46 protein-coding genes and 1 pseudogene are annotated in these 44,936 nt (G+C 39.8%); 38 read left to right on the forward strand and 9 right to left on the reverse strand.

The annotated features are described in order from the left end of the window. Positions 1–388 precede the first annotated feature (388 nt). The 21 genes from EIH20_RS07745 to EIH20_RS07845 all read left to right on the forward strand — a co-directional run bounded on the left by EIH20_RS07745 (position 389) and on the right by EIH20_RS07845 (position 19,376). Complete coding sequence (locus EIH20_RS07745; protein ID WP_124059427.1) at positions 389–1,474, forward strand: ABC transporter substrate-binding protein; 1,086 nt, start codon at positions 389–391, stop codon at positions 1,472–1,474. A gap of 72 nt (positions 1,475–1,546) precedes the next feature. Continuing rightward, a complete protein-coding gene (locus EIH20_RS07750) occupies positions 1,547–2,398 on the forward strand; it encodes an ABC transporter permease (protein WP_164470913.1) in 852 nt (283 codons plus the stop codon). Continuing rightward, on the forward strand, positions 2,391–3,182 hold the full coding sequence (locus EIH20_RS07755) for an ABC transporter permease (protein ID WP_124059431.1): 792 nt from the start codon (positions 2,391–2,393) through the stop codon (positions 3,180–3,182). The genes EIH20_RS07750 and EIH20_RS07755 overlap by 8 nt, the downstream gene beginning before the upstream one ends. A 12-nt stretch (positions 3,183–3,194) precedes the next feature. Then, positions 3,195–4,214: an ABC transporter ATP-binding protein gene (locus tag EIH20_RS07760; RefSeq protein WP_124059433.1), complete on the forward strand. Its 1,020-nt coding sequence runs from the start codon at positions 3,195–3,197 to the stop codon at positions 4,212–4,214. Then, on the forward strand, positions 4,211–5,155 hold the full coding sequence (locus EIH20_RS07765; RefSeq protein WP_124059435.1) for a metallophosphoesterase family protein: 945 nt from the start codon (positions 4,211–4,213) through the stop codon (positions 5,153–5,155). Before EIH20_RS07760 ends, EIH20_RS07765 begins: the two co-directional genes overlap by 4 nt. Next, positions 5,156–5,887: a glycerophosphodiester phosphodiesterase gene (locus tag EIH20_RS07770; protein WP_124059437.1), complete on the forward strand. Its 732-nt coding sequence runs from the start codon at positions 5,156–5,158 to the stop codon at positions 5,885–5,887. Positions 5,888–6,075: 188 nt separating this feature from the next. Next, positions 6,076–7,368 carry a DUF2254 family protein gene (locus EIH20_RS07775; RefSeq protein WP_124059439.1) on the forward strand — a complete coding sequence of 431 codons (1,293 nt, stop codon included), beginning with the start codon at positions 6,076–6,078 and terminating at the stop codon, positions 7,366–7,368. 222 nt (positions 7,369–7,590) lie between these two features. After that, a complete protein-coding gene (gene phnD, locus EIH20_RS07780) occupies positions 7,591–8,616 on the forward strand; it encodes a phosphate/phosphite/phosphonate ABC transporter substrate-binding protein (RefSeq protein WP_124059441.1) in 1,026 nt (341 codons plus the stop codon). Positions 8,617–8,658: 42 nt separating this feature from the next. Then, positions 8,659–9,432, forward strand: a complete 774-nt coding sequence (phnC, locus tag EIH20_RS07785; protein WP_124059443.1) for a phosphonate ABC transporter ATP-binding protein — start codon at positions 8,659–8,661, stop codon at positions 9,430–9,432. Continuing rightward, on the forward strand, positions 9,433–10,245 hold the full coding sequence (gene phnE / locus EIH20_RS07790; RefSeq protein WP_124059446.1) for a phosphonate ABC transporter, permease protein PhnE: 813 nt from the start codon (positions 9,433–9,435) through the stop codon (positions 10,243–10,245). Beyond that, on the forward strand, positions 10,242–11,087 hold the full coding sequence (locus EIH20_RS07795) for a PhnE/PtxC family ABC transporter permease (protein ID WP_124059448.1): 846 nt from the start codon (positions 10,242–10,244) through the stop codon (positions 11,085–11,087). Before phnE ends, EIH20_RS07795 begins: the two co-directional genes overlap by 4 nt. A 5-nt stretch (positions 11,088–11,092) precedes the next feature. Beyond that, positions 11,093–11,767: a GntR family transcriptional regulator gene (locus tag EIH20_RS07800; protein WP_164470914.1), complete on the forward strand. Its 675-nt coding sequence runs from the start codon at positions 11,093–11,095 to the stop codon at positions 11,765–11,767. A 343-nt stretch (positions 11,768–12,110) separates the two neighbouring features. Further along, positions 12,111–12,533, forward strand: a complete 423-nt coding sequence (gene phnG / locus EIH20_RS07805; protein WP_124059452.1) for a phosphonate C-P lyase system protein PhnG — start codon at positions 12,111–12,113, stop codon at positions 12,531–12,533. Between the two features lie 12 nt (positions 12,534–12,545). Further along, on the forward strand, positions 12,546–13,154 hold the full coding sequence (phnH, locus tag EIH20_RS07810; protein ID WP_124059454.1) for a phosphonate C-P lyase system protein PhnH: 609 nt from the start codon (positions 12,546–12,548) through the stop codon (positions 13,152–13,154). Positions 13,155–13,157: 3 nt separating this feature from the next. Beyond that, complete coding sequence (locus EIH20_RS07815) at positions 13,158–14,291, forward strand: carbon-phosphorus lyase complex subunit PhnI (protein WP_124059456.1); 1,134 nt, start codon at positions 13,158–13,160, stop codon at positions 14,289–14,291. Positions 14,292–14,293: 2 nt separating this feature from the next. Beyond that, the gene (locus EIH20_RS07820; protein WP_124059458.1) at positions 14,294–15,154 is read left to right on the forward strand and encodes an alpha-D-ribose 1-methylphosphonate 5-phosphate C-P-lyase PhnJ; all 861 of its coding nucleotides are present in this window, start codon (positions 14,294–14,296) and stop codon (positions 15,152–15,154) included. Continuing rightward, complete coding sequence (locus tag EIH20_RS07825) at positions 15,141–15,998, forward strand: ATP-binding cassette domain-containing protein (RefSeq protein ID WP_124059460.1); 858 nt, start codon at positions 15,141–15,143, stop codon at positions 15,996–15,998. The genes EIH20_RS07820 and EIH20_RS07825 overlap by 14 nt, the downstream gene beginning before the upstream one ends. Before the next feature lie 10 nt (positions 15,999–16,008). Next, on the forward strand, positions 16,009–17,202 hold the full coding sequence (locus tag EIH20_RS07830; RefSeq protein ID WP_124059462.1) for an alpha-D-ribose 1-methylphosphonate 5-triphosphate diphosphatase: 1,194 nt from the start codon (positions 16,009–16,011) through the stop codon (positions 17,200–17,202). Then, entirely contained in the window at positions 17,199–17,897 is a 699-nt protein-coding gene (locus EIH20_RS07835; RefSeq protein WP_124059465.1) for a phosphonate C-P lyase system protein PhnL, read from the forward strand. The genes EIH20_RS07830 and EIH20_RS07835 overlap by 4 nt, the downstream gene beginning before the upstream one ends. Before the next feature lie 2 nt (positions 17,898–17,899). Then, positions 17,900–18,559: an LbetaH domain-containing protein gene (locus EIH20_RS07840; protein ID WP_124059467.1), complete on the forward strand. Its 660-nt coding sequence runs from the start codon at positions 17,900–17,902 to the stop codon at positions 18,557–18,559. Beyond that, positions 18,549–19,376, forward strand: a complete 828-nt coding sequence (locus EIH20_RS07845; RefSeq protein WP_124059469.1) for a metallophosphoesterase family protein — start codon at positions 18,549–18,551, stop codon at positions 19,374–19,376. Before EIH20_RS07840 ends, EIH20_RS07845 begins: the two co-directional genes overlap by 11 nt. A gap of 80 nt (positions 19,377–19,456) precedes the next feature. Here the strand turns inward: EIH20_RS07845 and sstT are convergent, their stop codons facing one another. From sstT to EIH20_RS07860, 3 genes are all read right to left on the reverse strand, one after another. Further along, entirely contained in the window at positions 19,457–20,716 is a 1,260-nt protein-coding gene (sstT, locus tag EIH20_RS07850) for a serine/threonine transporter SstT (protein WP_124059472.1), read from the reverse strand. Between the two features lie 333 nt (positions 20,717–21,049). Continuing rightward, entirely contained in the window at positions 21,050–21,847 is a 798-nt protein-coding gene (gene ucpA, locus EIH20_RS07855) for an SDR family oxidoreductase UcpA (protein ID WP_124059474.1), read from the reverse strand. 146 nt (positions 21,848–21,993) lie between these two features. After that, positions 21,994–22,227 carry a zinc-ribbon domain-containing protein gene (locus EIH20_RS07860; protein WP_124059477.1) on the reverse strand — a complete coding sequence of 78 codons (234 nt, stop codon included), beginning with the start codon at positions 22,225–22,227 and terminating at the stop codon, positions 21,994–21,996. 197 nt (positions 22,228–22,424) lie between these two features. Here EIH20_RS07860 and EIH20_RS07865 point away from each other — a divergent pair, with 197 nt between their 5' ends. After that, positions 22,425–22,904, forward strand: coding sequence for an SdpI family protein (locus tag EIH20_RS07865; RefSeq protein WP_164470915.1), 480 nt, complete (start codon positions 22,425–22,427; stop codon positions 22,902–22,904). Positions 22,905–22,938: 34 nt separating this feature from the next. Here the strand turns inward: EIH20_RS07865 and msrA are convergent. Further along, positions 22,939–23,430, reverse strand: a pseudogene (gene msrA / locus EIH20_RS07870) (peptide-methionine (S)-S-oxide reductase MsrA); the annotation flags it as partial. A gap of 161 nt (positions 23,431–23,591) precedes the next feature. On the opposite strand from msrA, the gene EIH20_RS07875 reads away from it, so the two are divergent. Next, complete coding sequence (locus EIH20_RS07875; protein ID WP_124059483.1) at positions 23,592–24,659, forward strand: ABC transporter permease; 1,068 nt, start codon at positions 23,592–23,594, stop codon at positions 24,657–24,659. A 15-nt stretch (positions 24,660–24,674) separates the two neighbouring features. After that, positions 24,675–25,343: an ABC transporter ATP-binding protein gene (locus EIH20_RS07880; RefSeq protein ID WP_124059485.1), complete on the forward strand. Its 669-nt coding sequence runs from the start codon at positions 24,675–24,677 to the stop codon at positions 25,341–25,343. Between the two features lie 94 nt (positions 25,344–25,437). Here EIH20_RS07880 and EIH20_RS07885 read toward each other — a convergent pair whose 3' ends face one another. The 3 genes from EIH20_RS07885 to EIH20_RS07895 form a co-directional block, all read right to left on the reverse strand. After that, positions 25,438–26,106, reverse strand: a complete 669-nt coding sequence (locus tag EIH20_RS07885; protein WP_124059488.1) for a LemA family protein — start codon at positions 26,104–26,106, stop codon at positions 25,438–25,440. A gap of 172 nt (positions 26,107–26,278) precedes the next feature. Beyond that, the gene (locus tag EIH20_RS07890; protein WP_124059490.1) at positions 26,279–28,384 is read right to left on the reverse strand and encodes an LPXTG cell wall anchor domain-containing protein; all 2,106 of its coding nucleotides are present in this window, start codon (positions 28,382–28,384) and stop codon (positions 26,279–26,281) included. Positions 28,385–28,728: 344 nt separating this feature from the next. Beyond that, positions 28,729–29,511, reverse strand: a complete 783-nt coding sequence (locus EIH20_RS07895; RefSeq protein WP_124059492.1) for a DeoR/GlpR family DNA-binding transcription regulator — start codon at positions 29,509–29,511, stop codon at positions 28,729–28,731. A 206-nt stretch (positions 29,512–29,717) separates the two neighbouring features. Between EIH20_RS07895 and ulaG the strand changes: the two genes are divergently transcribed. From ulaG to EIH20_RS07945, 10 genes are all read left to right on the forward strand, one after another. Continuing rightward, positions 29,718–30,782 carry an L-ascorbate 6-phosphate lactonase gene (gene ulaG / locus EIH20_RS07900; protein ID WP_124059494.1) on the forward strand — a complete coding sequence of 355 codons (1,065 nt, stop codon included), beginning with the start codon at positions 29,718–29,720 and terminating at the stop codon, positions 30,780–30,782. Positions 30,783–30,798: 16 nt separating this feature from the next. Beyond that, a complete protein-coding gene (locus EIH20_RS07905) occupies positions 30,799–31,242 on the forward strand; it encodes a PTS sugar transporter subunit IIA (protein ID WP_124059496.1) in 444 nt (147 codons plus the stop codon). 42 nt (positions 31,243–31,284) lie between these two features. Beyond that, entirely contained in the window at positions 31,285–32,733 is a 1,449-nt protein-coding gene (locus EIH20_RS07910) for a PTS ascorbate transporter subunit IIC (protein WP_124059498.1), read from the forward strand. Between the two features lie 23 nt (positions 32,734–32,756). Further along, entirely contained in the window at positions 32,757–33,059 is a 303-nt protein-coding gene (locus EIH20_RS07915) for a PTS sugar transporter subunit IIB (protein WP_124059500.1), read from the forward strand. 11 nt (positions 33,060–33,070) lie between these two features. Then, positions 33,071–33,709, forward strand: a complete 639-nt coding sequence (locus EIH20_RS07920) for a 3-keto-L-gulonate-6-phosphate decarboxylase UlaD (protein ID WP_124059502.1) — start codon at positions 33,071–33,073, stop codon at positions 33,707–33,709. 2 nt (positions 33,710–33,711) lie between these two features. Next, positions 33,712–34,569, forward strand: a complete 858-nt coding sequence (locus EIH20_RS07925) for an L-ribulose-5-phosphate 3-epimerase (protein WP_124059504.1) — start codon at positions 33,712–33,714, stop codon at positions 34,567–34,569. Continuing rightward, a complete protein-coding gene (gene araD / locus EIH20_RS07930) occupies positions 34,559–35,272 on the forward strand; it encodes an L-ribulose-5-phosphate 4-epimerase AraD (protein WP_124059506.1) in 714 nt (237 codons plus the stop codon). The genes EIH20_RS07925 and araD overlap by 11 nt, the downstream gene beginning before the upstream one ends. 295 nt (positions 35,273–35,567) lie before the next feature. Beyond that, positions 35,568–36,401 (forward strand): Cof-type HAD-IIB family hydrolase, encoded by an 834-nt coding sequence (locus EIH20_RS07935; RefSeq protein ID WP_124059508.1) that lies wholly within the window; start codon positions 35,568–35,570, stop codon positions 36,399–36,401. Between the two features lie 14 nt (positions 36,402–36,415). Further along, on the forward strand, positions 36,416–36,991 hold the full coding sequence (locus EIH20_RS07940) for a histidine phosphatase family protein (protein ID WP_124059510.1): 576 nt from the start codon (positions 36,416–36,418) through the stop codon (positions 36,989–36,991). Between the two features lie 20 nt (positions 36,992–37,011). After that, positions 37,012–37,542: a hypothetical protein gene (locus EIH20_RS07945; protein WP_124059512.1), complete on the forward strand. Its 531-nt coding sequence runs from the start codon at positions 37,012–37,014 to the stop codon at positions 37,540–37,542. Positions 37,543–37,605: 63 nt separating this feature from the next. On the opposite strand, the gene EIH20_RS07950 is transcribed toward EIH20_RS07945, so the two are convergent. Together EIH20_RS07950 and EIH20_RS07955 are read right to left on the reverse strand one after the other, a co-directional pair. After that, positions 37,606–38,166 carry a superantigen-like protein SSL4 gene (locus EIH20_RS07950; protein WP_206424120.1) on the reverse strand — a complete coding sequence of 187 codons (561 nt, stop codon included), beginning with the start codon at positions 38,164–38,166 and terminating at the stop codon, positions 37,606–37,608. Between the two features lie 13 nt (positions 38,167–38,179). Continuing rightward, the gene (locus EIH20_RS07955) at positions 38,180–38,506 is read right to left on the reverse strand and encodes a ribonuclease G (RefSeq protein WP_124059522.1); all 327 of its coding nucleotides are present in this window, start codon (positions 38,504–38,506) and stop codon (positions 38,180–38,182) included. Positions 38,507–38,957: 451 nt separating this feature from the next. Here EIH20_RS07955 and EIH20_RS07960 point away from each other — a divergent pair, with 451 nt between their 5' ends. The 4 genes from EIH20_RS07960 to iadA all read left to right on the forward strand — a co-directional run bounded on the left by EIH20_RS07960 (position 38,958) and on the right by iadA (position 44,734). Beyond that, a complete protein-coding gene (locus tag EIH20_RS07960; protein ID WP_124059514.1) occupies positions 38,958–39,341 on the forward strand; it encodes a VOC family protein in 384 nt (127 codons plus the stop codon). 169 nt (positions 39,342–39,510) lie between these two features. Next, the gene (locus EIH20_RS07965; protein ID WP_124059516.1) at positions 39,511–41,682 is read left to right on the forward strand and encodes a 5'-nucleotidase C-terminal domain-containing protein; all 2,172 of its coding nucleotides are present in this window, start codon (positions 39,511–39,513) and stop codon (positions 41,680–41,682) included. Between the two features lie 139 nt (positions 41,683–41,821). Next, complete coding sequence (yfcC, locus tag EIH20_RS07970) at positions 41,822–43,534, forward strand: putative basic amino acid antiporter YfcC (RefSeq protein ID WP_124059518.1); 1,713 nt, start codon at positions 41,822–41,824, stop codon at positions 43,532–43,534. A gap of 12 nt (positions 43,535–43,546) precedes the next feature. Beyond that, positions 43,547–44,734: a beta-aspartyl-peptidase gene (iadA, locus tag EIH20_RS07975; protein ID WP_124059520.1), complete on the forward strand. Its 1,188-nt coding sequence runs from the start codon at positions 43,547–43,549 to the stop codon at positions 44,732–44,734. Positions 44,735–44,936: the final 202 nt, after the last annotated feature.

Consider the following 44,936-nt stretch of genomic DNA (forward strand, 5'->3'; position numbering starts at 1 on the left):
ATCAGAAGATGATCGAAAAGTATATTCGTGATCAAGAAATAGAAGATAGACTGAGTGATAGTATAAGTAAAAAAGAGTATATTGATCCCTTTGCAAAATAGGTAAAGGGAGTTTGCGGTTGGCAGTCCATTAAAAAAAGCCCCTTTAAGGGGCTCGCAGTAACAAGCCCTTCTAGGGCTGACCGTAAAGCCACCAGCTACGCTGGTGGATATTTACTTAATGATATTGGATAAAACTCGAAAGAACATTGTTTTCAAAAAAACAGCACTATATTGCATAAAATAAAGAATGGACAAAACATTTACATACAATTTACAAGCATTTTACATAAAATCAATTATAGATTCATATAATGAGGGCAGACCAAAAAAAATCGGAGGACGATAAAATGAAACTCTTAAAAATGGCGACCCTATTAAGTTTATGTAGTTCGTTAATGATGACCGGAACAAGTGTAATGGCTGCTGAAGCGAAATTAGACGGTATTTCAGTAGAAGAATTAGCAAAAAAAGCCAAAGAAGAAGGTAAAGTAGAATCTGTCGGAATGCCAGATACTTGGGCAAACTGGGTGGGGACTTGGACTGATCTTAAAGAAAAAAATGGTATTGAACACAAAGATACCGATATGAGTTCTGCTGAAGAGTTAGCTATTTTCGAAAAAGAAGGCAAGAAAGCAACTAAAGACATCGGTGATGTGGGTCAATCTTATGGACCATTAGCGAAAGAAAAAGGCTTAACATTACCATACAAACCAAGTACATGGGATTCGATTCCTGAATGGGCAAAAGATGAAGAAGGACACTGGGTTGTCGGTTACTATGGAACCATTTCTTTCATGGTCAATAAAGACAAAGTCAAAGAAGTACCTAAAACTTGGGATGACTTATTAAAAGGTAAATATAAAGTAACGATTGGCGACGTTTCAACAGCAACTCAAGCTCAAAATGCTGTTTTATCAGCGGCTTTAGCTAAAGGTGGCGATGAAACAAATATTAAACCAGGTTTAGAAATATTCGCTAAATTACAAGAACAAGGTCGTCTTGATTTAGGTGATTCAAGTTTACAACGTTTAGAAGCTGGCGAAATCGAAGTTGCCATTATGTGGGATTTCAATGCGTTGAACTACCGTGATCAAGTGACTAAATCTAATAAAAATGCACAGTATGAAGTCTTAATTCCAGCTGATGGTGCTATCCAATCGGGTTATGCTACCGTGATCAACAAAAACGCACCACACCCATATGCAGCAGCTATGGCTCGTGAATATATCCTTTCTGATCAAGGTCAAATTAATTTAGCTAAAGGATATGCTAAGCCAATCCGTAGCGATGTGAAATTACCAGAAGATATTGCTAAGAAATTATTACCTGAAGAACAATATAAAAAAGCTCGTCCAATTAAAGACTATAAAGCTTGGGAAAAAACAGCCAACACTATGGGTGAAGTTTGGCAAGAAGAAGTTCTTTCAAACTAAGACGATAGCTTTTGCGAAAAGACTAAAAGGATGGGAAACCATCCTTTTTTAGTCGAGCGGAAAGGAACGAAAATGAAGAAATATTCATACATACTCTTATTATTGCCCTTTTTGATAGTGGTGGGCCTCTATGAATTAGCTCCCATCGTATCAATCTTTGTATCTTCCTTTAAAAGTGCTGATAGTGTGGCTTTTAATTTTAGTTTAGAACATTATCACAAGGCTTTTACCAGTAAATTCTATCTTTTGGCTATTAAAAATAGTGGTATTATAGCGGTCTTATCCACTATTTTAGGACTAATCGGTGGCCTGTTTGGAGCCTTTGCGATTTACTCTAGCCAAGGAGAGTTGCGTAAATTTTTCGTTAATATTGTTAATATGGCCTCGAACTTCCAAGGTGTCCAATTAGCTTTTGCCTTTATGATTATGTTGGGTAACGCTGGGACATTTATCTTATTAGGTGAAAAGATGGGCTTTAATTTCTTGAAAGAATTCGATCTTTATTCTGTTACGGGAATCATGTTGACCTTCGTCTATTTCCAAATTCCCTTAGCTATTATTTTGCTCTATCCTGCTTTTGACCGGGTACAAAGTCAATATATCGAAGCAGCAGAATTGATGAATTGTGGAGGAATGAAGTTCTGGCGTCATATTGGTTTACCCATTATTTTGCCTAATATTTTTGCTACTGTCTCAGTATTATTTGCTAATGCTTTTGCGGCCTACGCGACACCTTATGCCTTAGTGGGGAATAACTTTGCTTTGTTACCCATTCGTATCTCAACTATGTTTCAAGGGGAAGCAATACCACGGCCCGAATTTGGTAGTGCCTTATCGGTTATCATGCTTTCAGCGATAGCAATCGTGAGTATGCTAGCAACATTAGCAACCCGTTTAACGAATAAGGGAGGCCTCTATGAATAAAAATAAACTCTCAGTGAAAATTATTATCCTGGTTTTATCAGTTTACTTATTATTGCCTCTCGTATTTACTTTTTTGAATGCGATATTTGCTGATTTTACGGGTTTGCTACCTAAAAATTTTACTTTGGATTTTGTTAAATTGGTCTTTGCATCTGCGGATAACAGTGAATCGATTTACCCTGCATTAATGCGGACAGCTTTTCTATCCTTCATCGCTCCGTTCCTCCTTTTAGTGACTCTTTTACTATTATTCTTTGTTATTCGTCAAGTGAATCCTAAATTAGAGAAATATACAGATGTATTAGCTAAGATTCCTTATGGTATTCAAGGAGTTATTTTGGCGGTTTCGATTTTGAGTCTGTATTCGCAACAAGAAACGGTATTAGGCGATCGACGAGTGATGATTATTGGTTGTTATTTAATCATGATTCTACCTTATATGTATACTGGGATTAAGAATGCCTTATCTACGATTGAATGTGAACAAATTTTTCAAGCGGCCGAAATTCTAGGGGCTAGTCGGATTTATACGTATTTTCGCATTGTTGTGCCAAGTATTGCTAAAGGGTTGATTGCCAGTTTAATTTTATCGATTGGGATTTTGTTTGGCGACTTTGTTATCGTGAATATTTTAGCAGGGTCAAGCTTTGAAAACTTAGGCGTCTTTCTACAAGCGATTGGTAACAAATCGGGTCACGCAGCAAGTGTGATTTCAGTCGTCATGTTCTTAGTGATGTTATTGATTTCGTCTTATGCCCATCGTCTTCAGAAAAAACAGAAATAAGAGGAGAAACCTATGTCATTTATTGAAATTAAGCATGTTAGTCAGTCTTATGACCGTCAACATAATGTCTTAGAGGATTTAAGTTTAGCTATTGAAGAAGGTCAAATGGTCACTTTACTTGGACCATCAGGATGTGGTAAGTCAACTCTTCTTCGTTTAATTGCTGGCTTTGAAAAATTACAAGAGGGCGCTATTTTAATTAATGGGCAAGATGTCAGTCAATTGCCACCGAGCCAACGTCAAATTGGGATGGTCTTTCAACAATATTCTTTATTTCCTAACTTGAATGTCTTTGATAATATTGCCTTTGGTTTAAAAATGGCGAAAGTGAATAAAGAAGAGATTCAAACTCGAGTTAAAGAAATTTTGGCTTTAATTAATCTAACTGGACGGGAAAATGATTTCCCTAATCAATTATCGGGTGGTCAGAAGCAACGGGTGGCTCTGGGCAGAGCGCTCATTACTAAACCTAAGGTTTTGCTATTAGATGAACCTTTATCGGCGATTGATGCTTTATTACGGAAGAATCTTCAACAAGAAATTCGCCGTATCCAACAAGAAATGAATATTACTGCCATCTTCGTGACCCATGATCAGACAGAAGCCATGGCAATTTCTGATCAAATCCATATTATGAACGAAGGGAAAATTATTCAATCAGGTAGCCCGCGAGATATCTATACGCATCCTAAGAATTTATTTGCAGCTCAATTTATTGGCCAATATAACCTTTTAGCTGCAGACCAAGTCAAACAGTTACTAGGTTATGAGACCATCCATTCGGTAGCGATTCGTCCCGAAACGATTGAAATAGGAGACGTTTTTCTTGAAGAAGGAGAAGATTACTTTTCTACTCAAGCTAAAATCACAGACGTTCAAACCAATGGAAATATTCTGACCTATCGTTTATTGACCGAGTCAGGAATTGAGCTTCGAGCGGATCAAATTTTCCGTAGTTTTAATTATTTTAAAGTGGGGGATACGTATCCAATTTTCATTAAGAAAGATAATATTCTGGAGGTTCCAGCATGAAATTAACTTTAAAAAATGATAACTTTCGGATTATGCAACTGACTGATTTACATTTTAAAGTTTGGCAAGAAGGCCATCCTAGCTTGGCTTTTGATTATGAAACTGTTCGATTAGTTGAACAGTTAATTCAGCATGCGCAACCGGATTTACTAGTTATTTCAGGGGACTTAGTCGATAGTCCGTATATTGAGGATCCTTTTGCCACACAAGCTCACATAATCGGTTGGTTAAATAGTTTAAATATCCCTGTTTTGGTAACTTATGGTAATCATGATTCGGAATGTCGTACTAGTCGACAAAGGCTAAATGAAGGCTTGGCTTCCTTGAATCTTCAAATTGAGAAAGAAAATTTGACCGTCCTTAATGATCGCGTTAACTTCACGGTGCCAATTTATGGCTTAAATAATCAAGTAGTTTGTCAATTATATATCCTTGATAGTGGTGATTATTTAAGTCAGTTTCGGCTTGGGGAAGGGCAGTTTGATTTTTCCACCCAAGTTGAAGGTCAAAGTATTTATGCCGCTATTAGTGATGAACAAAATCAATGGCTCGAACAGATTGGGCAAGTAAACCAAGCAGCCGGGGTACGCCATGATATTATGTTCTGCCATATTCCGTTGCCAGAATACAAACAGGTTCCCATGCCTTTTCTTGAGGGGGTTATGGAAGAAGGCGTGTGTTCTGCTGACGAAAATTCGGGAACTTTTGCTACCATACAACAAGCAACACAAATTAAATTTATTAGTGTTGGACATGATCATGACAATAATTTCCACGGAGTCTATCAAGGTTTACATCTGTGCTATGGTCAACCTTCTGGCTATGGTTCTTATGGAAAATTACCGCGGGGGGCACGGATCTTTGATATCCACGAATCAGGTCAGGTTACCACTTGGCTGATTGATTCGACAAATCTAACTAAATCTGAGGTGAGAGAATAAGTGGTTTGTAAAATTATTGCTCATCGCGGGTTTAGTAGCCGATATCCGGAGAATACATTACTAGCTTTTAAGAAAGCAGTCGAATTTGGTTGTGATGGTATTGAATTGGATGTTCATTTGACCCGTGATCAAGAAGTAGTCATATGTCATGATGAATCAATTGATCGCACTTCTAATGGACATGGCTTAATCAAAGATTTGACCTTGGCTCAGCTTAAACAGTATCGATTTGACAAGGGATATGATAGTAAGGATCCTTTTGAATTAGTGGATATCCAGATCCCAACTTTATCTGAATTACTTGAATGGTTAAAAACGAAGAATCTCGAGGTCAATATTGAAATCAAAAATAATATTTTTTCTTATCCTGGAATCGTGGAAAAAGTATTGAATTTGGTCACAACTTACGGTGTAGAAGATAGAACGATTATTTCTTCTTTTAATCATTATACGATTCAAGAAGTGAAAAAGCAGATGCGGAATATGAAGTGTGGCTTCTTAACGGAGACAACTCAACTTGATCCAGGCCGCTATTGCTATGATTATCAAGTAGAATGCTATCATCCGGATTTCCAAACACTGATTCCACAGGTGGTGGAGAGCTGTCGTGATCATCAAATTGAGCTAAATGTTTGGACAGTCAATCAAGCTAATCAGATGAAAGCACTAGCAGCCTTACCGGTCCACCGAATTATCACCAATGAAGTAGCCTTGGCCAAGCAAATACTGTGAATAGTTCCCCTTGTTTACTGTGAAGGCAGTTTATAAGGGGATTTTTATATATTTCAGATTAGCAAGTTTGTTTCGAATTTGTTGGGTCAATATTTTGGTAATTCTTGGTGATTTTCGGTATGATAATCTTACTTAAATTACAATGAGTATTTGATTATTGGGCTGAAAAAAGGAGGCGGTTAAACGTCGTGAGTAAACAACAGTGGAATCAGTTAAAACAAACTTCATGGTTCTATCCCGCCATTTTTGGGATCTTAAGTGCCCTCTTAGCAATTGGCTTAACCTTTATGGATCACTATCTGCAAGGGGTATTAGATCATCGCGTGCTGATGCCTTTCTTTATTTCGGTAGATTTGTCGATCCAGATTCTCAATACTGTGGCGGTGGTCTCAGCTACAATTTTGACCTTTACCTTTTCAACGACCATGGTCGTTCTTACTACTTTCTCATCCCAGTACTCACCCAGTTTGGTGGAAAATTTCTTAAATGATACCATTACCTTAAAGGCCTTTGGTATTTTCTTTGGTGGGTTTACTTATACGATTACGGCCTTGTTGCTTTTGGATATTAATTTAGACCAGAAGAAAGTCATTGTAGCTAGCTTTTGTATTTTCTATGTTCTCATCGATTTAATTTATTTTAATCGTTTTATTCGCGCGGTTATAAATTATATTCAACCAAGCGGCTTAATTGTCCGCTTGAATCGTGAGGCCGAAAAGCATATCGATCAATATGCTAGTTTGATGGAAGGTAAGCAAGTTGTCGAATGGGAAGAACTCCCATTGGATGATTATCCTCATCAATATGACATCATGTCCCATCAAGATGGGTATCTACAAGAAATTCGTGCGAATGACATGATGGAATTAGTCAATCAGGCTGGCTTAGCAGCTGTATTCCATCAGGTGGTGGGTGATTTTGTAACCAAGGACACGGCTGTAGCCACGCTATTATCTCATCATGAAGTCGAGGAGAAAGAGCTTGAAATATTAAGAGATAAAGTCCAGAAAACTTTGCAAATTGGCTTTGTCCGAACGGGTGAACAAGATTTTCTCTTTTCGATTCAAAAAATTATGGATATTAGTATGAAAGCTATATCTAATACCGTTTATGCGCCGAATTCGACTTTATCCTCTATGAATGTGATTCGGGTCTTGCTTCGAACCATCGCTGGTTTTGAAGATGGATACCGTCTAGAACAAGGACAGAATAAAGAAACATTCGTTGCCTTTAAAACTTTAAATTTCCTGCAAATTCTAGAAGATATCTATGACCCAGTTTTCTCATACGGTTATACTAATGGTATTATCGTTAAATATATCTTTGATTCGTTAGCAACGATTAAAGAAGGGGCTACGCAAGAAAATCGCGAGAAAGTAAACGAGTATGTTAAGAACCTTCAAGATTTGTTGGAAAATAACAAGGAACAGCATGTAAATTATCATTATCAGAAAGACTTTGAGAAGATTTTGGCAGACTAAATGGTTGGCCAATCAAGGCGGGCACCTAATTTAAGGTGTCGACCTTTTTTTGTACTCAGTGTACGTATAATGAAGACAATTGTCTTTAAACGAATAATGTTTATTTTTTGTAAATTTGTAAAGGGCCTCCATCTGACCTGTTCAGAAATTTTACACAAGTTTTACACTAAATCAACATAAACTTGGTAAGGTTATTTATAGAAAAATATAGGAGGCTTACTCATGAAAAAAATTAAGGCACTTATTGCTTTTGTATTATGTTTAACTCTTGCTAGTATCTTCGCTCCCCTTACACAAGTATCAGCTCGTGCTGATGAATTAACCATCGTTTGGTATCCTAACGAATCGGGTGCTGATCTTAAAGAATCACGTGAACAAATCTCTGGTTTAGTTGAAAAAGCAACCGGTAAAAAAGTTAAAAACTTAACGACAACCGATTACAACATTGCTATTGAAGCGATTGCTTCTGGTCAAGCTAACTTAGCTTTCATGGGCGGACAAGGATATGTTCAAGCTCACGAATTAAATGACAAAGTGGTACCTTTAGTTGTTATGTCTGGTAAATCAGGTACTTTAGATGATGCGGTTTACTATTCTTGGTTAAACGTTTTAGAAAAGAATGCGGACCAATACAAAGACGATAAAGGTGAATACTCAATTGATAAAATCAAAGGCAAAAAAATGTCTTTCGTTTCTGAATCATCAACATCAGGTTTTGTTATTCCTACAAGTGTGATTATTGATCACTTCAAAGATGAAAAATTAGAAAAAGAAGCTTTAATGGAAGGCGGCAAAGATAAGTTCTTCTCAGAAGTTATGTTCGGCGGTTCTCACCAAGGTTCTTTATTCAACGTTATCTCTGGTAAAGCTGACGTAGCAGCTGCTTGTGATACTTGTGTTATCAACTATGTTGAACCAGTTGAAGGTAACTTAAATGAAGTGGGAACAGTTTACCAAGTTCGTAAAGATGCTGAACAACCATTTGATAAAAATGCTGGCGATCGTTTCGTGGCTATCGCGGTAACACCAGTATTAAACTCTCCTTTCGCTGTCAATACTGAAAAAACTGACGAAGAAACAGCTAAGAAATTAAAAGAATTATTCACTTCTAAAGAATTCCGTGACCAAGTTTTCATCTCTGAAAAAGATAAAGAAGCTGGTAAAAAAGGTTTATTCTACGCTGAAGAAAAGAATCAATTCGTTGAAGGTGAAGATTCATTCTACGACCCAATCCGTAAATTACAATAAGCTTTAGGGCTTTTCAGAATTGAATATAAGGGAGTTTTATAAATGACATTGCTAGAAGTTAAGAACGTATCGAAAGAATATGTTCCAGGCGTCAAGGCATTGTCAGATATTAACTTTTCCATCCAACAAGGAGAGATAGTATCCATTATCGGCCCATCAGGGGCTGGGAAGTCTACTCTCCTTCGTTGTTTAAATCGCATGATTGATGCGACTGAGGGCGAGATAATATTTGATGGTGTCAACGTACTTAAATTAAAAAAACAAGAATTGCGTAACTTGCGCCGTGAAATTGGCATGGTTTTCCAACATTCAAATTTAGTTGATCGCTTGACGGTGATGGAAAATGTCCTCCATGGACGTTTAGGATACACCTCAACGATAAAAGGGATGTTTGGCATTTTTACCAAAGAAGATAAACAAGAAGCGGAGAAGATTATTCAAATGCTTGGTTTGTCCGAGCAAATTAACCAACGGGCTGACTCGCTTTCGGGTGGGCAGCAGCAACGGGTAGGTATTTCACGTGCTTTAATCCAACAGCCTAAGTTAATTCTAGCTGATGAACCGATTGCTTCTTTGGATCCGTCCTCTTCGCGAGTGATTATGGACTACTTTAAAGATATTAATCAGCAGATGGGAATCACGGTTCTCTTGAACCTACATCAAGTGGATGTAGCTTTGAAATATTCTGACCGAATAATCGGTGTGAATGGCGGCAAGATAGTCTTTGAAGGTTTACCAAGCCAAGTCAGTCAAGAAACCATCCAAATGATCTATGGAGCCGATGCAGAACAACTGATAATGAATGTAGGTGAGTAGATGTCTCAAGAATTAGACAGTTTATTGGGTAAACGGCAACGACAACGGCGTACCCTCATTACCTTAATTGTAATTTTGGCCATCTACTGCTTAGCAGCCTATATTACTAAATTCTCTTCAATCAAAACCATCCAAACGTTTCCTGAAGCCTTTACTTGGATTGCGAAACACTTTATGCCAAATGAATCAAGCTTTAGTAAAGTCAATTCAATCCTTGATGCTTTAAGTGAGACAATTCTGATGGCTGTAGCCGCGACAGTTACGGCGGCCTTGTTTGCCTTTGTCTTAGCGTTACTTGGCGCACAATCAACGCAGCTAGATGGAAAAGTCGGACAAGTGCTGGGCTTTATTGCTCGCTTGATGGCCTCTTTCTTCCGTAATGTTCCTGAAGTTGTCTGGGCCATGGTCTTTCTTTTATCTTTTGGTCAGTCAGCGACAACAGGTTATCTAGCCCTCTTCTTTGTGACGGTGGGAACTTTAACTCGTGCCTTTATCGAGTCAATTGATGAAGCCTCTCACCAAGCGGTAGAAGCTTTGCAAGCTACAGGAGCGAGTTATCTACAAGTGGTTGGTCAAGCTATTATTCCATCGTCGATTGCTCAATTCATCTCTTGGGTTTTATATATGGTAGAAACGAATATCCGTTCTTCGACTTTAATTGGTATTTTGGCAGGATCGGGTATTGGTCATATCTTTAATTTGTATTATCGTCGTTTCCGTTATCCAGCGGCAGGCCTAGTTATTTTATTTATTTTGATTTCAATTTTTGTGATTGAAGGGGTTTCTAATTTTGTGAGGAGGAAAGTGCTATGAGTGAATTGATTTCTGAAACAAAACGGCACCAACCACTTCCGACTAATAAAACAAAGGGACCAAAGAAAGATTTATCTCGCTTTTATATTTTTGCCACACTGGCAGTCTTACTGATTTTGACTTTTGTGGCCTTTCAACGGATGTGGGCTGAAGAGATTAATTGGGGTGAGGCTTTGGCTCAAACTTTGGGTAATTTACAGACGATGTTCTTGCAAGCGAGTTTTCAGAATATTACTTTTGCTTATGCGCTACAACAGCTTTTTATTACGTTCTCTTTGGCGGTCATTACAACGGTCTTATCCGCTATTTTGTCTTTCTTCTTAGCGTTGGTCGTGGCTGAGAATATTATTGGTGGAATATGGGGACGCATGATTAAGGCCTTGGTATCCTTTATTCGTGGTGTCCCAACGGTACTATGGGTCTTAATCTTTGCTCGAGTAACCTTGGGTGCTGAAGCGGCTGTTATGGGGATAGCCTTTCACTCGGTTGGCTACCTTGTAAAGGCCTACTCTGAGGCCATTGAAGAAATGGATTTTGGTAAGATTGAGGCCTTAAGAGCGACGGGAGCTTCGTGGTGGCAAGTCATTGCCCAAGCCTTGGTTCCAACGACGATTACCTCGATTATTGCTTGGACCTTCTTGCGGTTTGAGATTAACTATATGACTGCTTTAGCAATGGGAGCGGCGGCAGGAGCGGGGGGCCTTGGTTATGACCTCTTTATGGCTGGTTCGTTTTATTACAATGTAAAAGAAGTGGGTGCCATCACGCTGCTTATTATTGCGACGACGATTCTGCTTGAATACACGTCTGTCTTCTTAAGAAAGCAATTGAAGAAAGCCTAATGCCTATGACACATGCTAAAGCTTCCTTTAATGAAATCCGGGATTTTATCGTCGATTTAATTCAACAAAGGCGTCAGGCTGGGTGCATGGAAATGCCGAGTGAAAATCAATTAGCCGATTATTTTGCTGTTAGCCGAAGCTTAATTCGGGCAGTATACCAACAATTAGTGGATTTGGGTTATCTAGAATCGAGTCAAGGCAAAGGATATTATTTAAAAGCGTGTTTACCCTCAGTCAATTTGTTGTTAAGAGGCGATCAATCTTTTAGTCAAAAGATGAAAGAATTGGGCTATGATTATCAAGCGCGGGTTCTTCCAATAGAAGAAGACGATGAAGGCTACTATTTTGCTCGTTTACGGTTGATTAATCACATTCCTGTCGCTTTGCATCAGTCTTATTTACCGCGGCATATTTTTCCGCATTTTATTGATGAAATCGGTCAAGAAACCTCTTTGTTTAACTATTTACATAGCAAGGGCTATCATCATTTTAATTCGACAAAACGAGTACTCTCCGTACAAATCCCTAATCAGAAACTGAGTCATTTACTAGAATGTACCAGTTTGACCAGTCTGGTGGTTCTGCAAACCAATTGCTTAGATCGAGTCAGCCAACAAGAATTAGAGACTTCGACTATCTACTATCGTTCTGATATTGTGACTTTTCAGATGCAGACCTAAGCCCTTTTTTGGGGTAGAAGCAATTATTTGGCGTAACAAAATAAAATTGAATAAGAAACATAAAGTTTCAACAAAGAATCGAATAGCGACTCATGATGCCAGTGGATTGATTGTGAATTTGATAAGTCTTGTTATTAGAAATAACAAGGCCAATCCACTCTAGTTAACCGTAAGCAGGTTAATCGACATCTTGAGTGGCTATTCGTTTTTTATTAGGCCTGTCTTCAAAAAAATGTTGAAAACTTAGAACTTAACCAAGTTTACATAAACTTTACATAAAAAGACTAGAGCCCAACTTGTTAACAAGTTAGGCTGAAAGCAAGAAGAAATAAGGAGGCATAATATGAGAAGACGTCAGCGCACACAAGTCATTATTGACCATGGATCACAAGCTGCTATTACATGGGGGCAACGTTTAGCCCAAGACTATTCAGTCGAAACAATTGTCGCTCCTCGCCTAGGTTTATTGATGATTAAACAACGTGAAACGGCTAAACAAACTTTATTCTATTCTGGTGAAATTTTAATGACGGAATGTAAGTTACGCTATCAAAACTGGGTGGGCCTGGGGCTAGTCAAAGGGGATCAAGCCGAATTAGCTCATGCTCTAGCTATGATTGATTTGGCCTATCAAGCAGGATGGCCACAAGTGACCGAATTAGATGCCTGGTTAGCGGAATTGGCTAAGGAACAAGAACGCTATTTGAATGATTTAAGTCAACGTTATGCCAAAACTAAGGTTGATTTCTCAACCATGAACCAGTAGGGAGGGTTAAGAATGGAAAGTATATTTCGGATGCAAGCCAATTTCCGCCAACTGGTAGAAGCTATGGCCTATCCTGGTGATTGCAAGTCACTTAGCTTAGCCCCAACTTACCAAAAACGTTGGGATGAAGAGGGCAATTTACCAAGTGCTGGTGTCTTTGCGGTAATGGAAGTTTTGATCGACCAAGAAGTTAAAGCGATGACCTTACCTCGAAATAAGGCTTTTGAAGCCGAGTTGTCGATTTATGCTAACAGTCAGATAACGACAGATATCCAGCAGGCGGATTACATCGCCATCAGTCATGATTTTCTTATGGATTCAAAGGCTTTTGACGACTTAAATCAATTATCGATTGGGAACTTAGAAGATCCTGATCAATCTGCTAGCTTAATTATCGAAGTAGACAAACTCGGTGATCAAGATGCAAATTATCAGCTAACTGGCCCTGGCATTAAAGAGACTAAGGCAGTTTATTTACCTTTAAGCGAAGAATTTGTTCATTGGCGTCAAACGATGAATCGAGAATTTCCTTTAGGAATTGACGTCATCTTAGTTGACCCTGCGGGTGAGTGTCTGGCACTTCCGCGGACGACCAAAATCCAGTTACACGGGAGGGATTAAAGGATGGGATATGTAGCGGTTCAAGGTGGAAAATTGGCTATTCAACAAGCTAATTATCTAAACCAATGGCAACGATTAAAAGGACAAGAATCACTCACAATCGCCACGATTAAGGCAAACATGAAACCCTTGATTGACCAAGTCATGTCTGAAGCCTCCTTATATGATGCCGATTTAGCGGCCTTAGCCATTAAGCAAGCAGGCGGATCAATGGAAGAAGCAGTCTTCCTCTTAAGAGCGCATCGCTCAACCCTACCAAGACTCTATTATTCACAAACGGTCGAATCAAATCAGATGTTAGTTAAAAGGCGGATTTCCGCTTCTTTCAAAGATATTCCGGGGGGGCAATTACTAGGGAACGCTACGGACTACCAACAACGTTTTCTGGATTTTGATTTAATCGAAGAAAATACAGAAACCATGGCTCATGATTTGGCTGATTTAGAGACCAAAATGGCTGACTTTGATTTAAGCAAGCTTGAAAAAGTGGATTTATTAAACTTACCCAAAGTTGTATCTTATCTAGAAAGTCATCGCTTAATTGAACGTCCACAAGCTTGTGATGAAGAACCGGATGACATTACTAAACGGTCTATTCGTTTTCCTTCAACCAGGTCTCAACGTCTGCAATCCTTACAAAGGGGTCAGACGGGTGCGGTAACCGCCCTAGGATATGCGAAAATTCGTCAATTTGCGGTTCATCCTAATATTGGGGAACTTCGTGTGGGGGACTTGCCATTAACCATCCGAGTAGACCAGGACAATCAAGTAAGCAGTCCAGAGGATGACTATTATATTGGTTCGATTGAAGAAACTGAAGTAGAAGCCCTTTTCGTTCAAGATCAACGAGACAATCAAGGTCAAATTAAACAAAAATTAGTACTAGGTTATGGCTTATGTTACGGTCAAAACGAAACCAAAGCGATTGCCATGTCAATTTTAGATTATGCTTTAGAATATAAAATTCAACATCCTACTTCAGATGATGAATTTGTTCTCTATCATGTGGATACGGTTGAATCAACGGGCTTTATTTCGCATTTGAAATTACCACACTATGTCACTTTCCAATCAGAACTAGAAGCTATGAGACGAATGGATGACCCAAAGAATGAGATACCAGAGGAGGGGAACTAATTATGGCTTATCAGCAAAATTTTGCCTTCTTAGATGAAGGCAGCAAAAAAGAAATTCGACGTGCAGTGCTCAAGGCTTTAGCCATTCCTGGTTATCAAGTTCCTTTTGCCTCAAGGGAATTACCCATTGCTCGGGGATGGGGAACCGGTGGTTTACAGCTTTCTTTATCGCTAGTGGGCCCTCATGATGTAGTAAAAGTCATTGACCAAGGGTCGGATGAAAGTGTGAATGCGGTCAATATCCGTCAATTTATCACTTCGTCAACGGGAGTTGAAGAAACAATTGATACGCGTGAAGCGACGCTTATCCAATCTCGTCACCGGGTGCCGGAAGTACCTTTACGTAAGGGTCAGATCTTAGTCTTACAAGTTCCCCTACCTGAACCGCTTCGTTCTGTTGAACCTTCTGAACGAGTTGCCAAAGAACTTCATGGCGACAAAGATTATGCGATTGGTTGGCTTAATCTATTTGAGCAAATTATGCGCTATGAGACGGCATCCTTAAATGCCGACCATCCAGTCATGGTTAACGATCGATATTTAATGGCGCCTAGTCCTATTCCGCGTTTTGATAATCCTAAGTTGAATCATAATGACGGGATTCTCTTGTTTGGTGCAGGGCGTGAGAAGAAAATCTATGCTATTCCACCTTATACGACTGTGAAATCTATCGATTTCGACGATTATCCTTTCCAAACCGAAGATTTCTCACAAGTTGCTTGCCGTTTAAGTGGTCGCCAAGATGTCTTCCTTGATGAATTGGTTGATGAGGAAACGGGCCAAACCTATTACCAAATGAATGATCAATCCTATCTATTACAAGTGTTAAATGAGAAGGAGGGAACCCGAGATGACTTCAATTAAAGACCAGTATCAACAAAGCCCACTCTTAGAATTGAAACATGTTCGCAAACAATACGGACAAGGGTGCTGTCATTGTCATCAACATGTTCAAGATCTAGAACATAACTTCTGTCCAGTTTGCGGCACGGTCTATGCCTTGCGGGATATCAACTTGTCTCTCTATCCAGGTGAAATCTTGGGAGTGGTGGGTGAATCCGGTTCGGGTAAGTCGACTTTGATGCAAATTGCCTATTTTGATCAAGAAGCGACGAGCGGTCAGTTTCACATTCAACATCCTCAAGTTCAAGGACAGAATTTATTTGAGGTGTCGAAGCAAACGAAGAAATGGGTTCGTCACCAACTCTTGGGAATGGTTTATCAAAATCCAATGCTAGGATTACGGATGAATTTCTCAGCCATGGCCAATATTTCAGAGAAGATGATTGCTGCTTCAAATCGGCATGTTGGCTCGATGCGCCAACGATCTCAAGAGTTGCTTGATGTAGTCAATATCCCCTTGCGCCGTGCGAGTGAGCCACCGAAGAATTTCTCTGGTGGGATGCAACAAAGGGTACAAATAGCCAAGGCTTTATCGAATAATCCACCGATTCTTTTACTTGATGAAGTGACAACCGGCTTAGATTTGTCTGTTCAAGCGGATGTATTAGAACTGATTAAGACCATCCAACGCGATTTGGGAATTTCGATGATGGTGGTTTCCCATGATTTAGCGGTTATTCGAATGTTAGCTGACCGCACGGTAGTGATGCACCAAGGAAAGATAGTAGAACAGGGTTTGACCGATCAAATATTAGAGGATCCGCAAGCGGCCTTTACGCAAAAACTAGTCTATTCATTGCTCTAGGAGGGGAAATATGTATATTTTAACCAACGGAAAAATCGTCTTGGCTGATGGGATTCAAGAAGGTAAAGCAATCGTTATTAAAGGCAAATTTATTGAGGCCATTATTGATAGGGAGCAAGTGGAAAACTACCAAGGCTATCAGATCTTAGATGTCCAAGGTAATTATATCTCGCCGGGTTTTATCGATACCCATTCCGACTACATTGAGAAGGTCATTGCCCCACGTCCGCAAGCCTTAATGGATTATAAATTGGGGATTAAAGAGACGGAACGGATTTTAATGACCCATGGTATTACTACTATGTTCCATTCTTTATCCTTATACAACGACGATTTATTCGGTAAGAATATTATCCGTCGCCCTGAACACGCTCAACGAATTATTCACATGATTAATGAGATGCACGATGAAAAGCATCTCATTCGTCACCGCGTTCATGCACGTTATGAGATTGATAACCTCTTTATGGTGGATACAGTGATTCAATTGATCCAAGAAGGCAAGATCCATTATTTATCTTTAATGGACCATACACCAGGTCAAGGTCAGTATTCGAGTATTGATACTTACCGTCAGACCATTCTCAGCTATGGTAGCGTTGATGAAACAACCGTGGATGATAAAATCAAGCAGCGAATTCAAACACCTAAATTATCCATTGAAGAAATGCAAAGTTTAATTCATGCTGCCCATCAAGTAGGAATATCAGTGGCTTCTCATGATGATGATTCGCTTGAAAAGTTAGATTTTAATCGGGAATTAGGCATTGATATCAGTGAATTTCCGATTAAATTGGAAGTAGCCAAAGCAGCGAAAGCCAAGGGCTTTATGACGGTGGGTGGAGCACCTAATATTCTCTTAGGTGGGTCTCATTCGGGCAATATGGCGGTATCTGAGGGTATCCAACATGATGCGATTGATATCATTTGCTCAGATTATTATCCTTCAGGCCTAGTTCACGCCATCTTCCAAATGCATGATCAGTTTGGGGTGCCCATTCATGAGATGATTAATCGTTTATCCTTGAATCCGGCTAGAGCTTTAAAATTAGAAGGCTTCGGTCAAATCAAAGAAGGATATTATGCCGATATTATTACCATTTCGGTTGATGAAGATCGCTATCCTGCAGTTGATACTGTCTTCGTGGGTGGAGTGCCAGTCATTCGAACCAAGTATCGTAAAGGAGGGTATCCAGTCGGATGAGTCAACCATTTATTTTAGAGGTGCAAGATTTGAAGAAAGACTTCTTCTTATATCACCTAAATAAAGAAATTAAAGGAATTGATCAGATTAGTTTTCAAGTGAAAGAACGTGACTTTCTCGGCATTGTTGGGCCTTCCGGTTCAGGTAAATCAACGATTATCAAATGCATTTATGGGGCATATAAACCTACAAGTGGACACATCTATTATCAATCATCAGACTTTGGACGAGTTGATTTGGCTCAAGAAGATGAACGGTTGATGATGGCCCTTCGGCGAGGTGAAATCGGCTATGTTTCGCAATTTTTAGATATTATGCCTAGGGTGACATCATTTGATTTGGTCTTACATGAGTTGTTGAATTTAGGCTTGGACCGTCAGGAGGCGCAAGACAAGGCGGCTGAAAGCCTTAAGCACTTCGGCATCGCGGAAGGTTTATGGTACCAATATCCACGAACTTTTTCTGGTGGTGAGAAGTTGCGGTTAAATTTGGCTCGAACCTTGGTTAAACAACCTCGCCTTCTGCTTCTGGATGAACCGACTGCATCCTTGGATCAGGCTTCAAAAGAGAAGGTCCGGGAGTCCATTATTCAATTGAAAGTAATGGGGACCACTATGATTGGTATCTTCCATGATTTAGAATTTATGGAAGGTTTAATAACGGATTGTTATCATATGCGAGGAAAAGAGGAATAAGTATGAAAAAAGTCGATGAAAAGGGACTATTTGCTGACACAGCCGTTATGACAGATTGTAGCTTTGGTCACTATTGTGAAGTTGGCGAATATAATTGGCTGGATCGGGCTCATTTTGAAGATATGGCTTATACGGGTCAATTCTGCTTTATTCAAAATGCTCAAATTGGGCGATTTGCTAATATTGCTGCCAATGTACGAATTGGTCCTACTAACCATCCTTACCATCGGCCATCCTTGCATCATTTTACTTATCGACCATCGATGTATGGCTGGGCTGATCAAGAAGATTTAGCTTTTTTTGAACATCGTCATCAGCAGATTACAAGGATTGGTGAAGACACTTGGATTGGGCATGGTGCCATTGTGATGAATAATTTGACAGTGGGCCGTGGAGCAATTGTGGCAGCCGGAGCGGTGGTGACGAAGGATGTCCCAGCTTATGCCATTGTAGCGGGTGTACCAGCAAAGATTATTAAATATCGTTATTCTGCTGAAGAAATTAAAGGCTTGGAAGCGACTCAATGGTGGACTTGGCCACTTGAAACGATTCGACAGCGTTTGGTTGATTTCCAAGGTTCAACAGCTGACTTTATTCAAAAATATGCCCCTTCATCCGCTTTAGAACAAGCACAATCGCAAGGAGGGGACCATGAAATTTAGAATGTTTGGTGATCTTCATTATTCCGAGAACTATCTTGAAGTAATGGATTTTGACTTGAAACGGGAAGCCTATTTTGACCATTTTATGGCCCAATTATTCAGTCGGCCAGCCGACCATTATGTTTCAATTGGGGATTTAACTAATTTGGGGACCATGATGGAATTTATGGCTATTCATCGGATCATTGAACGCCATCTTGGGACGGCTTCTTTCTTCCAAGTATTAGGTAATCATGACCTTTATACTCAAACCCGACTCGCCTTACAGCCACAAATTAAACAAGACTTTTATTTTTCCTTTGTTCAAGATGGGGTCTGTGTTATCGGCCTCGATACGAACCGAGAAAAAAGTCTCTTGGATTGGAGTGGGTATGTCGACACTGATCAATTAAGCTGGCTAAGTCAGCAATTGACTGAGCATCAAGATAAAGTGATTCTAATTTTCGCTCACCATCCATTGTATGATACGACTTTATATTCAACGGCTGATAAGAAAGCTGTCGTACCTGAGTGCCCTTTGGCAGAGGTTTTAGCTAGTCACAAGGGACCGGGTGTCTATGTTTGTGGTCATACGCATGCCGATAGTATTGTCGAACGGGATAACTGGACCTATATTCAGTTAGCCGATGTGATGAATCAGCCTTGCATCCGCGATTTAGAGATAGATTCGCAAGGTGTTCGAATTTCTGGACAAATGATGGATGACTTCTTTAGGCAACAAGGTCTTTGGTTAGGTTCACGAATGCGTCACTTTGCCATTACGGATCGAGGTTATCAAGGAGAAGAAAATCGTCAGTATCAAAGACAGTTTGACTAATTTAATAAATAAAAAAGGCAGGATCTCCATCATGAATAATGTGGAACCCTGCCTTTTCAGTTAACTTAATACCTTGCTATTTAATCCTGAATGATGGATACAGTTTCAGTAGATTCGTTAGAGACATGAGGCCAAATCGGCAGCCCCTCTTGTTTCCGATAATGGAATTCAGCCGCCGCTGTAAAGAGGGCATCGGTGGATGAATTGACGGCTGTTTCGCACGAATCTTGGATAACACCAATAATAAAGCCTACACCGACCACTTGCATGGCGATATCGGTTGGAATACCAAAGAGACTACATGCTACGGGGATTAATAGGAGGGAACCTCCAGCGACGCCCGATGCGCCACAGGCTGAGATAGCGGATAGGACACTGAGAATGAGAGCCGTTATAAAATCAACTTTAATTCCTAAAGTATTGCAAGCGGCTAAGGTTAGTACCGAAATAGTAATGGCCGCACCTGCCATATTGATGGTGGCTCCTAAAGGGATCGAAACGGAATAATTATCCTCATCAAGTCCAAGTTCTTCGCACAATTGCATATTGACCGGAATATTGGCGGCTGACGACCGCGTAAAGAAGGCCGTGATAGCAGAATCGCGAAGGCATTTGAAGACTAAGGGGAAGGGATTTTCATGAATCATGCTAAAGACAATAAGAGGATTCACCACTAAGACAACAAAGGCCATGGAACCAATGAGAACAGCTAGAAGGGAACCATAGGTGGTAAAGATATCGAGACCATTGGTTGATACGGTTTGGAAGACAAGGCCTAAAATTCCGAGCGGGGCACAAGCAATCACCCAGCGGACAGCTTGAGAAGTCGCTTCAGAGCATGTTTCGAGTAAGGCTTTGACTTGTGGATTGGCTGCACGCAAGGCGATACCAAAAATAATGGCCCAGAACAAGATTCCAATAAAGTTACCTTGAGACAAGGCGTTTACAGGATTATCAACTAGATTCATCAAGAGTGTATTGATGACTTGAGCAACGCCTTGAGGAGGGCTCACTTCGCTTTGAACAGCTTGGCCAAAGGTTAATTTTAAGGGAAATAAGAAGCTAGCAATGACACCAACAAAGGCGGCTGCTAGGGTTCCCAATAAGTATAGGAACACAATTAATTTCATATTGGATTCTTGTCCTTTTTCATGCTGAGCCAACGCAGACATGACGATAAAGAAGACAAGGATTGGTGCAATGGCTTTTAGAGCCCCCACAAAGAGATTTCCTAAGGTTGCGATGGCTTGTAATTGTGGAGCCGTGACCCCTAAGAATGCCCCGACCATCATTCCTAAAATAATTTTATGAATTAAGCTAAGTTTTTGCCAGACTTTCATGTTACCCCTCCCGTTGTCTAAATATATAGTACATACTAAAGTCTCTAATAAAAAGTGTCAATTAAAATCAACGTTAAAGGCATCACAAACTTTCAGAAAATAAACTTATTAGTACAGTTTTTTTATTGTGATAATTTATTGAGCGATGACGAAAATGGGCTGATAAAGCCATTGTTTGTACCAGGATCATGAAAACTAGATGAGAACATAACAGTCTTTTCTCATAAAATATAAAAGCAAAACAATGATTGACAAAAAACGATCCCACTATTTAGCTAAGTGGGATCGTTTAATAGTATATTGCAGATCTAATGCTAGATGACTAAGCGTATTCTAATGGGTACCCATGGTCATAGTTTCAGGTAAAGTAGCGCCGCCGTCGATCACAATTTGTGATCCAGTCAGGTAGCTTGCTTCATCACTACCTAAAAAGGCAAAGAGTTCGCCTACGTCTGTTGGTTTTGCTAAGCGTTTCATCGGCACACCGGCTGCAATCCCTTGAATGACTTCTTCTGGATTGCTTGGGTTGGACTCTTGGGCCATCTTTTCTACCATTGGGGTACGGGCATAACCCAATTGGGTACAATTAACGCGGATATTGCGATCGGCATATTCAATGGCTAAACACTTAGTGAGACCTACTAAAGCTGCTTTAGTCATGGCATAAGCGGCTTCACCGGCATCGGCAACGAGGTCACCAGTAACTGAAGAAGCAATGACAATAGCTCCTTTTCCAGCGGCTAAAAGGTGAGGAATAGCAGCCTGACAGGTATTCCAAACGCCTTTAATGTTGACATCGATGTGGAAATCACGGATTTCATCGGGAAATTCTTCGAAGGGTGCTAAACGGCAGACACCTGCATTAGCACAAATAATATCTAAGCGTCCAAAATGGTCTACGGCATTTTGACAGGCAGCTAATACTTCTTGCTTATTAGCTACATCGACGACTGAGCTGATGATTTGAGCGCCTGTTTCTTGGCGAAGCTTTTGAGCAGTTTCTTCAACTTGCGGGTTAATATCCCAAAGAACGAGGTTTGCTCCGTAATTTGCATAAACTTGAGCGATTCCTTGACCAATCCCGGCAGCAGCACCCGTAATAATAGCGACTTTACCTTCTAGTTTTTTCATGATATGCACCCTTTCTCTTAAATTAACTTACATATAGCCTTACCTTTAGTATACGACATTAAATGACTTTGTAAACGAATAAGTGAATTTAATCACAAATAATGTTTAAACATTAGCCAAGCAAGTTGCTTGGCAAATAGGTTTGATTAGGCTAAGTATTTTTCAACTTCATCTTTGCTGATTTCATAGCCATATTGGCAAATAGGACAGACAAGGCGATATTTCTTACTAATTGGAAATAGTGGAATAAAGAATAATGCAAATTTAGAACCATATTCCATAACTTGATAGCGAACTTCGTTATGGCAATTCGGACAGGTTTGAACTAAGTTACTTTGACCAAGAAGCTTTTGATAGTGGCGTGTACCCCAGATTATCATCAGTATCCTCCTATAAGTTAATTGCTAATTTCATCCTAACAAAAAATGGTTAGAGAATAAACAAATATACTTGCTTGAATGGATTAGTTAGAGTAAAAATAGACCTATAGAACGGATGAGTTAAATGATGCAACTATCTAGAAATGAGAAAGGTTGGCGTATTGGTTGTGCCCTATCATCGATTCAGATCTTATCTAATGACGTTAATCCTAGTAGCCATGCTTATTTGGGTGCCAAATCCAAGTGTTAAAGTTAGCGTGTTTGCTATGTATTTGGCTTATTATTCTTATCGTCATTATCAAACTTATGCTAAGGAGCTAAAACAATGGGTCTATGTGTACGCTGCCTTAGCTATGACGGCCATCATTTTATTGAGCATAAGTCATGCACCTAATTTAGACATTTATTTATTTGCACTATTGATTTTAGTTTTGGGTTGGCTTTTTGATCGGATAGAGTATAATCCCTTCGTTGGTATTCGCATTCCATCTACGCGTATGAGTAAAGAAAATTGGCGACGCACCCATCATTTATTATTTTTATCGAGCTTTCCAATGGCTATGCTCCTTATCATTTTTAGCTTATTTTGTCCATTCGAATGGGTTTTGATTTCAATCTTATCTATTTGGACAGGAACAAGCGTTCTTTACTCGCTTTTGATTGGCCATTGTGGGTAAGAAATTGGCCCATGATAATTCTTAAGTTGATTTATAAAGGTTGACGGGCTTGGCTCAAATCGATATGACAATAACCCTGAGGATGTTTACTTAGATAGTCTTGATGGTAGTCTTCAGCTAAAATATAGTGGCGAAGGGGTTGAACCTCAACGGCTAGTGGTTGAGCATAGTGGCTTTGTTGTTGACGCATAAAGGCCTGGATTTGGGGCAAATCAGTTGGATCAGTGTAATAAATGCCCGTCCGATATTGGCGGCCATAATCATTGCCTTGCTTGTTCACACTCAAGGGATCAATGACACGGAAGAAATAACTTAATAGGTCTGATAAAGTAAGCTGCTCAGTTTGATAGACAACTTTAACGGTTTCAGCATGATCTGTTTGACTGACGATTTGATAGTATGTTTGGTCTGTTTGTCCGTTTGCGTAACCGACACTGACTTCCTTGATTCCTGGAATTTGTTTGAAGTAGGCTTCCAATCCCCAAAAGCACCCACCAGCGAGATATAAACTTTTTGTCTCTTCCATATTTTGTCCCTCCTTGTGAATTTAATTTAGTATAACAAGCCTCTAGTAAAAAATCATGAAATAAGATTGAGCCAAACCAATCAAATTAATTGCCAAAATAGATAAAAACAAGTAACGTGATTTTGACATGTTTTAAATAATTTTTGAGGAGAATTGCGCTTATGTTCTTAGCTTGGCAAGAATTACGCTATGCAAAATTTAAATACAGTTTGGTTGTAGGCTTGATTTTTTTAATTGCCTATTTGGTTTTTTTCTTAACTAGTTTGGCTTATGGATTGGCCCAAGACAACAGGGCAGCTGTTGATGCCTGGCAAGCAGATTATGTCCTATTGCAGAAAGAAGCCAATCAGACGTTGGCCTTATCCAATATTTCATTTGAACAGCTAGATGTAGTCCAAGCCGATGACAAAGCGGGACTTACCCAACAAAGGACCTTGCTCAAAGTAGGGAAAGAAGAAGTAAATGTAAATCTATTTGCGATTGATGAGACGAGTTTTATTCGGCCAAAAATTACGGACGGACGTCAGGTTAAAGCGGACCATGAGGCTGTTGTAGATCGAAGTTTAGCTGAACTTTATCAAGTCAAACTGGGGCAAGAGTATGAGATCGTAGCGGGCCAGACTAAAGTGAAAGTAGTGGGGTTCACCGATCAGGGGCGCTTTAGTGTATCACCCATTCTTTATGTCCGGCCTAACTTATTTAAGAAGACCCTGCCAACGGTTAAAGCTGGGCCGCAAGCGTCTACTGATTTACCAATCAATGCCATTATCGTTAAGGGTAAGGTAACAGAATTACCGACGGGATTAGAAAAAATAAGCGTGAAGCGTTTTATTGAAAAATTGCCAGGTTACCAAGCTCAAGTACTCACCTTTGGCTTTATGATTGGCTTTTTAATTCTAATTGCAGCCTTAGTTTTAGGCATTTTCATCTATATCTTAACTATTCAAAAGCGTGAGATGTTTGGTGTTCTTAAAGCGCAAGGGATTCGCAATAACTTTCTTGTGGGATCAGTTTTATGGCAGACCTTACTTTTGTCGATATTGGGGGTCGGTTTAGGCTTGGGTGCTAGTCTCCTATCAGCCTTTGTTCTTCCGGCTAAGGTCCCTTATCAAATTCAACCTTATTTCTTTGCTGTGATTGGCTTAATTATGTTAGTTATCCCCTTGTTTGGTGCCTTGTTCTCTATCCGATCGATCATTAAAATCGATCCTTTAGAAGCGATTGGTTAGGGAAGGAGAAAGATGATGAAAGCAATTGAATTTAAAGATGTGAGTAAAACCTTTAAAGATGGTAGAAATCAAATTGAAGCATTAAAATCGACCAATTTAGTGATTGAAGCTGGAGAATTTGTGGCCATTATAGGGCCATCTGGTTCAGGAAAGTCAACCTTCTTAACCATCGCGGGTGGTTTGCAACAACCAAGTACGGGACAAGTGCTGATTAAGGGTCAGTCCTTAACCGATATGAAGGAAAAAGAGCGTACACGAGTGCGTTTTGAAGAAATTGGCTTTATCCTCCAATCTTCTAATTTGGTCCCTTTCTTGACTGTTAAGCAGCAATTGCAGTTAGTGGATAAGTTTAAGCAGACCAAAAAGCAAGCTTTAGCCCATGACTTATTTGAAGAGTTAGGTTTAAATCAATTAACTGATCAATATCCTAATGATTTATCAGGTGGGGAACGTCAGCGTGTCGCGATTGCGCGAGCGCTCTATCCTGAACCGGCGATTATCTTAGCGGATGAGCCGACGGCTAGTTTGGATACTAAGCGGGCGTTTGAAGTTGTTGAGCTCTTGGCACGCTTGTCCAAAGAAAAGCAGACGGCTATTGTGATGGTGACCCATGATGAACGTTTAATTTCTTATTGTGACCGAGTGCTGACTATGAAAGATGGTCAGTTAACAGAAGAAGATTAACTTTTTATCTACGTAATAAAAAATCCGTCATTGAGTTCAATAGAGAACTGGATGACGGATTTTTGTATAGATATGAATCGCAAATAGGCGAGGATTAAAGCCCCAACATATCGTCTGTAATCGGATTTGGCTCTGGAATAATATAGTAGTCTTTTGTATTTAAGTGAGCCAATCCCTTAATTAGGATAAGAGGAAATTGTTGAATGCTAGCATTAAATTGTTCGACTAATTTATTATGATGAAGCCGATAGGTTTGGAGATTATTTTCAGATTGAATGATTTCGTCTAATAAACGATGAACATGTTGATTAGCTTGAAGTTCTGGAACAGTTTGGATAAATTGACCAAATTCACTGGATGTTTCAACTTTGGTTTGAACGGGCGTTTTATCAGATGAGGTTTGTTCCTTACTTGAAGCTTTAGCAAAAGCTAGAATTTCATCTTTCTCATTTTGACGGTGTTTGTCGACCAAGCGGTTAGCTTTATCAAGTAGATCGTGATTGCGTTTCTCGGTAACTAAGATATTGGATTGACTGGCACCAATTGAAGCTTCTAATTGGCGAGCTTGGTTATAGGAGTAAATCAGGCCGATAAGAGCGACCGTTAAAATCCCGAAAACCATAGACGCTCCATTAAAGGGTTCGATAATATCTTGGCTGTCACCAGGCGTTGTAAAAGAGAAGATGAGAGCCCATAATAAGGTAGCTAATATCATAAGGAAAATCATGAGAGTGATTGTTTTGGCAATGGATCGTTTGGGCATAAATTTGCCTCCTTTTAGTTGAGTATAGCTTAAGTATAGCGGATTTCTATAAAAAATGAAGCCGTTCTTTAATATGAATTGAAATTTTAGGATAACAAAAAAGCTACCTATAGGGGTAGCTTTTTTGAGTTCAGAAATGGAGACTAGGATTAAGTTAGATAAGTGTTCGAGCTTATTTGCGACCTTTGTAGTTGAAGAAAGCTAGGCTAAATCCTACAAGTCCCATAATGCTTGCTAATGGAGCAAAGTTTTGCTTGCTTTCGCCTGTTGCAGGAAGCGTGCTCGCTTTAGCGACTTTGCTTGAGCTTGCCTTAGCTTTGTCAGTGGCTTTAGCGTTTTCTTCTTTGCCTGGTTTTGCTTCAGGCTTAGTTTCAGGTTTTTCTGAATTTGGTTTTTCCGTTCCAGGAACTTCGGGCTTAGTTGGATTTTCTGTTCCCGGTGTTTCAGGTGTAGTTGGTTCAGTTGGTTGAGGTGTTGTGGGTTGAGTCACTGGGAGATTGATGCTAGTACCTTCAGCCACAATTGAACGGACCGCTGATTCGAAGACGGTTGGTAAAGTGACCGTTTGATCGTCCACGATTAAATTAATTGGGTTGGCGTAGAACCATAAGTCGGCATAGTTGCGTTCATTAACTTGGTTAAGGTAAGTTCTCAAGGCAGCCATGTACTCCGCTTCAGAAGCGAAGTTTTCTTGCTTTGGTTTTTGCATTTCTGGATCAAGTAATGGATTTCCTTGCATATCTGTTTGACCTTCGGTACCTGGTGCATGGTTGGTACCGCGTAAGCGCATGTACATATCTTGGTCAATCGTGAATGGTAATTCGATTGTGTGCCAGCCATCAGCATCTGCTTTAGTCCAATCTTTATCTGTGAAGCGATTAGCGATGCGAGTTGTTGGGTTGTAATCAATGCGTTGATCAGCTACTTTACCATAGATATTTCCGATAATTAAATCAATATGGTCAAGGATTGGATTGTTGGTAATGGTTGATTCATAACCATCGTAGATTGGTTTGTAGTTATTTTTAGCGGTATCTTTGAAGCGAATGGTTAATTTAGCAGCCGTATCTTTGGCAACTTTCAATGTTTCACCCATGGTTGCTTTTTGATCGCCAGCTGTTACGAAGAACTCTAAACCAGAAATTAAATCACCGTAGACAGACCATGTGTTTCCTTTTTTCAAGTCTTGAGCAATGCTTTCAAAGGTATTTCCTGATACGGTTGAGTAGTTGCGAGAGTATTCTGAAGGCCAGTAACCAGAAGAATATAGCTCATTTTCAGAAACTTTGAAGTGGAAATCAGAGTTTGCGAAGTTGTAGAATGGGCGACCTTCGCCAAGTAATGAATCCCATACGCCGCCGACTTTAGCAACCATCACATCGGTACCGCCATAAATATCGCGGGTTTCACCACGGTCACCCCCCATTTGGTTACCTGGCATGCCTTCAACACCGAAGACAACAGAAGGAGCTAATTCAAGCATTTTACGAATATCTTCAGCTCGAACTTCACCGTTACCGCCATTGTGACGTGAAGGGTGATTAACGAGCATTAAAGATTTTGGATAATATTTTTCTAACCAGCGGAGGCCATCGTATGAGTTGGTTTTATCTTTCTTATAGCTGTCGCGTGGGCCGAAAACTTCAAATTCGTTGTTTTTGAATAATTCAGTTGCAGTATCGTAGGCGTATAACCATTCGAATTTACGGTAAGCATCTAGGGGTACACGATTTGTTCCTTCTTCAATGATAGCAACCGCTGCGTGATCCAAACCAAACATATCCCATTCGAAGCCTGGGTAGTAAACTTTGCCCGCATATTTACCTTCGGCTTTTAATTTGTTGAAAGCTTCAACTTGAGCTTTAACTGATTCCCAAGTTGCTTTACGTTCGGTATCTTGGCCGTTGATATCACGTGGGGACCAACGTAAGTGTTCACTGGTCATCAAGTAATCAAAGCCCGTTCCGTTATCCACGGCAATCTTTCCTGCTTGAGGAACGTCTTGTAAGTCCTCACGGAAAGCCACGTCTAAGCTGTGCTCTAAAGTATTGTAGGCTGCTCCAGCATCATTAGATTGACTGGTGTGGTTATGAATTTCGCCAGCTACTACACGTTTGTCGGTTGGAATGCTAGGATCTGTAGGCAGTTGTCCTTCTTTTTGCAAATTTTTTAATGGGTCAACCGCCTCGTTGTAATAGGCACCGGTGTTTTCCGTTTCAACTTCGTTATTTTCATTAGTTACCGTGTGTGTTGAACCGGTTGGAGCATTGGAAACCATCGCTGCAATTTCTTCAGCTCCGGCGGCAAAAGCTGTTTGGGTGTTAACTAAGGTTAAGCGGCAATCGATGAGAAAAGAACAGTAAGTGGCTTTGCTTTGAAAGTCGATGACATAACATCCTCCTAAGATTTTTAATTTTTTACTTCCTAGGATAGTTTACTAAGTCAGTATAAATTCATTGTAAAATATAAGTAAATATTGTGTAAATTAAGGCAATCATTACAATGCTTGGTTGAATGTTGTGGTGTAATATTGTGCTGATTTAACTAACAATATTTTGAGGAAGCACATAAAAGCCATCGGCGTTTGAACTAACCGATGGCTTCTTATAATTGATAGTTGTATTATTCTAAGTCGACTTGGACGACAGTGACTCCTTGGGCTTCAATTTCTTTAATCGCTTGAGCGTCACAGAATACATCCGTAATTAGAATGTCAATTTGACTTAAATCTGACACTACGAAATTAGCATTATGACCAATTTTACGGTAATCAGCAACCACGATGACCAGTTGGCGAGTGTTTTGAATCATTAAGCGATTAACTTTTGCTTCATGAATATTGCTGGTTGTAAGACCTTTGCTAGCGGAAAAACCGGAACATCCCATAATAAGGACGTCAGCATTCATGTTGGATAAGGACTCGACCGTCAGGTCACCAACAAGAGCTTTTTTAGGAAACCTAATTTCTCCTCCAAGGAGGATGAATGTGGAATGCGAATTAACTGGCATTTGACTAATTAATAAATTGTTGGAAATAACAGTCAAGGGCACGTCCGCTAAGTAATCCATACAGGTAAGGGCTGTCATACTTGTATTGATAAATAAGGTCATGTTGTCTTTTAGATATTTAGCGGCATGTTGAGCAATGCGCTGTTTAATTTGTTCTAGGCAAGGATTATGAGTGTTTCCTTCGAAATGAGGTTCCTCGTTAATATTAGCAAAACCATGGCCGCGATTGACTAAGCCCATTTGAGCTAAAACTGTTAAATCACGGCGAATGGTCATTGCCGAAACACTCAGTTCTTGGGCTAGTTGTTCAACACTAATTTTGGTTTGCGGACTTTGACGGAGGATGGAAAGGATATTTTCGCGCCGTTCTTTGATATCTTCAAGTGAATTTTTCATAAGTCGACTCCTAAATCTTGTATTTATTGGTTAATAAGAACAATATGTAAAAATAAAATACCATAAAACAAACATTAAAAAAGAACAAATCAACTATTCAAACGTAAATTATCATAAATGAACATAAAAAGCAATTGTAAGCGTTGTCTATTTAACTTAAGATGAAATTATAGCGAGCTCGTAATGAAAGAATAGGAAGGTGTAACATGGCTTCAATTAACGATGTAACAAAAGAAACGTGGTTAAAGGCAACTTTCCCAGAATGGGGAACTTGGTTGAATGAAGAAATCGCTCAAACTCAAGTGCCAGAAAATTCGTTTTCTATGTGGTGGCTTGGTTGTACAGGAATTTGGTTAAAATCACACGAAGGCACCAATATTTTATGTGATTTATGGACAGGAACGGGAAAACGAACCCATGGTGATGGCACAATGAAATTGGGCCATCAAATGATGCGGATGAGTGGTGTGAGACAAATGCAACCTAATCTTCGTAATCAGCCTTTTGTTATTGATCCCTTTGAAATTAAAGATGTAGATGCTTTAGTTGTCACCCATATCCATTCGGATCACTTAGATATCAATACAGCAGCGGCCGTAGCGAAGAACTGTCCTCAAGCAACATTCATTGGACCAAAAGCGGTCGTAGAAACGTGGTTAAGTTGGGGTGTACCGGCAGAACGTACACAAGTCATCAAACCTAATCAATCCATTAAAGTGAAGGACATTAATGTATTAGCTTTAGAGGCCTTTGATCGGACGGCTTTAGTGACTTGTTCAGATAAAGATCAAGTTTTAAAAGGTAAAATGCCTCAAGATATGGACGAAATTGCTGTTAACTATTTGTTTGAAACGAGTGGGGGTAGTTTATATCATGCTGGTGACTCTCACTATTGTAATCTATTTGCTAAACATGGTAACGAACATAAAATCGATGTGTGCATGGGTGCTTTCGGTGAGAATCCACGGGGGATTACGGATAAGTTAACCTCAGTTGATATTCTAAGAATGGCTGAATCATTGAACGCTAAAGTAGTTATTCCTGTTCACCATGATATTTGGACTAACTTTATGGCTGATCCTCAAGAGATTGTTGAAATCTGGAAGATGAAGAAAGATCGCTTGAATTATCAATTCCAACCTTATATTTGGCAAGTGGGTGGTGAATATCAATTCCCACGTGATTTAGCACATATGGAATTTAACTTTAATCGTGGGTTCAAGGATGTTTTCGTTCAAGAAAATGATACTCCTTTCCCATCATTCCTATAAGAAGGGACGTATCACGATGTTGCAATACTTTAAGCAAGCCGGTTTAGTTCAGTATGTTGATCAGCAACCCAAAACTTGGCAAGAGGCGATACAAATGAGTTGTCGTCTCTTGTTAGAGCAGGGATATATTACCCAAGACTATGTTGATGAAATTATTAGCTGTGTACAAGAATATGGGCCATATATTTGTATTGCTCCTCACGTTGCAATGCCACATGCTTCAGAAAACAGTCAGGGTGTACTAGGAACAGGGATTGCCTTTACTAAATTTCCAGAAGCAGTCAAGTTTCTAGATGAATCTACCAATGAGATTAAAGAGGCTCAATTATTTTTCACGTTAGCGGCTAAAGACTCTCAAGCACACTTACAAAATATTTCTAATCTTATGGAACTGTTGATGGAGGAAGATAAGGTGGAAGCTTTAATGACTACATCTTCCATGCTGATTATGATCAGTTAATTTTGAAATAGGAGCGAAAATTATGGACTTAATTTTACAAATATGGACTTTTTTGTTCAAAATATTTTGTCTAAACCACCATTTTTAATCGGTTTAATCGTCTTTATTGGTTATTTATTATTGAAACGACCTTTTTATGAATGCTTGGCAGGTTTTCTTAAAGCTACGGTTGGTTATCTGATTTTAACAGTTGGGTCGGGAGGATTAATTACCAACTTTCGACCAATTTTGGTTGGCTTAAAAGATCGCTTTAATTTGGATGCAATGGTTATCGATCCTTATTTTGGTCAAAATGCGGTAACCGACGGAGTAGAGAAGATGTTTGGACGTACCTTCGGGGACGTAATGTTGCTTTTGTTAATTGCTTTTATCGTAAATATTCTTCTAGTTAAGTTCTCCCGTTTTACCAAATTACGCTCAGTATTTACGACTGGGAATGTTCAAATTCAACAAGCTGCCACTGCCTTTTGGATTTTACTCTTCTGTTTCCCTGAATTTGGTCGAATTCAAGTGTTAGTAGTCATGTCAATCATTTTAGGCTTATATTGGGCGGTAGGATCTAACTTAACAGTAGGTATCACCCAAGAGTTAACTGAAGGAGCTGGTTTTGCAGTGGCTCACCAACAAATGTTTGGGATCGCTATCTTTGCAAAATTAGCTGAAAAATTCAAAAGTAAGGATCCAAATAAGGAATCAAAAAAATTGGAAGATATGGAGTTACCAGGATTCTTATCTATTTTCAATGAAAATATGGTTGCTACTTCCATTTTAATGTTATTCTTCTTTGGAATTATCTTATTGGTTTTAGGTAAAGATTATTTAATAGCTGGTGAGTTTATGAAGCCAGATCAAAACTTCTTCTTCTACATTTTAGAAACGTCATTAAATTTTGCTGTTTACTTAGCCATTCTTCAATTAGGTGTGCGGACTTTCGTTGCAGAATTAACGGAATCGTTCCAAGGTATCTCAAACTCATTCTTGCCAGGTGCTGTACCAGGGATTGATATTGCAGCCACATTCGGCTTTGGCTCGCCTAATGCGGTTACGGTCGGATTCTTATTTGGAGCACTCGGTCAATTCTTAACGATTGCTTTATTAATCTTGATGAAATCTCCTACAATCGTTATCGCTGGCTTTATTCCTCTTTTCTTTGACAATGCCGCGATTGCGGTATTCGCGAATAACCGCGGCGGCTTCAAAGCAGCTTGCATTTTCCCTTTCATTTCTGGAGTGATTCAAGTTGCGGTGTCAGCCATCTTTGCAACTTGGATTGGTATGTCCCAATTTGGCGGCTATCTTGGTATGTTTGACTGGGTAACGGTATGGCCAGCCTTTGCGGTGGCAATGAAATTCTTAGGTTATATCGGCATTGGTCTAATTATCATCGTTATGCTAGCAATTCCGCAGTTACAATATCGAAAAAATCCAGAAGGCTACTTCCTAATTACGGAAGATTATGAGGCTTATGCAGCAAAGAAATTAAATCAATAATTTAAATAAAGGAGCGAACCAACATGAGAGTTTTAGTATCGTGTGCTAATGGATCAGGAACAAGTTTAATGATGAAAAAAAGTGTCGAAAAGGCACTGAAAGATTTAGGTTTTAAGATTACCAACATTCATCACTGTGCGATTTCAGAAGGGAAGAGTACAGCCAAAAATTATGATGTTGTGTTTACTCCCTTGAATTTTGTAAATATGTTTGATCAAGCTAAGGATAAAGGCGTGACCGTTATTGGCGTAAAAAATGTTATGTCTGCTAAAGAAATTTCAGAACGTGTTCAAGAAACCGACTTATCCGCTCGGTTTATAAAATAGGAGGGAATTCAATGATTCCAAATTTACAAGTAGCTCTGGATCATTCTGATCTGGCTAGTGCTTTAAAGGCCGCTGTCGCTGTCGGGCATGAAGTTGATATTATTGAAGCCGGTACCGTGTTACTCCTTCAAGTTGGATCAGAAGTCATTGAGTGTTTACGCCAACAGTTTCCTGATAAATTAATTGTAGCTGATACCAAATGTGCGGATGCTGGTGGAACAGTCGCTAAGAATTGTAGTCGCCGTGGAGCAGACTGGATGACCTGTATCTGTTGTGCAACCATTCCAACAATGAAGGCCGCAGCTAAAGAAGTTAAAGAAATCCAGGTAGAACTATACGGTGACTGGACTTATGATCAAGCTCAACAATGGTTGGATGCAGGAATATCCCAAGCTATTTATCATCAAAGTCGTGATGCCTTATTAGCAGGTGAAACTTGGGGAGAACGTGATTTAAATAAAGTTAAAAAATTAATTGAAATGGGCTTTAGAGTATCAGTAACTGGGGGCCTTTCTGTGGACACCTTAGACCTTTTTAAAGGAGTCGATGTCTATACCTTTATTGCTGGTCGCGGAATAACTGAAGCCGATGATCCAGCCCAAGCAGCTCGCGACTTTAAAGATAAAATTCGATCTTTATGGAGTGAATAAATATGACAACACTAGGAATTTATGAAAAGGCTCTGCCAAAGGATGTGTCATGGCTTGAGCGTTTGCAGATGGCTAAAGATTTGGGTTTTGACTTTGTTGAAATGTCGATTGATGAGACGGATAAACGTCTATCACGCTTGGACTGGACCAAAGAAGAAATTGCTCAAGTTAATGCAGCCAAAGTTCAAACCGGTGTTGGTATCTATTCTATTTGCCTAAGTGGACACCGTCGCTTCCCTTTTGGTTCAGCCGATCCTCAGAAACGAGCAAAAGCTTTGGAAATAATGCAAAAAGCCATTGACTTAGCTCAAGCATTAGGGGTGCGAAACATTCAGTTAGCCGGCTATGATGTGTATTATGAAGAAAAGTCGGTGCTTACTTATGAACGATTTGTTGAAAATTTAAAAAAAGCTGTTGCTATGGCAGCTGCTAAACAAGTAATGTTATCAATCGAGATAATGGACGATCCGTTTATTAATTCGCTGACTAAGTTTAAGGAAATTAAGGCATTGATTCCTTCGCCGTGGCTACAAGTGTATCCTGATTTAGGCAATCTATCGGCTTGGCCAGAAAATAAGGTTAATCACGAATTGTCAATCGGAATTGACTCAATTGTAGCCATCCATATTAAGGATACTTTATCGGTCAGACCCGACTTTCCTGGACAATTTAAAAATGTTCCGTTTGGTCAAGGCCAAGTTGACTTTTTAGGCTGCTTTAAAGCGTTAAAACGTTTGAATTATCAAGGCAGTTTTTTAATTGAAATGTGGAGTGAAACGGATCAACAACCAGCAGAACGCATTCAAGAAGCGTTAGCTTATTTGCGCCCAATAATGAAGGAGGCTGGCTATGATATCTAATGCAACGATTCAAGCTATGAAAGAACGGGTCTTCCGGGCTAATTTGCAATTACCTCAATGGGGATTGGTTAAGTTAACTTGGGGTAATGTGAGTGAAATAAATCGCCAACTGGGTATTATTGTAATTAAACCTTCGGGCGTTGATTATCAGCAGATGGAAGCTAGTCAAATGGTGGTGACCGATTTAGACGGTTGTCCTTTAGAAGAAGGAAGTTTAAAGCCCTCTTCTGACTTAGCCACCCATGTTATTTTATATCGCGCCTTTAAAGACATTCAGTCGGTGGTACATACGCATTCAACCTATGCAGTAGCCTGGGCTCAAGCGGGACGGGCGATTCCTGTCTACGGTACAACTCATGCTGACACCTTTTATGGACAAGTACCAGTAACCCGGCAGTTAACTGCCGAAGAAGTAAAAGAGGCTTATGAAGTGAATACAGGCCATGTCATTGTTGAAAGATTTGAACAAGATGGCTTGGATCCTTTAGCCGTGCCAGGTGTCATTGTGAATGGACATGGTCCTTTTACTTGGGGAACTTCCACAGCTAAGGCCATCGAAAACAGCTTGGTTCTTGATGAAATTGCCCATATGGCGATGATGACTGAAGAGATTCAAATTCAAGACCAAAGTTTACCTCAATATGTTTTAGATAAGCATTATTACCGTAAACATGGAGCCAATGCTTACTATGGACAATCCTAAGTTAGGATAATTGTGTGACACCTATCTCTACTATGTCAAATGACTTCATTCATGACGAATGTTAAGTGATTTAGCATTTTTTTAGTATCAATCCACTTATCTTCTTTTGAACCAAACTAGGTTCGAATGATGATGAGTGGTTTTTTGGTTAGAGGATGTAGGACTGGAAGATGCTTTAGCAATTATCGTTTAACATAGGTGAATCTTATGAGGTTAAGTATAATATTGGTCAGTTTCTTTCTTCGTGGTAAAATAGGACATGTAAGTTGAAACGAGGTTGAGGAGGAGTTTTTGTATGCCAAAGTGTATTTTTCTTGATGTCGATGGAACGCTGACTAATTATGATAATCAAATTCCCCTTTCTGCCATACAGGCCATTCAGACCGCTCGTCAGAATGGACATAAGGTTTTTACTGTGACAGGGCGAAGTAAAGCTGAAATGTATGATGAGATTCTAGCAATCGGCTTCGATGGTTACATTGGCGGTAATGGATCCTATATTGAGCTTGGCCAAGACGTTCTCTATGAAAAATGCTTGTCAGCTGTTGATAGTCGAGCAATCCGGCAATGGCTAGACCAACGGGGTTTGGAATATTATATAGAATCTAATCACGGCTTATATGCAAGTCCAGGTTTTGAAAAGCGTGGGCAGTCGACCATGATGGCTTATGCGGCATATAAAGGTCAAGATGGGGCTGACCAGATGACCGTCAGACGTGCTTTTCCTGAAATGATCTTTGATGGGGACCTCGAACGTAACGACTTGAATAAGGTATCCTTCATTTTAGAAAGTTATCAAGATTATCTTGATGCAAAGGCTGCCTTTCCCCATCTCAAAGTGGGAACTTGGGGCGGTCAAGGTGAAAAAGCGCTTTTTGGTGATATTGGGGTAGCTAATATTGACAAAGGACAAGCAGTGGCTTTTCTATTAGCCTATTTAGGCTGTTCGCGCCAAGACAGTTTGGCTTTCGGCGATGCTAAGATTGATATTCCCATGTTAGATTACTGCCAAGTTGGTGTGGCTATGGGAAGTGGGGGGCAAGAGATTAAAGCGATGGCTGATTATGTGACGGATGGTGTCGATCAAGATGGACTCTACCATGCTTTTAAACATTTTGACTTAATCTAAAGGAGGGTAAATTGATGCAAGAAATTTATTTGATGCGCCATGGACAAACCTTATTTAATTTGTATGGGAAAACCCAGGGTTTTTGTGATTCTCCTCTAACAGAATTAGGAATTCAGCAGGCCAGACAGGCTAGAAAATATTTTGAACAAGAGGGACTTCGCTTTGATTGTGCCTATTGTTCAACATCTGAACGGGCAGAGGATACCTTGTTGGAAGTGTATCAAGGACCTTATACGCGTCTAAAGGCCTTGAAAGAATGGAACTTTGGTATTTTCGAGGGTGGACCTAATTATCTTGAACCACCGCGCAAACCAGGGCAGAATTCACATTATGACAACTTCGTCCCATATGGGGGTGAGCATGTGGACCAAGTAACTAGCCGGATTAATCAAGCGATTCAAGAGATTGTTGATACTCATCCAAGTAAACTTCCGCTTGTAGTCACACATGGAGGCGCCCTATATTGTTTCTATTTGCGTTGGCAACGTGAAGGAGATCCGCGGCCAAGCTTCGGTAATTGTTGTATTCTAAAATACGGGTATGACCAAGGTGAATTCTATCTTTTGGATTGGATTGACCCAGGTAAGTAAAGATAAAGGAGCGGGTGTTCATGTGTCAGAGTCAACCACAATATTTAAACTTGACGCCCAATGAAGATAATAAGAAATGGGTTTGCGAAATCGTTGGTGAGGACCCCGTTTTCCGCTTTAAACGTGCCTTCTTGCCAGAAATGGCGGAGGGACAGTTTGCTATTTATGATGGCGTTTATCAAATTCATGGCATTTACCCAGGGATTAGCCCGTTTAATAAAGAATATTGTTTGGTTAGAGATGGCCATATGCAACGTCACCTTACTTTTTCTATGGTGCAAGAATGTTTGCCCGCAATCCTAGCTAATCAAGAGTCGATAAAGGAGCGGGTAAAATTTCAAATCAAGCAACAATTGGCGGGAATTGAGGAGGCAGTGGATCATGAATTGGTCAAAGAAGCCTTGGAACATCAAATTGATCAATTAGATGATTTGACAGAAATTAGCCAGTTATATGCGTGTCTTGCACAGTTGATTAAGCAAAAGGATTCGCTCATTCGCCAATTTCAAAAGCAAGTGGAATATTATCGGCGCTATCATGAAGAATTTTAAGACCAAAAAAGCCCTCTTCATTAGTATCAGTTAATGAAGAGGGCTTCTATGATAAAGACAAGTTTATTCCATTGGTTGGTTAGGGATTTGATTTGTTGGCTCAACTTGACCAGAATTTACGGCTTGTGTTGAGTTTGGATTTGGTTTTGGTTGAGGAGTTTTGCTAGCTTGATTTGGACGATTGCTTGGGGCTTGAGGGCGCACCATTGGACGTGGACCTTGGTTAGTTGGTGTTGCTACTTTTTGAAAAGGTGCGTCAGGTGATAGAATTAAAGCCTTGATGAAAATGGCACCTAAAATTAATAAAGTAGCAGGAATAAGTAAGAACTGAGAGAAGAAAATAGGTGAAGCATATCCCACAGCTGAAATGATCAGACCAACGTTTGACCGACTATGAAATTCTTTGGATAAAACTAAGAAAAGACTTAATGTAAAGCCGATAACACAAAGCATCGAAGTAATCGACCAGAAAACAATACCGTGAAAGTTATTTGAGATGTGGCTAATATCTACGATAGCTTTGTTACCTGTTAATTTGGCTACAGAATTGAAGAAGCCGAATAAGAACACTAAGATTTGGATGATGTTAAGTCTAAAAACTGATTGAACCATTTTTTTAGTCATATAGGACCTCCTATTAATATGAATTGCTAGAATAGTGCATGAGCTCGTTGAAGAAGACACTGAAAATTAAGAAGTAGAGAACTAAAACAGCAAGAAAGACAAGGAATTGAATGAATCCAGCACGATTCCATGTTGCTTGAACCTTCTTGAAGGTTTCGACATCGGTGTATTGCCCGTCTCGCCAAGCCCATTCATTACCTTTCGCTCCACATACAAATATCCAGATGATGTTGAATAGAGGAATTAAACAAAGCAGTGGTAAGTAGGTTTTGTTACCAATTCCCCACCAAATATTGTAGATAAAGGCACCCCAGTTCCAACCTTTGATTTCATCAGGCACCCAGTTTGCTAGAGCTTGCTGAGAGACGTAAGGATGTTGGTTGCTAGCATTATTATCGTAGTTTGGGTAGTCATTTCCATAAGCGTTTGAAGTATAGGCGGTTTGTGAATCAGCTTGATATGACTCTTGGTAGCTAGCTTCATCACTTGGCTCTACGGTTTCTTCTAGAACGTTTTCTTGATAGTAATCAGCAGCTGGATCGTCTGTATCGACTAAAGACTGGTCAAAGTCAGTTGAAGTATCAGGGAATCGTTCATCTTTCATGGTGGTAACCTCCGTTTATCAATAAATTTAAATTTATTATAACAAATTTTTTTTCAAATGATTTGAAATATAACTGGAAAGAAAAAGTTTTCTGACTAAGTGCGTTAAGTTATATCAAAAAAAGAATGGAATGAGTATAATAAAATTAAATGTTTACCTGAATAAAATGGTCGGAAGGAAGGATAAAATGAAATCCTTATGGATAAATTTACCGGTTAAAGATATTGCAGCAGCCATTTCATTTTACGGATCAATTGGTTTTAAAGTGAATATGGGCCCCATGCCGCAAATAGCTATGGCTCATATTGGGGAATCAAAAATATTATTAGTTGAACGACAAGCGTTTTCTGAGATGCTTCCTAATCAGCTTGTCGATCCTAATCAAGCGAATGAGGTTCTACTTTCGATTGAAGTGGCCGACGCCGCAAAGCTCGATCGAATTGTGGAATCGATTAAATTATTTGGCGGTCAAATTTTACTTGGCCCAAGTATGATTAATGGTTACTATGGTTGTCTCTTTACGGATCCTGATGGCCATAAATTTAATCTGATGGTATTACCGGAACAATAAAGCCAACATTGACTGGTCTCCTCTTCGCAGCTAAGAGAGACCCGTTTTTTTGTAAAGAAAATAACAAATAAGCTTCCAATGTAAAATTTATGTAAACCTTAACAATAGTTGAAGCGAGGCGCTATAATGAAGGTGTTGCATATTAAAACAATTAAATGGAGGAAAGAATATGTCATACCAAAAACGTTTTGTAGGTTCATGTTCGTTTGCTTTACTTTCAATGTTATTAGTTGCTCAAAATCCAACAGCTTTGGCTGCTGAAACAACGACTCAAATCGCTCAACCAGTAGCTGGAGAAACCACAACAGAAGTTGTAACAGCGACAAATGCACCTGCTCCTCAAGTGACAACTAGCCAATCTCAAGCTGTTCAACCTTTAGCGGCTGCTCCTGTTGAAACAACGACCACTACTGTGGCAAAAGATGTTGTTATCTTACACACCAATGATATGCATGGCCGAATGGAAGAAGAAAAGAATAAAGCTGGTGACACCAGTGTTATTGGTTTAGCTAAACTTGATACAATTGTTGAAACAGAAAAAGCTAAAGCAGGTCAAGTGACTTATTTACTTGATGCGGGTGATGCTTTCCAAGGCCTACCCATTTCTAATGCTTCAAAAGGAATGGAAATGGCAAAATTAATGAACCAAATTGGCTATGACGCGATGGCTGTTGGTAACCACGAATTTGATTTTGGTCTTGATCAAATTAAAGCATATAAAGAAAGTTTAATTTTCCCATTATTAAGTTCAAATACTTACATTAATGGTGTTCGTTTATTCGAAGCGTCTACTATCTTAGATAAAGATCCGAATCAAGTGGGCGACGAATTAGTCGTTATCGGGGTGACTACACCAGAAACAGCGACCAAAACTCACCCTAATAATATTGTGGGCGTAAGCTTCAAGGATCCATTAACCGAAATTAAAAATGTAATCAAAGAAATCCAAGCTAAAGCAACTGCAGAAGGCAAAGACTATCAAAACTATGTAATCTTAGGTCACTTAGGTATCGACCCAACAACACCGGCTGCATGGCAAGGAAGCACGATAGCGCAAGCCTTGATGAATGATCCAATGTTAGCTGGTAAGAAATTAATTTTCATTGACGGCCACTCTCACTCAGTTGAAACTAAAGTATTATCGCCAAATGCTGTTTACAACCAAACAGGTACCGCTTTAAATAACATTGGTAAAATTACTCTTACAGCACCTGGCGCGATTGAAGCGGGCTTGATTTCGGCTGCTTCAACTAAAGATGTGGTTCCTAATCAAGCGACAGCTGATCAAGTAGCGGCTGTTAAAGATGCATTTAAAGCAGCGACTTCAGGTGTGATTGTCGATAACAACCCAGTTGAATTGAATGGCGAACGTTCAAATGTACGGGTACGCCAAACCAACTTAGGTGATTTGATTGCGGATGCTCTATACAGCTATGGACAAACTGGCTTCAGTAAACCAACTGATTTAGCGGTTACGAACGGTGGGGGTATCCGTGCTAGCATCGCGAAAGATAAGCCAATCACTGAATATGATGTGATTTCAGTTTTACCATTTGGTAATATTGCAGCTCAGATCGCAGTAACGGGTGCTCAAATTCAAGAAATGTTCAATCATGCATTATCAGCAAGCATCCAAAAAGATGATGCAGGTAATCCAATTTTAGATGATAATACCGGTCTGCCATTATTAGGGGCTAACGGTGCCTTCCTTCAAATCTCAGGTGGACGCGTCTTCTTTGATCCTCGTGTTGAAGGCACGGATCGTATCTTACGCATTGAAATCTTAGATAATGTTAATGGCGGCTATGTGGCCTTAGATCCAAACAAAGTGTATCAATTAGCTACCAATGATTTCTTGGCAATGGGTGGCGATGGCTACACTATGTTAGGTGGTAAACGTGAAGAAGGTCCTTCATTAGATAGTATCTTTACTAACTTCCTTAAGGATGGCGTGAAATTAGCAGACTATGCAACTATTAATGCCAACAATCGTCTTGTTGCTTTAGATCCTAAGGCGGACTTAGATGGTGATGGTTTAGCGAATGCGGATGAATGGCTTGTTGGTCGTGATTTATTCGTGGCAGATAAACCAGAGGAAACAAAACCAGAAGAAACAAAACCGGAAGAAACCAAACCAGAAGAAAGCAAGAAAGAAGAAGCTAAGAAACCAACCAAAACTAAAGCAACCAAAGCTGATAAAAAAGCAGCTAAAGCTAAAGAAGCGAAAAAATTACCTTCAACAGGTGAAGAAGATTTAACCTTAATCTTCTCTGGTGCGGCATTAAGTATTCTAGCTGGTTTAGGAATGGTAAGTCTTGATCGCAAAAAAGTAAACGAATAAATTTATTAAAAATAAGGAAGCTAGTTAGCTTCCTTATTTTTTTGCTTGAGAGCAAGGGTATCTCTTGAAGAAAGCGCGCTCATTATGATATCGTTAAAATATAATGATAATAAAATGAGAAAGAGGAGGCCGTCTTTTGATGGAGACTAGAAAGCGACGATTTCAGACACCGCATACTTATGTCATTATATTTGGCATTATTGTACTAGCTTGGTTAATTACGTTTATGGTTCCTGCAGGCAAATATACGACCCATACACTCAATTATCAAGGTTCAAACGGAGAGACCTTGACACGGCAAGTGCTAGAGCAGGATTCTTTTCGCTATATGCATCCCCTTAAGCCTACTGTATTAAAGCAAGAGTTACAGAAACTTTTGAAGCAAGAAGACAAATTACAAGCGTTTGAAGTGGATGCAGAGGCCCTACCGCTGTTAATCCAACAGTCACAGCCCATAAGTCTAACTGATTTAGCTGATCTTGGTTTGGAAGAGTCGGAGTTGTATGAATTTTCGGGCGATAAGATCTATGATACTAGCCAACGTCTTCATAAAACAGCGACTATTTGGGGAACGCCTGATCATGGTGGGTTTGGTTTCCTCAACTATATCTTCGAAGGCTTGGTGACCGGTGATCGGTATGGATCGGCTATCGGTATCGTGGCACTCTTACTAGTCGTGGGAGGGGCCTTCGGCATCATCATGAAAACAGGAGCGATTGACGCTGGCATTTATGCTTTCGTACAAAAAGCTCAAGGGAAAGAATTTATGGCGTTACCGCTCATATTCTTTATGTTCTCCTTTGCTGGAGCAACGTTTGGTGCGTCTGAACAAGTGATTCCTTTCTTAATGATTATGGCTCCTTTCTGTGTAGCTTTGGGTTATGATTCGATTACAGCAGTAACCATCACTTTTGGAGCCTCACAGATTGGTAATGCTTGCTCTTGGATGAGTCCTTTTTCAATCGCAATCGCACAAGGTATCGCTGGGCTACCCGCTTTATCTGGGGCGGGTTTTCGGATTGCAATGTGGATTCTCATTACGACCGCATCTTGTCTCTTTATGCTGCGCTATGCTCGAAAAATCAAGCAAGACCCGAAGAGCTCACCGTCATATCATACGGATCAGTACTTTAGACAGCATCAAGCCTCAAGTGATCAACAGGAGGTTCAAGCTTTTACAGTGGGTCATAAGGCTGTATTAGCTGAACTCCTACTAGGTCTTGGGTGGATTGTCTATGGTGTGATGAAGTTAGGGTTTTCTATTCCGGAATTAGCTTCACAGTTCTTCTTGATCGGTCTAGGAGCGGGGATAATAGCTTTAATCTTTAAATTAGATCAGTTATCAGTAAACGATCTTGCTTTAGCTTTTAAAGATGGGATTGCCGATTTGGCTCCGACAGCGGTAGTGGTAGGGATGGCTAAAGGGATTTTACTTGTTTTAGGCGGTTCTGAAGCGGGAGAATTCTCAAGTTTGAATACGATTTTATTTTCGGTAGGAAATCTATTAAGTGGGGTACCTTCTATCTTTGGAGCATATGCCATGTATATATTCCAAAGCCTGTTTAACTTAATAGTTACTTCTAACTCAGGTCAGGCTGCTCTGACGATGCCAATTATGGCACCTTTAGCCGATATCGTCGGCATTAGTCGCCAAGTGGCGGTACTCGCTTTCCAATTGGGCTCTGGTTTTGTGGATGCCTTTACTCCTGTATCGGCTAGCTTGGTTGGGTGTTTAGCCGCCGCCCGGGTGGATTGGAGTGATTGGGCTAAATTCCAAATCAAGATGCAGGGTTTCTTGTTTGCTTTAGGTATTCTATTTATTACAATTGCAATGATGATTAGTTATCAATAGGAGGAATAAAAAATGAAATTAATCAAACAAGTACAAGTCTATAATCCGCAACCAATGGGCGTTAAGGATATTCTCATTAGTGAAGGTAAAATTGTGGCGATTGAAGATCAGATTCAAGCGCAAATTACTGGTGTTGAAATCGAAGAAATCGACGGCCAATATTTGATTGTGGCTCCGGGTTTCATTGATGCCCACTTTCATATTTTAGGTGGGGGTGGTGAAAACGGCTTTATGAATCGTACGCCAGAAGTGACTTTAACTGATTTAACAACGGCAGGAGTAACGACGGTTTGTGGCCTATTGGGTACGGATGGTGTGGGTCGTCATGATGCTGGGCTGTTGAGTAAGGCTCATGCGCTAGAATTTGAAGGCGTATCAACTTATGCTTATATTGGTAATTATCGTTTGCCGGTAGAGACTTTAACTAAATCGATTATTGATGATATTATGTTGATTGATAAGGTGATTGGGATTGGGGAAATTGCGATTGCGGATCACCGTAACGGAGCCCCAACATTTGAACAGTTTGCTCATGCTTGTGCCGATGCTCGTGTCGGCGGACTACTCTCAGGTAAAGCTGGGGTAGTGAATATCCATGTTGGCCCAGGTAAATCCAAACTTGATCTTATTTTTGAATGTTTGGAAAAGACCGATATTCCGATTTCAACCTTTTATCCCACCCATATTGGGCGCAGTCAAGCTTTGATTGATGAAGCTCTTAAGTTTGCAGAAATGGGTGGAGTTTTTGATATTACAGCTGCGGAAAATCCTGATCAGTTCTTTGAATTAGATGGGGAAATTCCTTTTAGAAAAATTTTGCGTCAAGTTTTAGATAAAGGCCTCGATCCTAAGTGCATTACCCTAACTTCGGATGGTCAAGGTTCGTTACCGATTTTTGATGATCGTGGTAATTTCATTGAGATGGGTGTAGCATCCGCTCGAGCTTTATTGGTTTGTATTAAAGAGGCTGTTCAACGAGAATCTATTCCGCTTGAAATAGCTTTGCAGACCGTAACCTCAAATGTGGCTGATATACTAAAATTACCGCATAAAGGACGTATTCAAGTGGGTAAGGATGCCGATTTGGTATTCCTTGATCCAGATAGCCTTGATATTCAACGGGTGATTGCGAAAGGACAAGTCATGGTTGAAGACGGACGGCCAGTTAAATTTGGCGTCTTTGAGAAACGCCCAAATTAATCTAGTTAAAGGAGTCATGAATGAGTGCCTTTTTGGTTGTGATCTGAGTTTAGGTCCGCTGAAAAGGCCTTTTTATTACAACGTAATAAAACCACCCGTTTTACGGGTGAGCTGCCAAGAGCTTTAGCGTTAAAAACTCCTTTCGATTATACTTAAATGTGGCTACCAACCGCATTAAGATCGAAAGGAGTTTTTCTATGTC

Origin of the sequence: Vaginisenegalia massiliensis, from assembly GCF_900604935.1 — a bacterium.
Lineage (GTDB): Bacteria > Bacillota > Bacilli > Lactobacillales > Aerococcaceae > Vaginisenegalia > Vaginisenegalia massiliensis.

What these genes read in the sequence shown, in the direction of transcription:
- EIH20_RS07875 (WP_124059483.1), top strand. Translation starts at nt 23,592, where the DNA reads ATGTTCTTAGCTTGGCAAGAATTACGCTATGCAAAATTTAAATACAGT.
- EIH20_RS07840 (WP_124059467.1), top strand. Translation starts at nt 17,900, where the DNA reads ATGAAAAAAGTCGATGAAAAGGGACTATTTGCTGACACAGCCGTTATG.
- sstT (WP_124059472.1), bottom strand. Translation starts at nt 20,716, where the DNA reads ATGAAAGTCTGGCAAAAACTTAGCTTAATTCATAAAATTATTTTAGGA.
- EIH20_RS07835 (WP_124059465.1), top strand. Translation starts at nt 17,199, where the DNA reads ATGAGTCAACCATTTATTTTAGAGGTGCAAGATTTGAAGAAAGACTTC.
- iadA (WP_124059520.1), top strand. Translation starts at nt 43,547, where the DNA reads ATGAAATTAATCAAACAAGTACAAGTCTATAATCCGCAACCAATGGGC.
- ulaG (WP_124059494.1), top strand. Translation starts at nt 29,718, where the DNA reads ATGGCTTCAATTAACGATGTAACAAAAGAAACGTGGTTAAAGGCAACT.
- phnG (WP_124059452.1), top strand. Translation starts at nt 12,111, where the DNA reads ATGAGAAGACGTCAGCGCACACAAGTCATTATTGACCATGGATCACAA.
- EIH20_RS07910 (WP_124059498.1), top strand. Translation starts at nt 31,285, where the DNA reads ATGGACTTTTTTGTTCAAAATATTTTGTCTAAACCACCATTTTTAATC.
- phnE (WP_124059446.1), top strand. Translation starts at nt 9,433, where the DNA reads ATGTCTCAAGAATTAGACAGTTTATTGGGTAAACGGCAACGACAACGG.
- EIH20_RS07885 (WP_124059488.1), bottom strand. Translation starts at nt 26,106, where the DNA reads ATGCCCAAACGATCCATTGCCAAAACAATCACTCTCATGATTTTCCTT.
- EIH20_RS07760 (WP_124059433.1), top strand. Translation starts at nt 3,195, where the DNA reads ATGTCATTTATTGAAATTAAGCATGTTAGTCAGTCTTATGACCGTCAA.
- EIH20_RS07890 (WP_124059490.1), bottom strand. Translation starts at nt 28,384, where the DNA reads ATGGTTTCCAATGCTCCAACCGGTTCAACACACACGGTAACTAATGAA.
- EIH20_RS07845 (WP_124059469.1), top strand. Translation starts at nt 18,549, where the DNA reads ATGAAATTTAGAATGTTTGGTGATCTTCATTATTCCGAGAACTATCTT.
- EIH20_RS07945 (WP_124059512.1), top strand. Translation starts at nt 37,012, where the DNA reads ATGTGTCAGAGTCAACCACAATATTTAAACTTGACGCCCAATGAAGAT.
- EIH20_RS07860 (WP_124059477.1), bottom strand. Translation starts at nt 22,227, where the DNA reads ATGATAATCTGGGGTACACGCCACTATCAAAAGCTTCTTGGTCAAAGT.
- EIH20_RS07960 (WP_124059514.1), top strand. Translation starts at nt 38,958, where the DNA reads ATGAAATCCTTATGGATAAATTTACCGGTTAAAGATATTGCAGCAGCC.
- EIH20_RS07895 (WP_124059492.1), bottom strand. Translation starts at nt 29,511, where the DNA reads ATGAAAAATTCACTTGAAGATATCAAAGAACGGCGCGAAAATATCCTT.
- EIH20_RS07950 (WP_206424120.1), bottom strand. Translation starts at nt 38,166, where the DNA reads ATGACTAAAAAAATGGTTCAATCAGTTTTTAGACTTAACATCATCCAA.
- EIH20_RS07940 (WP_124059510.1), top strand. Translation starts at nt 36,416, where the DNA reads ATGCAAGAAATTTATTTGATGCGCCATGGACAAACCTTATTTAATTTG.
- ucpA (WP_124059474.1), bottom strand. Translation starts at nt 21,847, where the DNA reads ATGAAAAAACTAGAAGGTAAAGTCGCTATTATTACGGGTGCTGCTGCC.
- EIH20_RS07755 (WP_124059431.1), top strand. Translation starts at nt 2,391, where the DNA reads ATGAATAAAAATAAACTCTCAGTGAAAATTATTATCCTGGTTTTATCA.
- phnD (WP_124059441.1), top strand. Translation starts at nt 7,591, where the DNA reads ATGAAAAAAATTAAGGCACTTATTGCTTTTGTATTATGTTTAACTCTT.
- EIH20_RS07880 (WP_124059485.1), top strand. Translation starts at nt 24,675, where the DNA reads ATGAAAGCAATTGAATTTAAAGATGTGAGTAAAACCTTTAAAGATGGT.
- EIH20_RS07830 (WP_124059462.1), top strand. Translation starts at nt 16,009, where the DNA reads ATGTATATTTTAACCAACGGAAAAATCGTCTTGGCTGATGGGATTCAA.
- EIH20_RS07815 (WP_124059456.1), top strand. Translation starts at nt 13,158, where the DNA reads ATGGGATATGTAGCGGTTCAAGGTGGAAAATTGGCTATTCAACAAGCT.
- araD (WP_124059506.1), top strand. Translation starts at nt 34,559, where the DNA reads ATGATATCTAATGCAACGATTCAAGCTATGAAAGAACGGGTCTTCCGG.
- EIH20_RS07825 (WP_124059460.1), top strand. Translation starts at nt 15,141, where the DNA reads ATGACTTCAATTAAAGACCAGTATCAACAAAGCCCACTCTTAGAATTG.
- EIH20_RS07925 (WP_124059504.1), top strand. Translation starts at nt 33,712, where the DNA reads ATGACAACACTAGGAATTTATGAAAAGGCTCTGCCAAAGGATGTGTCA.
- phnC (WP_124059443.1), top strand. Translation starts at nt 8,659, where the DNA reads ATGACATTGCTAGAAGTTAAGAACGTATCGAAAGAATATGTTCCAGGC.
- EIH20_RS07765 (WP_124059435.1), top strand. Translation starts at nt 4,211, where the DNA reads ATGAAATTAACTTTAAAAAATGATAACTTTCGGATTATGCAACTGACT.
- EIH20_RS07915 (WP_124059500.1), top strand. Translation starts at nt 32,757, where the DNA reads ATGAGAGTTTTAGTATCGTGTGCTAATGGATCAGGAACAAGTTTAATG.
- EIH20_RS07965 (WP_124059516.1), top strand. Translation starts at nt 39,511, where the DNA reads ATGTCATACCAAAAACGTTTTGTAGGTTCATGTTCGTTTGCTTTACTT.
- EIH20_RS07795 (WP_124059448.1), top strand. Translation starts at nt 10,242, where the DNA reads ATGAGTGAATTGATTTCTGAAACAAAACGGCACCAACCACTTCCGACT.
- phnH (WP_124059454.1), top strand. Translation starts at nt 12,546, where the DNA reads ATGGAAAGTATATTTCGGATGCAAGCCAATTTCCGCCAACTGGTAGAA.
- EIH20_RS07820 (WP_124059458.1), top strand. Translation starts at nt 14,294, where the DNA reads ATGGCTTATCAGCAAAATTTTGCCTTCTTAGATGAAGGCAGCAAAAAA.
- EIH20_RS07750 (WP_164470913.1), top strand. Translation starts at nt 1,547, where the DNA reads ATGAAGAAATATTCATACATACTCTTATTATTGCCCTTTTTGATAGTG.
- EIH20_RS07905 (WP_124059496.1), top strand. Translation starts at nt 30,799, where the DNA reads ATGTTGCAATACTTTAAGCAAGCCGGTTTAGTTCAGTATGTTGATCAG.
- EIH20_RS07745 (WP_124059427.1), top strand. Translation starts at nt 389, where the DNA reads ATGAAACTCTTAAAAATGGCGACCCTATTAAGTTTATGTAGTTCGTTA.
- EIH20_RS07920 (WP_124059502.1), top strand. Translation starts at nt 33,071, where the DNA reads ATGATTCCAAATTTACAAGTAGCTCTGGATCATTCTGATCTGGCTAGT.
- EIH20_RS07935 (WP_124059508.1), top strand. Translation starts at nt 35,568, where the DNA reads ATGCCAAAGTGTATTTTTCTTGATGTCGATGGAACGCTGACTAATTAT.
- EIH20_RS07865 (WP_164470915.1), top strand. Translation starts at nt 22,425, where the DNA reads ATGACGTTAATCCTAGTAGCCATGCTTATTTGGGTGCCAAATCCAAGT.
- EIH20_RS07800 (WP_164470914.1), top strand. Translation starts at nt 11,093, where the DNA reads ATGACACATGCTAAAGCTTCCTTTAATGAAATCCGGGATTTTATCGTC.
- yfcC (WP_124059518.1), top strand. Translation starts at nt 41,822, where the DNA reads ATGGAGACTAGAAAGCGACGATTTCAGACACCGCATACTTATGTCATT.